General features: G+C 59.2%; 48 protein-coding genes (1 of these 48 running past the window's edge). 21 read left to right on the plus strand and 27 right to left on the minus strand.

Annotated elements, in window-relative coordinates; genetic code table 11:
* Positions 1-8: 8 nt before the first annotated feature.
* Entirely contained in the window at positions 9-737 is a 729-nt protein-coding gene (locus tag H9S92_RS06685; RefSeq protein WP_264757905.1) for an IS1 family transposase, read from the minus strand.
* Positions 738-831: 94 nt separating this feature from the next.
* Here H9S92_RS06685 and H9S92_RS06690 point away from each other — a divergent pair, with 94 nt between their 5' ends.
* Complete coding sequence (locus H9S92_RS06690) at positions 832-1,122, plus strand: hypothetical protein (protein ID WP_187465938.1); 291 nt, start codon at positions 832-834, stop codon at positions 1,120-1,122.
* Between the two features lie 326 nt (positions 1,123-1,448).
* On the opposite strand, the gene H9S92_RS06695 is transcribed toward H9S92_RS06690, so the two are convergent.
* The 3 genes from H9S92_RS06695 to H9S92_RS06705 all read right to left on the minus strand — a co-directional run bounded on the left by H9S92_RS06695 (position 1,449) and on the right by H9S92_RS06705 (position 5,105).
* Positions 1,449-2,240, minus strand: coding sequence for an MBL fold metallo-hydrolase (locus tag H9S92_RS06695; RefSeq protein ID WP_187465989.1), 792 nt, complete (start codon positions 2,238-2,240; stop codon positions 1,449-1,451).
* Positions 2,240-3,262 carry a UDP-glucose 4-epimerase GalE gene (gene galE / locus H9S92_RS06700; RefSeq protein WP_187465939.1) on the minus strand — a complete coding sequence of 341 codons (1,023 nt, stop codon included), beginning with the start codon at positions 3,260-3,262 and terminating at the stop codon, positions 2,240-2,242. The genes H9S92_RS06695 and galE overlap by 1 nt, the downstream gene beginning before the upstream one ends.
* A 70-nt stretch (positions 3,263-3,332) precedes the next feature.
* Complete coding sequence (locus H9S92_RS06705) at positions 3,333-5,105, minus strand: MutS-related protein (RefSeq protein ID WP_187465940.1); 1,773 nt, start codon at positions 5,103-5,105, stop codon at positions 3,333-3,335.
* 119 nt (positions 5,106-5,224) lie between these two features.
* Here H9S92_RS06705 and H9S92_RS06710 point away from each other — a divergent pair, with 119 nt between their 5' ends.
* Positions 5,225-6,325, plus strand: a complete 1,101-nt coding sequence (locus tag H9S92_RS06710) for a serine protease (RefSeq protein ID WP_187465941.1) — start codon at positions 5,225-5,227, stop codon at positions 6,323-6,325.
* Here the strand turns inward: H9S92_RS06710 and H9S92_RS06715 are convergent.
* The 3 genes from H9S92_RS06715 to H9S92_RS06725 form a co-directional block, all read right to left on the minus strand.
* On the minus strand, positions 6,322-7,098 hold the full coding sequence (locus H9S92_RS06715) for an alpha/beta hydrolase (RefSeq protein ID WP_187465942.1): 777 nt from the start codon (positions 7,096-7,098) through the stop codon (positions 6,322-6,324). The genes H9S92_RS06710 and H9S92_RS06715 overlap by 4 nt on opposite strands.
* 11 nt (positions 7,099-7,109) lie before the next feature.
* Positions 7,110-8,741 carry an ArnT family glycosyltransferase gene (locus H9S92_RS06720; protein ID WP_187465943.1) on the minus strand — a complete coding sequence of 544 codons (1,632 nt, stop codon included), beginning with the start codon at positions 8,739-8,741 and terminating at the stop codon, positions 7,110-7,112.
* 216 nt (positions 8,742-8,957) lie between these two features.
* Entirely contained in the window at positions 8,958-9,671 is a 714-nt protein-coding gene (locus H9S92_RS06725) for a polyprenol monophosphomannose synthase (protein WP_187465944.1), read from the minus strand.
* A gap of 180 nt (positions 9,672-9,851) precedes the next feature.
* Between H9S92_RS06725 and H9S92_RS06730 the strand changes: the two genes are divergently transcribed.
* Positions 9,852-10,649: a transporter gene (locus H9S92_RS06730; RefSeq protein ID WP_187465945.1), complete on the plus strand. Its 798-nt coding sequence runs from the start codon at positions 9,852-9,854 to the stop codon at positions 10,647-10,649.
* A gap of 610 nt (positions 10,650-11,259) precedes the next feature.
* On the opposite strand, the gene H9S92_RS06735 is transcribed toward H9S92_RS06730, so the two are convergent.
* Both H9S92_RS06735 and H9S92_RS06740 read right to left on the minus strand, forming a co-directional pair.
* Positions 11,260-11,760: an FKBP-type peptidyl-prolyl cis-trans isomerase gene (locus H9S92_RS06735; protein ID WP_187465946.1), complete on the minus strand. Its 501-nt coding sequence runs from the start codon at positions 11,758-11,760 to the stop codon at positions 11,260-11,262.
* Positions 11,761-11,782: 22 nt separating this feature from the next.
* The gene (locus H9S92_RS06740) at positions 11,783-12,037 is read right to left on the minus strand and encodes a zf-HC2 domain-containing protein (RefSeq protein ID WP_187465947.1); all 255 of its coding nucleotides are present in this window, start codon (positions 12,035-12,037) and stop codon (positions 11,783-11,785) included.
* A 110-nt stretch (positions 12,038-12,147) separates the two neighbouring features.
* Here H9S92_RS06740 and H9S92_RS06745 point away from each other — a divergent pair, with 110 nt between their 5' ends.
* On the plus strand, positions 12,148-13,233 hold the full coding sequence (locus tag H9S92_RS06745; RefSeq protein WP_187465948.1) for a sensor histidine kinase: 1,086 nt from the start codon (positions 12,148-12,150) through the stop codon (positions 13,231-13,233).
* Between the two features lie 47 nt (positions 13,234-13,280).
* Positions 13,281-14,006: a LytR/AlgR family response regulator transcription factor gene (locus H9S92_RS06750; protein WP_187465949.1), complete on the plus strand. Its 726-nt coding sequence runs from the start codon at positions 13,281-13,283 to the stop codon at positions 14,004-14,006.
* Between the two features lie 101 nt (positions 14,007-14,107).
* On the opposite strand, the gene H9S92_RS06755 is transcribed toward H9S92_RS06750, so the two are convergent.
* The gene (locus H9S92_RS06755) at positions 14,108-15,010 is read right to left on the minus strand and encodes an Abi family protein (protein ID WP_187465950.1); all 903 of its coding nucleotides are present in this window, start codon (positions 15,008-15,010) and stop codon (positions 14,108-14,110) included.
* Positions 15,011-15,314: 304 nt separating this feature from the next.
* Positions 15,315-21,338 (minus strand): alpha-2-macroglobulin family protein, encoded by a 6,024-nt coding sequence (locus H9S92_RS06760; RefSeq protein ID WP_187465951.1) that lies wholly within the window; start codon positions 21,336-21,338, stop codon positions 15,315-15,317.
* Positions 21,339-21,788: 450 nt separating this feature from the next.
* On the opposite strand from H9S92_RS06760, the gene H9S92_RS06765 reads away from it, so the two are divergent.
* The 3 genes from H9S92_RS06765 (at position 21,789) to H9S92_RS06775 (ending at position 24,233) form a co-directional block, all read left to right on the plus strand.
* On the plus strand, positions 21,789-22,589 hold the full coding sequence (locus tag H9S92_RS06765) for a hypothetical protein (RefSeq protein ID WP_187465952.1): 801 nt from the start codon (positions 21,789-21,791) through the stop codon (positions 22,587-22,589).
* 52 nt (positions 22,590-22,641) lie between these two features.
* Positions 22,642-23,151 carry a hypothetical protein gene (locus tag H9S92_RS06770; protein WP_187465953.1) on the plus strand — a complete coding sequence of 170 codons (510 nt, stop codon included), beginning with the start codon at positions 22,642-22,644 and terminating at the stop codon, positions 23,149-23,151.
* 230 nt (positions 23,152-23,381) lie between these two features.
* Positions 23,382-24,233 (plus strand): hypothetical protein, encoded by an 852-nt coding sequence (locus H9S92_RS06775; RefSeq protein WP_187465954.1) that lies wholly within the window; start codon positions 23,382-23,384, stop codon positions 24,231-24,233.
* Between the two features lie 206 nt (positions 24,234-24,439).
* Here H9S92_RS06775 and H9S92_RS06780 read toward each other — a convergent pair whose 3' ends face one another.
* Entirely contained in the window at positions 24,440-25,633 is a 1,194-nt protein-coding gene (locus H9S92_RS06780) for an NAD(P)-dependent malic enzyme (protein ID WP_187465955.1), read from the minus strand.
* 331 nt (positions 25,634-25,964) lie between these two features.
* Here H9S92_RS06780 and H9S92_RS06785 point away from each other — a divergent pair, with 331 nt between their 5' ends.
* On the plus strand, positions 25,965-28,385 hold the full coding sequence (locus H9S92_RS06785) for a TonB-dependent receptor (RefSeq protein ID WP_187465956.1): 2,421 nt from the start codon (positions 25,965-25,967) through the stop codon (positions 28,383-28,385).
* A gap of 236 nt (positions 28,386-28,621) precedes the next feature.
* On the opposite strand, the gene H9S92_RS06790 is transcribed toward H9S92_RS06785, so the two are convergent.
* The 4 genes from H9S92_RS06790 to H9S92_RS06805 all read right to left on the minus strand — a co-directional run bounded on the left by H9S92_RS06790 (position 28,622) and on the right by H9S92_RS06805 (position 33,547).
* On the minus strand, positions 28,622-29,068 hold the full coding sequence (locus H9S92_RS06790) for a nucleoside deaminase (protein ID WP_187465957.1): 447 nt from the start codon (positions 29,066-29,068) through the stop codon (positions 28,622-28,624).
* Positions 29,061-30,017, minus strand: coding sequence for a glycosyltransferase family 2 protein (locus H9S92_RS06795; RefSeq protein ID WP_187465958.1), 957 nt, complete (start codon positions 30,015-30,017; stop codon positions 29,061-29,063). Before H9S92_RS06795 ends, H9S92_RS06790 begins: the two co-directional genes overlap by 8 nt.
* 9 nt (positions 30,018-30,026) lie before the next feature.
* Positions 30,027-31,295, minus strand: coding sequence for a dihydroorotase (locus H9S92_RS06800; protein ID WP_187465959.1), 1,269 nt, complete (start codon positions 31,293-31,295; stop codon positions 30,027-30,029).
* 215 nt (positions 31,296-31,510) lie between these two features.
* Complete coding sequence (locus tag H9S92_RS06805; protein ID WP_187465960.1) at positions 31,511-33,547, minus strand: BatA domain-containing protein; 2,037 nt, start codon at positions 33,545-33,547, stop codon at positions 31,511-31,513.
* A gap of 651 nt (positions 33,548-34,198) precedes the next feature.
* Between H9S92_RS06805 and H9S92_RS06810 the strand changes: the two genes are divergently transcribed.
* Entirely contained in the window at positions 34,199-35,536 is a 1,338-nt protein-coding gene (locus H9S92_RS06810; RefSeq protein WP_187465961.1) for a hypothetical protein, read from the plus strand.
* Between the two features lie 227 nt (positions 35,537-35,763).
* On the opposite strand, the gene cmk is transcribed toward H9S92_RS06810, so the two are convergent.
* The 8 genes from cmk to H9S92_RS06850 form a co-directional block, all read right to left on the minus strand.
* A complete protein-coding gene (gene cmk, locus H9S92_RS06815) occupies positions 35,764-36,435 on the minus strand; it encodes a (d)CMP kinase (RefSeq protein WP_187465962.1) in 672 nt (223 codons plus the stop codon).
* Between the two features lie 123 nt (positions 36,436-36,558).
* Positions 36,559-36,780: a DUF2795 domain-containing protein gene (locus H9S92_RS06820; protein WP_187465963.1), complete on the minus strand. Its 222-nt coding sequence runs from the start codon at positions 36,778-36,780 to the stop codon at positions 36,559-36,561.
* 138 nt (positions 36,781-36,918) lie between these two features.
* Complete coding sequence (locus tag H9S92_RS06825) at positions 36,919-38,133, minus strand: hypothetical protein (protein ID WP_187465964.1); 1,215 nt, start codon at positions 38,131-38,133, stop codon at positions 36,919-36,921.
* A gap of 203 nt (positions 38,134-38,336) precedes the next feature.
* Positions 38,337-40,304 carry an ABC-F family ATP-binding cassette domain-containing protein gene (locus tag H9S92_RS06830; protein ID WP_187465965.1) on the minus strand — a complete coding sequence of 656 codons (1,968 nt, stop codon included), beginning with the start codon at positions 40,302-40,304 and terminating at the stop codon, positions 38,337-38,339.
* 251 nt (positions 40,305-40,555) lie between these two features.
* Positions 40,556-41,671, minus strand: a complete 1,116-nt coding sequence (gene nspC / locus H9S92_RS06835) for a carboxynorspermidine decarboxylase (protein WP_187465966.1) — start codon at positions 41,669-41,671, stop codon at positions 40,556-40,558.
* Between the two features lie 43 nt (positions 41,672-41,714).
* A complete protein-coding gene (locus H9S92_RS06840; RefSeq protein ID WP_187465967.1) occupies positions 41,715-42,470 on the minus strand; it encodes a LytR/AlgR family response regulator transcription factor in 756 nt (251 codons plus the stop codon).
* A complete protein-coding gene (locus tag H9S92_RS06845; protein WP_187465968.1) occupies positions 42,467-43,708 on the minus strand; it encodes a sensor histidine kinase in 1,242 nt (413 codons plus the stop codon). Before H9S92_RS06845 ends, H9S92_RS06840 begins: the two co-directional genes overlap by 4 nt.
* A gap of 272 nt (positions 43,709-43,980) precedes the next feature.
* Positions 43,981-46,383 (minus strand): TonB-dependent receptor, encoded by a 2,403-nt coding sequence (locus H9S92_RS06850; protein WP_290283712.1) that lies wholly within the window; start codon positions 46,381-46,383, stop codon positions 43,981-43,983.
* A gap of 225 nt (positions 46,384-46,608) precedes the next feature.
* On the opposite strand from H9S92_RS06850, the gene H9S92_RS06855 reads away from it, so the two are divergent.
* Positions 46,609-47,367, plus strand: a complete 759-nt coding sequence (locus H9S92_RS06855; protein ID WP_187465970.1) for an NIPSNAP family protein — start codon at positions 46,609-46,611, stop codon at positions 47,365-47,367.
* A gap of 240 nt (positions 47,368-47,607) precedes the next feature.
* Here the strand turns inward: H9S92_RS06855 and H9S92_RS06860 are convergent, their stop codons facing one another.
* Positions 47,608-48,633: a long-chain-fatty-acid--protein ligase gene (locus H9S92_RS06860; RefSeq protein ID WP_246463698.1), complete on the minus strand. Its 1,026-nt coding sequence runs from the start codon at positions 48,631-48,633 to the stop codon at positions 47,608-47,610.
* Positions 48,634-48,673: 40 nt separating this feature from the next.
* Here H9S92_RS06860 and H9S92_RS06865 point away from each other — a divergent pair, with 40 nt between their 5' ends.
* From H9S92_RS06865 to H9S92_RS06875, 3 genes are all read left to right on the plus strand, one after another.
* Positions 48,674-49,165: a hypothetical protein gene (locus H9S92_RS06865; protein WP_187465971.1), complete on the plus strand. Its 492-nt coding sequence runs from the start codon at positions 48,674-48,676 to the stop codon at positions 49,163-49,165.
* Positions 49,166-49,268: 103 nt separating this feature from the next.
* Entirely contained in the window at positions 49,269-50,711 is a 1,443-nt protein-coding gene (locus H9S92_RS06870) for an alpha/beta hydrolase (RefSeq protein WP_187465972.1), read from the plus strand.
* A 141-nt stretch (positions 50,712-50,852) separates the two neighbouring features.
* Positions 50,853-51,329, plus strand: a complete 477-nt coding sequence (locus H9S92_RS06875) for a hypothetical protein (RefSeq protein ID WP_187465973.1) — start codon at positions 50,853-50,855, stop codon at positions 51,327-51,329.
* Between the two features lie 34 nt (positions 51,330-51,363).
* On the opposite strand, the gene H9S92_RS06880 is transcribed toward H9S92_RS06875, so the two are convergent.
* Positions 51,364-51,789: an NUDIX domain-containing protein gene (locus H9S92_RS06880; RefSeq protein ID WP_187465974.1), complete on the minus strand. Its 426-nt coding sequence runs from the start codon at positions 51,787-51,789 to the stop codon at positions 51,364-51,366.
* A 330-nt stretch (positions 51,790-52,119) separates the two neighbouring features.
* Between H9S92_RS06880 and H9S92_RS06885 the strand changes: the two genes are divergently transcribed.
* The 7 genes from H9S92_RS06885 to crcB all read left to right on the plus strand — a co-directional run bounded on the left by H9S92_RS06885 (position 52,120) and on the right by crcB (position 57,382).
* Entirely contained in the window at positions 52,120-53,205 is a 1,086-nt protein-coding gene (locus H9S92_RS06885; RefSeq protein ID WP_187465975.1) for a PLP-dependent cysteine synthase family protein, read from the plus strand.
* Between the two features lie 86 nt (positions 53,206-53,291).
* A complete protein-coding gene (locus H9S92_RS06890; protein ID WP_187465976.1) occupies positions 53,292-53,951 on the plus strand; it encodes a sterol desaturase family protein in 660 nt (219 codons plus the stop codon).
* A 14-nt stretch (positions 53,952-53,965) separates the two neighbouring features.
* A complete protein-coding gene (locus tag H9S92_RS06895) occupies positions 53,966-54,286 on the plus strand; it encodes an MGMT family protein (protein ID WP_187465977.1) in 321 nt (106 codons plus the stop codon).
* Positions 54,283-55,086, plus strand: coding sequence for a tRNA (adenosine(37)-N6)-threonylcarbamoyltransferase complex dimerization subunit type 1 TsaB (gene tsaB, locus H9S92_RS06900; RefSeq protein ID WP_187465978.1), 804 nt, complete (start codon positions 54,283-54,285; stop codon positions 55,084-55,086). Before H9S92_RS06895 ends, tsaB begins: the two co-directional genes overlap by 4 nt.
* Positions 55,083-55,844: a tRNA pseudouridine(38-40) synthase TruA gene (gene truA, locus H9S92_RS06905; RefSeq protein WP_187465979.1), complete on the plus strand. Its 762-nt coding sequence runs from the start codon at positions 55,083-55,085 to the stop codon at positions 55,842-55,844. The genes tsaB and truA overlap by 4 nt, the downstream gene beginning before the upstream one ends.
* Positions 55,845-55,910: 66 nt before the next feature.
* On the plus strand, positions 55,911-57,017 hold the full coding sequence (locus tag H9S92_RS06910; RefSeq protein ID WP_187465980.1) for a glycosyltransferase family 4 protein: 1,107 nt from the start codon (positions 55,911-55,913) through the stop codon (positions 57,015-57,017).
* On the plus strand, positions 57,014-57,382 hold the full coding sequence (crcB, locus tag H9S92_RS06915) for a fluoride efflux transporter CrcB (RefSeq protein WP_187465981.1): 369 nt from the start codon (positions 57,014-57,016) through the stop codon (positions 57,380-57,382). The genes H9S92_RS06910 and crcB overlap by 4 nt, the downstream gene beginning before the upstream one ends.
* Before the next feature lie 77 nt (positions 57,383-57,459).
* Here the strand turns inward: crcB and H9S92_RS06920 are convergent, their stop codons facing one another.
* Positions 57,460-57,671, minus strand: the end of a protein-coding gene (locus tag H9S92_RS06920; RefSeq protein ID WP_187465982.1) for an O-antigen ligase family protein. It continues 1,258 nt past the right edge of the window; the window shows 212 of its 1,470 coding nt (coding positions 1,259-1,470); the start codon falls outside the window, past its right edge; it ends in the stop codon at positions 57,460-57,462.

Raw genomic sequence — 57,671 nt, forward strand, 5'->3', positions numbered from 1 at the left:
GCGGTGTATCAATAGTAATGGTGAGCCATCAAGTTTCGCTGCCAGAGGAAGTAGCCAATGGCCGCCACATGGTTCTCTAGCTTCTTCGAGAAAGCGACACTGCGCCGAACCAATCTACTTACCCTTGCTCTGACGCCCGTAAAATAACCTTCAATGAAAAAAGTAAGCGCCTTACTCGGATGATGCTGGTCACTTGGTATCGTCTGGTAGTATGCCTCCCAGTAATCGGTAGCAAACTGGCAGTGATCTCTTAACCGTTGCGGGAGCTTATCTAGCATTTTTTCGGCGTCCGCTTTGCCTCGACCTCCAACATGAAAGGCCAAAACCTGCTTGATCGCTGGGCAATAGACTACCCAAATCCAACGCTTGTTTTTCTTGCAGCCGACGAAAGACCACATCTCATCTAATTGAATTTCAACGGATTGTAGCTCTTCATCACTCAGATTCTCTAGGAGCTCGTAATCTACTCCCAAATTGTCCGGCGTTTGCTCCCAGATTGAAGCCGCAAAGTTCATCAGCCAAGTCATGCTCACTTCCATGGAACGACAAATTCCACGTAAGCTTACCCTTTCGCTAAGCAGTCGCTCAATGTATCCACGTTTCTCTTTGCTGATCAAGTGGCCATTATCTACGACAAACTGTCTGTTACAATCCTTACAACGAAAACGTTGCTTTTGGTGGTGAGTTTTGCCGTACATGATTATCTTGCAGCTCGTGCAGCTTGGGCAGGTAAGCATTCTTTCTGAGTTTTGTCGCCACTAAGATAGTGAACTTGCCCAGCTGCCATCTTCCTTTACAGAGTGCCATTACTAATGATACACCGCCAAAAATATGGCTAAAATAATTTGTGACAAGCATGGCCCTAATATGGTTATATTTGTTACTCCAGAAGTAAAATCCTTGATTTACGATGATGCTAACGGAAATGAAAAAATAATTAGGCTTGAAGGAGAAATTTCCCCTGATGCGCCATTCGTGTTTTTTGATTTACCTAGTGAGTATGTAGGCATGGGGGAACATGAAAAGGAAGAGCATGTTAGCTATAGAATGGAACGAGCATCGCCTGTGTGCGAGATTTGTTTCTATGAGTATGTTGATAAAATCGGAGGGTATGTGGAGTAATTTGTATGAAGTCGAACCATTGGAGTACAATTCAGATAATCGCACCAAAATCAAGCCGGAGCTTATGGTTACTCTGGATATTCCAGCAAGTGTTGTGAATTGAGTTGGTACAGCTTTAATTTTTTGTAGGTACGGCCCCCAACCTGAATAACCCCGGATGTAGGATGCACCGCATCCGTAATCCGGGGGTATTCCCGCTAGCGTAAAGTGGTGAAAGGGGGGAAATGCTTTACGTCAACCCACACCGTCTCACCCCTCAGCCCAACCTTCCCTGCATCCCGAAATCCTCCGGGACCATCGCCTGCGGCCGCGCCCAAAAAACTGCATCACCCCGCTAAAGCACCCCCCTGCCGCAAAACCATCCCATCCCAGCCCGCCCGCACGTTGGGCGGCAGTTCCCGGCTGAGCTCCGCGCTGCGGCCCATGCCGTGGCTGAAGTGGGTGAGGACGCCCTGGCCAACGTTGAGCTCGCGCAAATAACGGAGTGCTTCGTCCAGTGAGAGGTGGGAGTGGGTGCCCGTTCGGTTCAGCGCCGAGAGGACCAGCGCAGACAAACCCGTGCAGCGCGCCAGGGTAGTGCTGGGCAGCGACTTAACGTCCGTCAGGTAGCCAATATCTCCCCAGCGGATCCCGAAGATGGGCAAAGGGCCGTGGCTGACCTCCAGCAATTCAATATCGTGCCGACCAAATGAAATCCTCTCGCCGAAATTGACCTCCCGAATGTCCAGCCGCGGCACTCCGGGATAACCCGAAAAGGCGTAGGCAAAGCGCTCGCGCAATTCTTTGGCCACGCGCGGAAGGCAGTATACGGGCATCTCAATGCCCTGGGCAAAGCAGTAGGGCCGCAGGTCGTCAAGCCCGGCCGTATGGTCATTGTGTTCGTGGGTAATCAGTACGCCATCCAGAGTTTTCACCCGGGCGCGGAGCATCTGCTGGCGGAAATCTGGGCCAACGTCAATCGCAAAATTTTGGACGCCCGACCGCAGCAGGGCGCTGGCCCGCAGGCGATTGTCGCGGGGGGCGGTCGAGCGGCAAACCGGGCAAGAACAAGTCAGCACGGGCACGCCCTGCGACGTTGCCGTGCCCAATAAGACCAACTCTTCGCGTTCTAGGTCCATCACTTGCCTGACTCTCCCAGTTTTTGCTCCCAGGCCCAGGCGCTTTGCATGATTTCCTCTACGCCCCGGCGGGGTTCCCAGCCCAGTTCCAGGGCGGCGCGGGTGCGGTCGGCGTACACCGCTACGACGTCACCCGGCCGGCGGGGCCCCAGTTGGTAGTTCAGTTTTACGCCGCTCACTTCCTCGAAGGCCCGGATGGCTTCCAGCACCGTGAGCCCTTCGCCAATGCCCAGGTTAAACAACTCGGGGTTTTTAGTGGCCTTGTCTTTCAGCAGGTATTTCAGGGCCAGGGTATGGGCGTGGGCCAGGTCCATCACGTGGATGTAATCCCGCACACAGCTGCCGTCCCGCGTCGGGTAGTCCGTTCCGAACACCGTCATGCTGGCCCGTTTTCCGGCGGCCACGGCGGTGATGACGGGGACGAGGTTGGAAGGGGAGTCCGAAGGGTCTTCGCCCAGCAGGGTGCTTTCGTGGGCTCCGGCGGGGTTGAAATAGCGGAGGATGACCGACTGAAAGTAGGGGTTGGCGCGGCAGAAATCGGTGATGATGTCTTCGCCCATCTGCTTGGTGCGGGCATAGGGGCTTTCGGCTTCCTTGCGCGGCGTTTTTTCCGTCACGGGCAGGGCATCGGCGTTGCCGTAGACGGAGCAGGAGCTGGAAAAAACCAGGTTGCTGCTGCCTTGCCGCTGCAAACCTTCCAGCACATTCATCAGGCTGTTGAGGTTGTTGCGGTAGTATTCCAGCGGCTTTTGGACGCTTTCCCCCACCAGTTTATAGGCCGCGAAGTGGATGGCCCCCGTAAGTTGTTCGCTTTCAAAAAGCTTACGGGCGGCGGCGGCATCGGCCAGATCGAGCTCGTAGTTCTTCACTTTTACGCCGGTGATGGCCTCAATGCCCTCCAGTGCTCCGGGGCGGGAATTGTGGAAATTATCGACACTCACTACCTCGAATCCGTGCTGGATCAAATCAACAATGGTGTGGCTGCCAATATAACCGGTGCCACCGGTAACCAGGATTTTCATAAGTTGGGGTTGATGGGGTGAAAATGCGAAAAATGTGGGGAAGGTGTCCGGGAATTTGCCTTCGCCGGTCTCAATTGTGACGAATTTCGTCGGGCGGAATCGCAATGCCCATCCGCGCCATCAGGGTGGTGGCATTAAAGCTTTGGCTCACGCCCCGGTGCAGGCGGTAGTCAAAAATGAGTTCGTCGCCCTGGGTTTTGACCTCCATCGCGTAGTTTTCGACGTGGCTGCCGGGTTCTTTTTCGAGGTCGGCCAGTTCCAGATCGTGGGTAGCGATGATGCCCGCTCCTTTGTCGCGGATGAGCTGGCGGATGAGCGCCCGCGAGCCCGTGTGGCGGTCGCGGGAATTGGTGCCTTTCAGAATCTCATCCAGCAGGAAAAACACGGCATTATCCGGTGCGCTGACGGCTTCGATGATGACTTTAAGGCGCTTCAGTTCGGCGTAAAAGCTGGAGGTGGCCGCGCTCAGGTCGTCGTGGGTGCGCATGCTCGTCCACACTTGCAGGGGGCGCGTACGCAGGTGCAGGGCACAGACGGGGGAGCCGGCCTGGGCCAGGACGAGGTTGATCCCCACCGTGCGCAGCCACGTTGATTTGCCGGCCATGTTGGACCCCGTCACCAGCTGAATGTGCCCGTCGGTGCGCATCTCCACGTCGTTGGTCACCCGGCGGGCGGGGTGGAGGAGGGGATGGCCGAGGCCGGTTGCGTGGAGGATGGGCTCGGTGGTGAATGCGGGCTCGGTCCATTCCGGCTGGTTGAAGCGGAGGGTGGCCCAGCTGACGTAGGCGTCGGTCTCGGCCAGGGCCTCCAGCCAGCCGGGCAGGGCCGTCCGGTGAGCTTCCCGCCAGGCGTCGAGCTTACGCAACCACTGCAGGCTCCAGAGGCCGCTGATTTCCAGCAGCAACACGAAAGGATTGTAGCGTACGTCAAGTTGGCTGCTCAGGTAGCTCAGGCGGCGCAGGGCGGGGACGGCCGCGCGGAGGTCAGCACCCCCGGGGCCCGTGCTGGCGTGCTCCAGCAGGGCGGCGTAGCCCAGGAGCAATTTGCCCATGGCGGCCGTGTAGGCGTGTTCGCGGGGGATGATCTCGGCGTACTTGCGCAGTAGCAGGGCGGCGGGAACGAAGGCCAGCGCCGCCACGAACCAGGGGACGAATAAAAGGCCGGTCACCACGCCCAGCACACTCAGCACCGGACTGAGCAGCAACAAGGTCCTTTCCCAGCGCCCCGTCACCACGGCCGGGCGTTGCAACCACGCTGCGAGCCGTTGGAAATGACCGATTTCATCATGGAGGCCGTGGCCCAGGGTGCGAAAGTCGAGGCACCATTCGGGCATTGCTCCGAGGGACTGGCCCTGCACCTGCGTCCGCGCCCGCTCCATCTCGCTGCTGGGCTGTAATAATTGCTTGGCCAGCAGTTCCCGGCCCGGTGCCGTGACCGTACGGTTGAGGAACTGGAAGAGGCTGTGCGGACCAAAAATATCGAGGTCGAGCGCGTAGGGATGGGCGGGATCGAGCAGGTCTTGGCCGCCGTCGAAGTGCCCGAAGTCGTGGTCCAAGGCCCGCAATTCTCCCGCAGCGAGCTGGCTGCGTACCTCCGCCGCCGCTGCCCGCTGCCCGATCCTGCGGTGTTGCCGGACGCCCCAAACCAGGGGCGGAAGCGTGAGCCCCAGCGCCAGCAAACCCCACCAACCGCCCGCGCTGAAGGCCAGAATCAGGCCCACCACCCAGATCAGGAAAACGAAGAGGCGCACCAGGGCCAGGCGTTCGTAGCGCCGGCGGAGTTCTGCCGCCTCCGCCGTTTGACTGGCCAGTAAAGCGGTGTAAAATGGCTTTGGTGCCGTCATGTGCTGCATGGCAAAGGATAAAGGAAACCCAACCGCTCCCGAAAGCACAAAGCTATAAACTACGCAACTACCGAACCATGAACTATGAACTATGAACTATGAACTATGAACTATGAACTATGAACTATCTTCGCCAAAGACCCATCCCTCCCACGCCCATGCTTTCCGCTTACGTATTCCAGGTGGCCACGCCCTTCAGCACCGGCACCGGCGTTTACCTGCCCGACTATAATCTGGTAGTGACCAACGAGCACGTGGTGCGCGACAACGCCACCGTAGTGATCGGTAGCGAAGCCGAAGGGGAGCAACTGGCCAAGGTGATTTATCTGGATGCGTATTACGACCTGGCGTTTTTGCGTCCGCCCACCCCCTTCGCCCTGCCCGCCCTGCCGCTGGCCGAAACTCCGCTGGCGGTGGGAGACCGGATCCTGACCATGGGCCAGCACTTTGGCCACCCCCTGCGCACCAGCGAAGGGGTGGTGCTGGAAACGGACCGGCAGCGCCACGGCATTGCCTTCATCCTGCACGACGCCTGGCAGGAAGCGGCGCACAGCGGAGGACCTGTTTTTACCCCCGAAGGCGAATTGGCGGGCATTAACATGTACGACCTGCAGGAGGGCCGGGGCCGCGCCCTGAGTTTGCCGGTTGCGACCGTACGGGCCTCCTTGGAAGGCTTCGCGCAAGGGGATGGCCTGGAGGCCGCCCGCTGTTTTCACTGCCGGGAGGTCATCTTTGCCGTGGCGGTCAACCCCAAAGGCCACTGCCCCCACTGCGGTGCGGAAATCACCCTGCCGAATATGGTGGAAGATTACGCGCCCACCGGCGTGGCGGCCACCGTGGAAGACATCATCACGACCGCCGGCCACGACGCCCGCCTCGCCCGCCGGGGGCCCAACCTGTGGAGCATCCGCCAGGGCAGCGCCATCATCCAGCTGGCCTACCACGAAGACAGCGGGCTGGTAACGGGTGATGCCCACCTCTGTGCGCTGCCCGACTTCCCCGACCCCGACCTCTTCGCTTTCCTGCTCCGCGAAAACTACGAACTCTCCCAACTCAGCTTCAGCACCTACGGCAACGACGTCATCCTCTCCCTGCTGATCTACGATCGGTACCTGACCGTAGAAACGGCCCTGCCCCGCTTCCAACACCTTTTCCAGAAAGCCGACGGCTACGACAACGTGTTGGTGGAGCGCTACAACGCGAAGTGGTTGGTGCATTAATCCCCCGCCAAAAACGCCACAACTTTGTCCTGCGCCAGCCCGCCAAACATCCAGCGGCCGCTGTCGAGGTGGTCGCCCCCCGGCAACACTTCCAGCCCGGCGGGGTAGCCCAAGCTGCGGAGCCTGGCCAGGAATTCTCGTGAATGGGTGATGGGCACTACCCGGTCGGCCGTGCCGTGGATGAGGAGCCAGCGTTGGTGCTGCTCCGCGCGGGCGGGTTCCAGGACGTTGATCGGGTCAAGATCAGTATAGCGGGGCAAGAACAGGCGGCGGCCCGTCAGGTGCTGAAAGGACAGGGGGCCGGCGCAGCACAGCACCGCCGACGGCCGCACTTCCCATCCCGCCGCTTCCCACCAGGATCCCTGGCTACCGAGCAAGGCGGCCAGGTGGGCGCCGGCACTCATCCCCGCTACGTGCAGTTCCGCCACCGGAGCAGCTGGGCGGCAGTGGGCGATGGCCGTCCGGCAATCGCCCACAATCCGGTGCAGGCCCACGCGGGGCGGGCGGCGGTAACTGGGCAGCACCACCGTGAAGCCCCGCTCCAACCAGGGGATGGCCGCCGGAACAAAGGTTTCGGGCCGCCCGAAAGTCCAGGCACCACCATGGAAGTAAAAAGCGTAGCGCAGCGGACCTTCTTCGGCGGCAGCATTCCGGTTGCGGACCACTACGACGTACTGCCGGGGGTGGGGACCGTAATACGCGCGCTCCGTTACAACGTCCATTTTAGCGCGGGCCCGGCGGCAGGCCAACCAGTAGGCGGGAAGCTTGAACATTGTACTGGTGTTTAGTGGGCTGCGGCGGCTGGACGCAGGTAAAAGGTGAACCCGCCCCGGGAGTACAACACCTGGGCATCCGGCACCTCCCGCAGCACCTGCTCGGTTTTGCGGAGCGGACTGGCAAAATAAAGCGGCAGCGTAGTGGGGCCGTGGAACTGGCACTGCCGGTCTTGGCAACCCGCAGCGTAGCGTTCCGGCGGAATTTTGGCGTAGAACCAGTGGGCATAAGATTTGTAGTAGGCCGTGCCGAGGTAGACTTCCTTCCCTTCCAGACTTTGGAAAAAGGCAACGGCTTCGCCCTGGCTGTAGGCTTGCAGGCGGGGGGCAAAGCTGGGCAGGGCGACTGAGACAAAGGCGAAGGAAATCAGCAAGTGAGCCAGCAGTACCCGGGGTGGCGGGGCGCTCTGCAGTTGCCACAACACCGCTAGTCCGCCCAGGAGGAGCAGTCCTGGCAAGAAAGTGTACCAGGGCCATTCTACGGGCAGCTGCAGGCGCGAGACCAGCTCCGCGTCCTGGATGCGGGGAAGCCATAGCTCGACGGTGCTTCCCGCAGCGGGGAGGGCCAGGGACAGCAGGGCGTAGAGGCCCCAGATTGCCGCTGTAGCGGTTTGCACGTGGCGCACGGACCCGGGGGCGGAGCTGCTCACCCACCGCGCCGCAAACCAGGCCAGGGGAAAGTAGCAGAGGCTGGAGTAATGGACGATCTTGGTATTGACGATGGAAAAGAGGATCAGAACGGTCCAGAACAACAGGCGCATGCCGCGGTCGGCCGGCGTAGCGTAAGCCCGGCGGTTCAATAGGGCGGGCAGGGCAAAGACGCCCGCCGGGAAACATCCGAGCAGCAAGACCACGACGTGGTAACCCGGGAAGCCACCGTGGCCCGCGTCTTCTTTGGAAAACAGTCGCCACTGGTAAGCCAGGAAATCCAGCACCAGGCCGCCCTGGTCTTGCCACCAAAGTGCGGCAAACCACAGGGCGGCGGGAACGAGCGCCAGCAAACCGATCAAGGCATACCTCACCGCCCGCCCCGGTCGCTCGCAGGGAACGAGCACGAGCAGGCCCAGCCAGCACAAGCCGCCGATGAGTCCCGCCGCCGGGCCTTTGGTGAGCACCGCCAAACCCAGCCAAGCGCCGGAAATCAGGACGGTTCTGCCGTTGAGCCGTTCGCCCGCCAGGCTGGGAAAGAGGCCCAGCAGGATGAACAGGTTGAACCAGGGGTCGATGATGCCCGAACGGAAGTACAACTGCGGCAGCACGCTCAAACCCAGCAGGGCCGCCCACCACAGGCCAAAAGGGTCGCCGTGGAGCCGCTTGCCCAGCCGCCAGAGCACCAACAAAGTGAGCACTCCGCAAACCACGTTCGGAAAGCGGGCCCCGAGCGGGTTTTGGCCCCAGATCGACATGGAAAGCACCTGAAACCAGGCAAAGAGCGGCGGCTTTTCGTGAAAGGGCTGGTAGTTGATGGTGGGCAGCAAAAAGTTGCCGCTCGCGAGCATCTCTCTAGCCGTTTCGGCAAAATTGAGCTCATCCCAGTCAAAAAGGGGGAGGTGGTTCAGCCCCAACAACCAACTGCCCACCAGGACGCTTGCGCCGATGAGCAACAGTTTTGCTGGCCGCGGGGAAGGTGCTGGGTGGGCCACCGGAGGCAGGTTTTGGGCAAGTTACGCGGCGGGCGGGTGATTTGTTGTATTGGGCGCGGCCGCAGGCGATGGTCCCGGAGGATTTCGGGATGCCGGGTAAAAGACAGGGAATGGGTTCGTCTGGGGCCGTGCAGTTAGACTTCCCTGGCTCTTCATCCCTACTCCCCCTTTCGGGGGGTCGGGGGGGAGCACCTGCGACCGCGCCCTGCTTCCGGACTAGCCGAAACGGAGGGTGAGGACGCCCTTGATGGCTTCTTTGACGATGGAGCCGTGCATTTTGCTGGCCCCCAGCACGCGGTCGGTGAAGGTGATGGGCACTTCCACGATGCGGAAGCCCAGCTTCCAGGCCGTGTGTTTCATCTCGATCTGGAAGGCGTAGCCGATGAAGCGGATGGCCGAAAAATCGATGGCTTCCAGCACCGGGCGGGTGTAGCACATGAAGCCTGCGGTGGGGTCTTTGACGGGCATCCAGGTGATGATGCGTACGTAAAGCGAGGCCCCGTAGGAGAGGATGCGGCGATCGGCCGGCCAGTTTTCCACGCCCCCACCCCGGGTGTAGCGGGAGCCCACGGCCACGTCGCCGCCTCCCGTGTGACAGGCTTCGCGCAGGCGCACGAGGTCCTGGGGGTTGTGGCTGAAGTCGGCGTCCATCTCAAAGAAATAGTGGTAGCCCTCGGGGCGCTTCAGCCCCCAGCGGAAGCCATCGAGGTAGGCCGTGCCGAGGCCGAGTTTGCCACTGCGCTCCAGCAGGTGCAGGCGGTCGGGGTGGCGTTGTTGCAGCTCGCGGATGATGTCGGCCGTGCCGTCGGGTGATCCGTCGTCGACAATCAGCAAGTGAAAAGGGTAGGGCAGGTTGAATACCGTATCCACCATCTTGGCGATGTTCTCCTTTTCGTTGTAGGTTGGGATGATGACCAGGCTATCGCTCAAGAGTTCGGATTTTGGTCTGCAAAGATAGGCTTTTGACGCTTTTTCCGGTGGGGAGAATGCCAGCCGCGTTGCCCCGCAGGACGGCTGTCGCTCAGAAACGGCTTGGTCGGGAAAAGACAGCCGACCGAACTTTGCCGAACCGCAAAAAACTTCCCCCCTATTTTTACCGTAATGGATCACATGTTTCGACCACTCCGCTTTCTCTTCCCCTTTTTCCTCGCGGGCGTGGCTTATGCCCAGGGGCCCATCAGTGGTTTTCCCGTCGCGAAGGGAGAGACGGCCATCGCCCTGGGCTACAGCCGGGAGGCTTTTGACGTTTACCTCCTGCCCGAAGACCAGCGGGAGAACCGGGAGGTGACGACGGTGGGCTACAGCTTGTTCCTGGAACGGGGGATGAGCGACAACACCTCGCTGGTTGCCACCCTGCCTTACCTGCGGGCCAATGACCGCCCCGGCAGCCTGCAGGATGCCTCCCTCTGGCTGAAGTATCTGAACCTGGAAAACCGGGCGGGCCGGGCCTGCCACCGCCTTTTCACCGCCGTCGGGCTCAGCTTTCCGGTGGGGAATTACGAAACGGCCGGCATTACTGCGCTCGGGCAGCGGGCCCTGGTTTTTCAGGGGCGGCTGGCCTACCAGTACCAGCACGATAGCGGTTGGTTCCTCCACGGGCAGACGGGCATCGACTTTCAGTTCTCTCCCGCCTCCCAAACGGCGTGGCCGGTTCTGCTGCGGACGGGCTACGGCGGCAAATACTTCTACGTGGAGGGCTGGGCGGAGTTTGTCACGGCCTTAGCCGGCGGCGCGGGGCCGATGACTGCGGCGGTGGGCACGGGCAGCAGCTGGCAACGGCTGGGGGCAACGCTGTATATCCCCCTGCAAGACTGGGTGGGCGTGGTAGCCGGCGGGGCTTGGGTGCTGGACGGTGAATTTATCGGGAAAAGCGAGCGGGTTAATCTGGGGGTGGTGTTTAAATTTTAAATAGGGGCTGCTGCGCAGCTTTTTTTGAACCACTGAGATTGTTTGCCTGCTTGCGCAGGTTTTTTTGAACCACTAAGAACACGAAGAGGTGCTAAGACGGGTGGTTGAGCCGCAGTGCGGCGAAGTGAGGTCAAGACGTTTTACGTCGCAGTTGTTCTAGATCGGATCCGGACCTCTGGTCCGGCACTGCATTTAGCCCATGGAGTCGCATGGAGGTAAAACATGGAGTTGCGTGGAGTGGTGAAGAGGACCAGACGTTTTACGTCGCAGGGGCAGGTGAGGTCAAGACGTTTTACGTCGCAGTGTCAGACGGGGTACAACCTTGGTAGACATTATCAGCAAAGGTTTACAGTCGACGTGAAACGTCTCCACCTCACATGAAACGTCTCCACTTAGGGTGTGTAATCTGATACAGAATGCCCTCACGGTAACTGTGCCGTGGGAAAAACTCATAACTACGTTTAAAACCAGTAGTTACGTTTTTACAAGGGAGCCAGAAAACGGCGAACAGATTTCCCGTCAGATTACACACCCTACGTCTCCACCTCACGTGAAACGTCTCCACCTCACGGCTCCACCATTTTGCGCACCAGGGGTGCTTAAGCCTCCCTTAACCCCCTTCGCCCAGGTAGCGTTTTTGGATCAGCTCATCGACGGTGGCGGGGCGGACGGCCAGGACGGCTCCGGCAAAAAAGAGGGTCATACCCGCCAGTGCGTGGTTGGCATCGAGGGTGACGGTTTCATCGTTCCAGCGTAAGATTTTGGCGTTGACGGCCTTGCCATCGGAGGCGGTGAGGGTGACGAACTGCCCGGCGACGAGGAGGCTGGGGTCGATCTGTTCCCGCTCGTTCTGGAAGTGCTGGATGGGGAGTTCCCAGATCTGGTCTTTGCTGGGCTGGCCGTAAGCCTCTTCGGGGGAGAGGAGGAAGGTGAAGCCCATGCCGGGCTTCAGGCCAAAAATGCGGCGTTCCCAGGCGGGGAGCATTTTGCCGACGCCGAACATGAAGTGGAAAGGGTGGGCTACGTCCATCCGCTCCAGCAACGCACCTTGGGGGCCGCCTTCCCGGACTTCGTAACTGAGGCTAACAATGGCGTGGTCATCAACGTGCATGGGAGTAGGATTTTCAGGGGTGTTAGTACTTACGGTCAATGAGGGGGCTATTGGTGCCCGGGCCAGTGTGGTGGCGGCGGACCTCGTCGAGGCGGTCGCGGCAACTGCTACAGCTGGCCAGGTGCTCGCTGATGCGGCGGCGGACGGCGGCGGGGGTCTGGCCCTTCCAGAAGTCAATCAGTTCCTGCTCCGAAAGGTGGCGGAAGGCCGCGAAGACTTCCTTGCCGATGTAGTAAATCAGGGCCGCAGCAACGGCGGCAACGAAGAGCAATTTCATGGGGCAAAGATAAGGCATCCCCGGCGGGCGACCCCTGCCGTTGAACGGAAGAGAGGGCGCTTTTGTCGAAATCTCCGGGCCATTCCCGCCAGCGTGCGTACTTTGGCATCATGTCGACGCTACTGCGAGATAAACCAAGCCAGGAGATCAGTGGCTTCCTAGATCGGTTGGGGCATACCCTGACGCGGCAGCCCTATTACCACGCCGGGGGCTGGCTGGCCTTCTTCGTATTACTGGTGGCCATGCAGTGGCGAACCGGGGAGTTTTCCTTCGGCATCTCCCTGGCCAACGAACTGATCAACGTCGCCTTTTACATCGTAGTCGTCTACATCAACCTGCTCTACCTCTTTCCGGCCTACCTGAAAAAAGGGCAGTACTGGACCTACCTGCTGCTGCTGCTGGCGATCTCCTTCGTCTTCACGCCCCTCAAGTTGGTCCTCAAATACGTCTTGTTCACCAAAGCCGGCGGCCTCCAGGAAGACATTTTGAATAACCTCTACGCCTATTTCTTCAGCACTTTTTTGGTGGCGGGCCTGAGCACGGTCGGCAAAATAATGGTCGACTGGATCGTCCTGAACCGCAAAAAAGTAAAGACGGAGAATGAGACGATGCAGTCCGAACTGCGCTTCCTCAAAAGCCAGATCAATCCCCACTTTCTCTTCAATACCCTCAACAGCTTGTACGCCCTGACGCTGAAAAAAGACGATAAGGCCCCCGACATCGTCATCAAGCTTTCCGAGATGATGCGCTACATGCTCTACGAGTGCAACGAACCCCGCGTCCCCCTGCGCAAAGAAATCAATTACCTGCGCAATTACCTCGACCTGGAGCGCCTGCGGCAGCGCAAAGGCATCGACATCCAACTTGAGGTGAGCGGTGCGGTGACCGACCAGATGGTGGCTCCGCTGATGTTTATTCCCTTCCTGGAAAACAGCTTTAAACACGGCGTCAATGCCGCCATTAACGATGGTTTTGTGAAAGCCAGCCTGCACGCCGAAGACCGTTCGGTGCGTTTCATCATCGAAAACAGCAAGGGCTCCATCATGCCCAGCCAAGTTCACGGCAACCGCCCCAGCGGCGGCATCGGACTGGTCAATGTACGCCGGCGCCTCGACTTGCTCTACCCCAACGCCTACGAGCTGGAGATCAAAGAGTCTCCCGCCACCTACGCCGTTCATCTTTCCTTAAAACTTTAGTTGCCCGGGGCCCAACCCCCGCCCCAAACTAGCCAAATAAACGCAATATGATCCACGCCATAATTGTCGACGACGAGCCCCTGGCCCAGGACATCCTGGAGACCTACCTCCAGAAGATCCCCCAGATCGAACTGGTGGCCAAGTGTGATAATGCCTTCCAGGCCAATGACGTACTCAACTCCCAGGACGTTGACCTGATGTTTCTCGACATCAGCATGCCCCAAATGACGGGCACCGATTTCCTGCGCAGCCTCAAAGACCCACCGGTAACCATCTTCACCACCGCCTACCCCAACTATGCCCTGGACGGTTTCGAGCTCAATGCCCTGGATTACCTCGTCAAGCCCATCAGTACCGAGCGCTTCCTCCAGGCCTGCAACCGGGCCATCGAGCAAGCCGAACTCAAGCAAAAAGCCAAAGCGGGTCAGGTAGAAGACGGGGGAAGCGATTTCTTCTTCGTTAAAGCCGACAAAAAATTGGTCCGCGTTAACCTGGCCGACATCGTTTACATCGAAGGACTCAAAGACTACGTCATCATCCGCATGCCCGATGACCGCGTGATTACCCTGCAGACCATGAAATCGCTCGAAGACCGCCTGCCCCCCAGCAGCTTCCAGCGCATCCACCGCAGTTTCATCGTCAACCTCGATCGCATCGAGGCCCTGCACGGAAATATGGTGGAAGTAAAGGAAAAAGGCAAAATCACGAACCTCCCCGTCGGCAAAAGCTACCGCGACGAACTGGCCGCCCGCATTGATGGGTTTAAGTTGTAGGGGAGGGCTGAAGTTGGGCGAAAAAACCAATAAGTGTCTTTACCAAATGACATCTTCATAATTTCCCGTTGCCCTACGCTTCGTTGTTGGGTAGAGTTATGTTATTGCCAAAGCGGCTCCTCTTTCCAGCGTATTGGCATGCCCATTGCCTTGATTCCAACAGTGGGGTAATCCTCCAACAGTTTTCCCATTCTCTGGGGAAAACGGTTGCCTGGGCTTATCGTTTGTAGCAAGTACTGGAGACAACAAAGGATGGCATAAGTGCTGGAGGAAGAATCTATGGTTTGGTTGTCGACCCAAGGGAGATGAGTTCTATGCGGGAGAATTGGCCGTATAGGCAATACCCGGTCATACAGTCGGCTGTGGTGAGCACAGATATTTCGAACTACAGTTATAGCTTGTAACCAGCTTTTGAGCAAGGTGTGCCGACCTAGGCCAAGATCACGAGCAATTCGGTCTTTCTCCGGGAGCTCATTTCGCAAAGATTCGTAGATCTTAGAAAGTGCCCCCATCGTGAGTACTTCAAAAGACTTCCACGCTGGCGGGCATCGATGGTCAAGGATATACTTACGCTGATGTTCAACAATGAAAATTTCCTTACTTCTACCGACCTCTTTCCGGATGGAGGAGATGATTCCTTCGTAGTCGGCTCTGCGGAAAAAATACTTCGGTTCCTCAAACCAATGAGCGCCGTAAGCGAGGGATAGTTCGTAAATTAATCGTGTTCGGATCCCCACTTCAATACGCTCAATCATGTTCATAATGATTAGGCGCAACTCGCGATCAAAATTGTATCGAAGAACAACTTGTTCCAAAGAAGTACCCAGCCGAAAGCGGTGAGTTAAGCGGTCCTCTTGATCTGACCACCAATATCCTGCCAACCGGTAATAGCTTACATTACGCAAGAAGTGCTGGGCCGTTTGCTCATCAGAAATAAGCATGCCTCGGCTACGCAACAAAGCAATCTGGTCGGCGATGCTAATAGGGCGTTTAGTGTCTAGCATGGCCTAAAATAAAATGACCCGCCTGGGTGCGCTGCCCCCGAAAGGGCAAGCGTGGCGGGTACTATTGGTGCAAAGTTAGGTTCGCTCTTGGTTTTCTGCAAATTTTTTGCTAGATTTCCTTGTGCCCATCCCAATAGAAGCTCGAATTTCTAAAGGAGGCGCGGACTTGGGCTACTAACTTTCTAAGGTAGTTAGATCTTCACTGCCTACAAAAGAAAAGACCCGTCGCAGTACGCTATCCTTATTAAAGGTAAGCGCACTGCAGCGGGTCTTTTTATGGGGCTCTAAGCCCGGGTTTCGTCCATTACTCCACCACAATCCGCGCGCCCGCCGTATTGGCCCCGAATTCCGGCGCGTACATGCACTGGACGCGGCCCAGGCCGTTGCTGAAGCTGCCTTTGTGGGTCGCAAAAAGGTCGTACTCCAGCGTGTAGGTGCCGCGGGGGAGGTGGTCGATGAAGAAATTGGTGGCCAGGTCGCCGGGGGCAAAGTAATAGCCCAGGCCGTTGCGGTACTGGTAGCCGGAGATTTGGGTGATGGGCTCGAAAGTAGCGGCGCGGCGGTCTTTGAGGTGGACGTAATCCAGGTCGCGGTCGCTGCGCAGGATGAGCCGGACGGTCACGCGGTCGCCGGGGGCCAGGGGTGCGTCGGCGGTAATGGGTTCCAGGCGGACACCATCGGCGGTGGCGATGCGGCGGAACAGCTCCCGGTCGAGCGTCAGGGGGCCGTCGTTGCTCCCCGCCACCTTCGTGGCCAGTTCCGTGTACTGCCAGTACACCCCGCCCCAAACCAGGCGATTTTCCTGATTTTTTACGCGTACGGTGGCCAGGCCACTGTTCACTTCGCTGCCGGGCAGGGCCAGGGAGAAGGCTCCCGTAGCCGCTTCGGGCGTGTTTTGGAGGGCGCGGACGCGGGTGCTGAGTAAGTCGCGAGCGGCAAAGTCCGGCCACTCTACCCGGATGGCTTCTCCCTCCGATTCGGTCCAGTTGGTTCCCCCGTTGAGCAAGGCAAAGACGGCGGCGGCGCTGGCCTTGGTGGTTTCCCAGCGGTTGGTCCGTTTGTTGGTCAGGAGCCACAGGCGCATTTCGTCGAGTTCTTCGGTGGTGCCTCCGGCCAACTGGAAGGCCTCCAGCAGGCGGCAGTGGGTCTCGATGGGGAGTTGCTGCCAGGTGTAGCCCTGGCCGTATTTCCAGAACATCCCGAACTCGTCTTTGTGCAGGGCCCGTTCGCGCAGGGAAGCAACGATGGTGGTGGCGGTGGCGCGGTCTCCGGTCTTGGTGGCGGTGGCTACCAGGAGGGCCTGTTCGTAGAGGCCATACTTCGTCCAGCTGCTCTTCGTACGGGTAGTGTAGAAGGCGAGGGCTTCCCGTGCCTGGTCGTCCTGGGGCGGTGCTGCGGCGTGCATTGCCCGGGCGTAGAGGTAGTGGACGACGGTGCTGGAGGGCTGGTAGTCTTTGCGCTGGTCCGGGGTTTTTTCCGTTTGGCGGAGGTATTCGACGTACTCTTTGCGCCAGGCCTCGTCGAGGAAGGCAATGGCACTTTTGCTGATACCCGATACGCGGGCTTTCTGGTCGGGCGAAACAACGTCGAGCTGCCGGAGCCGGCCGAGGGTTTCCACCACGTACTGGGTCATGTAGCGGTTTTCGCGTCCGCCGGGGAACCAGCTGAAGTAGCCGGAAGCATCCTGGCGCTGGGCCAGTTTTTCCAGGGCGGCGGTTTGCTCGTCGGCCAGTTTTTTGAGGTCGAAGAGGTCGCCGATGCGGGCGCGTTGGGCGGCTTCCGACTCAGCTTCGCGCAGCCAGGGCGTCTCGGTCAGCAGGGCGTTTTTGAGTTGGGGGTTGCGTTCCAGTTCACTCTTCAGGGCGTTGGAATCCCGTTGCCACTGGCGGAAGACTTGCTCCAGGATGGGTTTGCTGCTGACGGTGGTGTAGGCCAGCTGGTTGGCGAAGTAGCGGTTGGCGAGTTGCTCCGTGCAGTCGTAAGGGTACTCCATCAGGTAGGGCAGGGCCTTGAGGGCCAGCCAGGCCGGGTTGGTCGTGGCCTGGAAGGTATAGCCCACGTGTTGCAGGCTGTTGCTGCGGTTGCTGGCCAGCAGGGGCAGTTCGATGGTTTTCTTCTCCTTCCGTTTGAGGTAGAAGGGCTGGCTGACGGTGATCAGGGTGCGGTCCGATAAGACGGGGAAGACGTTCTCTTCGCCGTCGGAATAAGCACCACCCCGGGCGATGATGCGGTAGCCGACGGGGCCGACGGTGGAAAAGCCTTCGGGGATGCTGAGGTTAAAACAGAAGGTGCTTCCCGCTTGGGCGGACACGCTTTGCTCCGTTGGACAATCCCCTGCACCTGCGTTCAGCGCCCGCATGGTCTCCGCAGGGAACGCCTCGCCGGTGATGGGGTTGAACAGCTCCAGCTGCACGCGGGCCAGCAGCGCCGTATCCGTCAGGTTATTGACGCGGGCGGTGAGGGAAAGCGCGTCGCCTTCGCGGACGAAACGGGGCACGTTGGGCAGGACCATGAGCTCCTTCTGCGTCACGATCGTTTGCTGGGAAATGACCGAGGCCAGATTTTTGTCGTGGGCCAGCAGGCGGAACGTCCAGCTCGTCAGGGCTTCCGGACTGTTGAAACTCACCGTCAGGCGACCGGAGTCGTCGCTGGTCAGTTCCGGTAACCAAAAGGCTGTTTCCTGGAGGTTGGTCCGAATTTGCACGGGGGCGTCCTCGCCTCCTCCGCCTTCTCCCGGCGCGGGCGGCGGCGGTGGCGGCGGCACGGAATCTTCCGCGCTGTAGTTGGCGGGGGCAGAGGCCGCCATCGGGCTGGGGCTGGCCTTGGCGACACTTCTCTGAACACGCATCTCCGCCATGTCTCCTCTTCCGCGCGGAGCTTCACTTGTTAAGAATAGCTGGTCTTCATAACGACCGTAGTTGAGAAAATCGAGCGGCCCGAAGTCAAACACGGGTGGCATCAGTGCGTCGGGGAAACTGGGCTCGGGGATATTGTTGAAGCCGTAGCCGGAGTTGGTGCCCGCCTGCAGTTGCTCGGCAAAATCGCGGTAGCCGTAGTAGAAGGGGAAGGCGCTGAGGTTCCAGCGGCCGCCGGCGTAGATTTGGTCGAGGCTGGCGTCGTACATCGAAGCCAGGGCGGCAGCGGCGATGGGCGTGCTGTCGGCATTGCTGATCGTGAGGGTCCACCGCTCGGGTTGGCCGGGGCGCAGTTTGGCGCGGAAGGTGGCGTATTCTACCCGCAGCTTTTTGTTTTCCCAGTCGAGGGTGAAGCGTTCGCTGATGGTCGTCAGTTGGTTCAGGCGCAGGAAGGCGGCAAAAAACTGGATGCCACCCCGGTCTTCTTCCGTTGGCAAGTAGGTGATGGTGGTGCGGCGGTTGGCGCTGGTGGTAGCGTGTACGTAGCCACGGCGGCTGGCCCAGCCGTAGGTGATGCGCGGGATTTCTACCCCGCCTACGAAGGTGAGCGTGATGGGCTGCCCCACTTTCACTTCCTGGTCGAGGCCATCCAGGTAATAGCGTTGGCCCGGCGCGAGTTCGCCCTTCGCCAGGTCCATCACCTGGAAGGTCAGCGGTTCTCCCTTGGTGCCGTCGGGGTAGGTCCATTCCAGGCGGTAGTGGCCTACGGCGTATTTGGAGAGGTCAACGCTGGCGCTGCCTTTGCCGTCGGCCACCTGCATTTCGCCGGTGGGGACGGGGAGGTTTTTGGCGGGCCATTCCTCCAGGGGGAGGGTAGGGGTGCTGGGCAGCTCGGGGAAGCGCTGGAGATATTCTTTTGTGTCGAGGAGGGGCCGATCGGGGAAGGGCCACTGCCGGCTGCGCAGACCGATGCCGGGCTTGGTGACGGGCACGATGCGGTACAGCACCGTCAGGGCCTCGTCGGTGCCGTTGGCCAGGATGGTGAGGCTGTCGCTGATGTCGTAGCTTTCCGCGGGGATTTGCAGGCTGATCAGCGGTTTCTCGCCGCGCAGCCCAACGGTTGTGCTGGCTTCGTGGGTTTCGCCGGTGGCGTCGCTGACGTCGGCTTCAATCACGTACTGGTAGCGGGCGCGTTTTTGCTGCAAGCCTTCGGCGGGAGTGAAGGTGACGGTAAAGGCCCCGTCGCCGTCGGTCGTCGCGCTGCCGCTGGCCACCAGCTCACGGTCTCCGCCGCCGCCGCCGCGGGACCACCAGTACCAACGGACTTCCTCCACAAAGACGCGGTAATTCACTTTGGCGTCGTTCAGGCCCGGTCCGGCGAAGAGCGTCGCCTTGCCCTCAACGGTGGTTTCCTGGCCGGCCAGGGCGAAGTCGGGGCCGTCCAGTTTGACTACAAAACGGGGGCGCTTGTATTCTTCGACGCGGAAGGAGACGGAGCCCCCTTCGGTTTCGATGCGGAAATTGCCCGTCAGGCCACCCGCGGGAAGTTTGAAAGAGTGGTTGAAGCGGCTGTAGGCGTCGCTGGTCACTTCGGCCTTGCCAGCTTCCTGGTAGTTGGCGTCGCGCAGGGTGAGGGTGCGGGTCTCGCCCGTCAGCATGGTGGGCATTTCCCGTTGGTCTTTTATCCAGGTGATGCCGTAGACGTGGACCGTCTGTCCGGGGCGGTAGATGGCCCGGTCGGTGAACAGCGGCGTGAAGGGCGTTTTGCGGTTGCGGTCGGGGCGATCGTTGCGGTAGGCGTAGATCGGCTCGCTGGTGTAGCGGTCGTCGTTGGCCGCGTCTTTGAGGAAGAACTGGATTTGGGTCTGGTTGACGTCGGGGTTGGGGATGCGGCCGTCGGCACCCGTCTTGAAGGTGTTTACCGTGGTCCAGTCGCCGTTGCGCCGCTCGCTGAGGCGGCGGACGGTCACTTCCACGCCGGCGCGGGGGGCACCGGTGCTGCGGTCGACCACCTCGTAGTAGTACTTTTCGCCGTCGTTGAACTTGACGAGGGCGAGGTTGCTGACCTGGAAGAAGTTAACAACGACGGTTTCTTTAGCCAGGTCAAACTCCTGCCCCGTGCTGGTGAGCAGGCAGTAGCGGCCGGCGGCTTGGGCCTTGATCCAGCTTTCGGTGTTGTGCCCTTCGTAGTCGTCGTTGTCGGGCAGGCGGAAGTCGGCCCGGGCGGCCAGGGGGAGCTTGCGCAGGGCATCAATGCGCTTTTGTTCGGTGTCGTAACGGCCAGATTCTGTCCAGTCATCGGGCAATTTCACCAGGCGGTGGTAGACGCGCCCGACGTTGCGGTAGTTGAGGAAGAAGAGGAGGTTTTCGCCTTTGCCGTAGGTCTCCTGGACGGTCGCCTGAAGGTCTACCCAGGTAATTTCCCGGCGGAGGGTTTCGGCGGCGGCGGTGACGAAGGGCAGTTTTTCTTTGATTTGGGCGAGGATCTCCAGGGCTTTGGCTTTGGGACGGGGACCGAGTTGGTCGTCGCTGCGGTTGTAGCGCTGGGCTTTGCGGACAAGGATTAGGTCGCGGCCCGGCACGTTGGCGTAGGCGCGGTAGAGCGCATCGAGGGTCGCGAGGTAAAGGCTATCGGATACGCCGAGTCTGTCCAGGAATTCGATGCGTTGCAGGTCGGCACCCAGCAGGGGGGTACCGCCGCTGCCCAGGTGGTAGCGCAGGAGATCCTGGTGGAGGCGGAGCTGGCGGGCGTTGCCGCTGGTGGAATCGAGGTCGCTGAGGTCGAGTTCCACAAACTCGGCCGCCGGTACCCAGAAGCGCTCGGTATTGCTTGGGGTGGGGTTGCCGACGCTGAGCAGGGGGTTGCCCAGGATGCCCATGGCGGTTTGCACCATCAGGTCGTACAAGGTGGGGGTGAAGAGCATGCCCGCTTCCTCGCCCTTCACGATGGCGGGCACGGTGGTGAGGCGGGTGCGTTCTTTGGCGGCCAGCTCCAGGGCCGTAAGGAGGTGGTGGTTGGCGGCGTCGGCGAGTTGTTGGAGGTTCCAGTCGGCCAGCGGCGTGGTGGGGCTGGGGACGGAATCGCGCGTGGTGGCCGTGGCGTTGCGCAGGCGGTAGGCGTTTTGCTGAGCAAAATTGTAGTAGCCCTGGCCGAGGAGGAAGTGGAGGACGGCGGCTACGACGGGGCGGTTGGTATTTTCGGCCAGTTCGGTTTGGAGGAGGCGAAGGCTGGCGTCGTAGCCATCTTCTTCGAGTTGGAAGGTGTAGGCCGCCCGGTAGGCCAGGCTTTTGAGCATGTCGTCCTGGTCGCCTTCCCGCTCCGCGCGCTGGTAAAGCTGTTCGGCGGCTTCCAGGGCGCTGCGGTACTTGCCTTCCTGGCCGAGTTTATCGATGTTTTGGTAGGCGGTTTGGTAGTCTTGAGCCATCAGGATGGTGGTGGCGGCCAGCAGCAGGCCGAGCAGGAGATAACGCATAGAGTAAAATTTCATCCGAAAGATAACGGAAACTTTGGTGCGAATGGTTCGCAAGAGCTTAGATGCTGGTTTTGGGGGGAATGCACAAAACTAAGCAAGAGTGTTGCGGGCGCCAAAGGGGGAGTAGGTGGGCGCGGCCGCAGGTGCTCCCCCCCGACCCCCCGAAGGGGGGAGTTAGGACAAGGAGCAAGGGAAGAGGGCTGGCGCAGGTACTTTCCCGCCTCCAGTATACGCCCGGCTGAGGGTGTCCCCACCCTAAACCGGGGTTTATGGTGTGCCGGAGATCCTGGCCTTGGGGGCCGGTTTTCAAAGGAAGGGCCAAGGCATTGCTCGTTGGTGGGGCGGGAGGGATCGCTGCGCCCGTCGTAGCTTCTTCATGCCCAGTTTGGTGATCGTAAATATGAAATTGGTACATTTACAAATTAAAACGGCAGTTAAAATAGATGCGTTATGTGGTCAATACTTAAGAAGAAGCGAAGTGCAAAAATGGTTTCTATTAAGGCTTCATTTAGTTATCAAGAGTCTTTTGACTACATTTTTAATGATTTTATAATCATTTTGTTGTCAGCTGGTTTGAGGACAGAAGGAATGTTTTTTGACTACCGAAGGCTAAAGGTAATTCCAGATAGATTAAAGAAATCGTACTTAAGTACACCAGAGGTTATTGAGATGATGTCTTTTGTTTTCGAGGAAAAAGAGCCTGAGATTTATTTATCTGGCGATAAATATTTTAGTGAGGTCCTCCTCCCGGAAACGTTTACTTTTTCAAGGACAATATCTCCTGATAAAGCATTTTTGGGATTTTCATTTGCTGAAGGTAATTTAGATGTTGCTAATTTGGACAAATTCATTGGCGAGTTTTCAAACAAGCAGCTTGATTTTGTGTCGTTGGTAGATGTAGAGTATGGGTTGTCTGCTAAAGAAAATTGGCAAAAAGCTTACTACCCGTCCGAGCATAATGGTTTTGTAAAAGGGGATGAGTCAGTATGGGCCCAGTCTCCTATTGTCTACATTGATAGTATAGGTATAATCCCTTGGACCGCATCCACTTACTGGTTCGGTAGTGGATTTTTCGCGGCGATAGATAAAAGCAAGGTCATGTCTTTTGCGGAAGCCGAAGAAATTACGGAGCTCCCTAATGGGGTGGTTAAAATGGTATTGCATAAACAACTCATAGTAGATTCAGACAAGGAGAATACCCGAAAACGAGCAGCCTTTAAACGGCACCTAGGCATTGAATGGCCAAAGTAGGGCTAGTCTATTTTATTAGTCTATCTTTGCTTGTAAAAAAAAAACTAGTTGAATGAGAAATTTATTTGTCCTTCTTTTGTTCCTCTCCCTTTGCAGGTTGCCCGGCCAGGAGCTTCCAAGGATATCCGACCTGATTACATCTCTGGGCTGCGATGAAGTTGAATGTTTTACGCTTTTTGCCGAGCAGCATCAATGCCAGCTGGTCTCGCAAAGTGGAGATTTAGAAACACTCGAAGCTGCGTATCTGTCATCGGTAAGTTACCCGGCTTTTGGCAATCCAGATGTTTTAGTGGCGGACTCTTTATTCTTTCTTTATGCAGAGGATTCTTCAATGGTTGCTATGATAACGTCAAGTTTGGAAGAAATCCAAAAAATACTCCCAGAACTTGATCAAGAATTAAATTTCAAAGAGGTGGCCTCTGGGCCCCGGGGGAGTGCAGATCCACGTACTTACAGAAGCGAAAAATTTCCTGCAATAGTTCTGCGGCTCATTTTCTATTCTGCGATGCAGGAGGGTCAGAAATATGAGATACTCAAAGTTGAACTTACAGAAATTAAATAAATGGAAGCTGGCGCAGTTTTGGCAACTTAAGATTCAATCTGTCGCATCCGATTAAGGTTATTCTTGGGCCGTAAAATTGTTGATGTAGTTTAAACAAAAGGTGCTTCTTTGACAAGAGCGCCACGGCGCAAGTTTACCCAGCAAGGGGGCATTCCACCACTGGCACTGCAGCCACAAAGCATCTCTTGCCTACCCCAAGAGATTTCCTTTCCCCAGTATCATTGTTGACTATGAAAAAAACTGCGCGTCACGCTTTTTTTTTACTTTCTTTGTTACTGCTTCCCAGTTGCTCCCAACGCATCCAGAAAAACATGAACCAAAGCTTAAGGGTTGAACAATTCAGGGCTAGCGTGAGCGAGCTGCAAAGACTAATAGATGAAGGGGTGTTTGAGCGGAACCTCGAATATGAACGAATCTACGAACGGACACGGGAGGAGTATTTTAAAGTTTTTGTGTCCAAGGTAGATGGGACGGTAGCCCTAGTGCCGTCGCGTGGATTTGCCACGTTTAGTTTTGGGGGCGGGAAGTCTGAGCCTGCCGTTAAAGTTTATTCCTCTTGGGAGCGTTTACTGCAAGCGGTAAGTCCTCCCCCTTACTTGAAAAAGGGAAACGGAGCGACGATGGATTTGGAAGGACTGATCGATTCTGAGGAAGAGTTTTTGATCTATCAGCGGACCTATCGCCAGGAACTGGCCAAGTGGCTCGAGCTGGCGGAAGAAGATTTAGTGGTTAATGATTCGTTTCAATACGACTTGGTCCAGTTCGCGCTTACTGAAAAGATAAAGGACTCTTACGATGCCAGATTAGCGATTCACCTCGGATTGCTGCTGGCCGATTTGGTAGTTCACGAATACGGTGCCAAACTGGAGTACCGGGAGTTGCTCTTTTGGGAAGTAGTTACTTACTATCTTACGTTTGAAGATGGCACAATGATTATGCCTTGGGCGCATACTTTGGGGCACTTCAGGGCTGCTCCGCAAGACCGGAACTTGAACTTCAAGTACTACCTAAAACACGTTCGGGGCTGGGCACACCATCATCTTTACGATTTTCCACCTTATGAAAAAGGGGAGAAACCGTGAAACTGAGGTGGATAAATAAAGACCGTACAGCGTCAGCTTAAACCCTGGCAAAACGCAGAAAGGCTGGAGCTGTCCCCACCCGAAACATGGACGTTCGGGTGGGGACAGCCTCAACCGGGATTTAAAGCGTACCGAGGAACCTTAACCCTGTTTCATAGGAAGGCGCAAGATCTTCTAAAAACCAATCTTTCGGAAGCCCAAACTCCCTAATCCTCCCTCACCCCAAACTCTTCCTGCGCCACGCGGCGGACCTCATCGGCCACGCGCCACGCCACTTGCTCATCGAGGGTGGGGGGGATGACGTTGTCGACCGTAGGGTTGCGGAGGTGCTCGGCGATGGCGCGGGCGGCGGCCAGCTTCATGTTGGGCGTAATGCGTGGCGCGCGCGCGTCCAGCGCACCCCGGAAGATGCCGGGGAAGCCCAAAACGTTGTTGATCTGGTTCGGCAAATCACTGCGGCCCGTCCCCACGATGGCGGCACCACCGGCTTTGGCCTCTTCGGGCATGATCTCCGGGATGGGGTTGGCCATGGCGAAGATGATGCTGTCTTTGGCCATGGTCCGGATGTCGTGGCGGTCGAGCAAATTCGGCATGGAGACGCCGATGAAGACGTCGGCCCCCACCAGGGCGTCCTTCAGGGTGCCCGACTGGTTTTCGGCGTTGGTGAACTCCAGGATTTCCAGCTTGGCGTAGTTCAGGTCGTTGCGGCCGGCGTGGATGATGCCTTTGCTGTCGCACATCACAATGTCTTTCACGGGCGTGGCCAGCGGCGAATCGGGGTTATCAACGGCTTTGAGGAGGCGGGCGATGGCGATGCCGGCCGCACCGGCACCGTTGATGACTATCTTTAAGTCCTCCATTTTTTTGCCCACCAATTTTGAGCCGTTAAGGAGGCCCGCCAGGGTGACGATGGCCGTGCCGTGCTGGTCGTCGTGAAAAACGGGGATGCCAATGTCTTGCAGGCGGCGCTCGATCTCGAAGCTGCGGGGAGCCGAGATGTCTTCCAGGTTCACGCCGCCGAAGACGGGCGCAATGAGGCGGACGGTCTCGACGATCTTATCCGTATCCTGGGTATCGAGGCAGATGGGGAAGGCATCGATGTTGGCAAAGCGCTTGAAGAGCATGGCCTTGCCCTCCATCACGGGGATGGAAGCCAGGGCACCGATGTCGCCCAGGCCCAGTACCGCCGAGCCGTCGGTGACAATGGCCACGGTGTTGCTTTTGATGGTGTACTTGTAAACGTCGTCGGGGTTGGCGGCGATGGCCTGGCAGGGGGCCGCTACGCCGGGGCTGTAAACGAGGGAGAGGTCGTCTTTGCTCCGCACGTCCATCTTAGGGGAGATGCGGATTTTACCCTTTAACGAGCGGTGCAGGTTGAGGCTTTCTTCGAAGTAATTCATGATCTGGTTTGAGCGAGGGCAAAATTACGTAGCACGGCGGGAAGTGGTTAGCTCCCCCCTTTTGGGCTACGGAGCTGCAAGGTACGCCGTCCTGCGGGGACAATCGGGCGCGGCCGCAGGTGCAGGCAAAAAACCAGAGGGCCAAACTGTGACAGGACTTGCAGGTTGGCCCACTGGTGTGCAACGCTTGTCAAGTAGCATCGTCCTTTCCTACAACGCTTCGTCCGATTACTGCGGGGATTGGACGAAGAAGGTACGCCACCTGGCCCGGCCGCCATTTTTTTTGCCTTCGCCGGGCAACTGATTTTCCCGCCAGCCGACACTCCAACCAATGAAAAGACTTTACGCACACTTCCTCCTTTGCTCCTTCATCCTCCTCTTTGGCACCTGCGTCCGCGCCCAAAACAATGGCCCCGCCAGCAAAACACCGGCCCCAACTGGCAGTGTCAGTGGGCGCGTGATGGGTGACGGGGAGGCCGCCGCTTTCACCAATGTGCTGCTGCTCAAAGCCGCCGACAGCAGCGTCGTGAAACTGGAACTGGCCGACGAAACTGGCCACTTCACCTTCGCCGGGATCGTGGCCGCCGACTACTTCGTACGCACCAGCGGCATTGGGATCGGCGAACAAAACCACCCCGGTTTCAGCCTCGCGGCGGGCCAGGACCTTACCCTGCCCGACTACCTCTTGCAATCCAGCGGCACGACCCTGGACGCCGTCGAAGTGGTGGCCCGCAAACCCTTCCTGGAGCAAAAAGCGGGCATGCTGGTGGTCAACGTAGACCAAAGCATCACCGGCCAGGGTGGAACGCTGATCGACCTGCTCCGCAAAGTACCCGGCGTAGTCGTGGTCGGCGACCGCGTCTCCATGGCCGGTAAATCGGGACTGACCTTCCTCATCGACGGCCGCCCGACCAAGTACATGGACCTCCAGAGCCTGCTGCGCGATATGCCCGCCGACAACATCAAAAGCATCGAGGTGATCAGCCAGCCCGGTGCGGCTTTCGACGCCGAAGGCAGCGGCGGGGTGATCAACATCGTCCTGAAAAAGAACAGCCTGCTGGGCACGAACGGACAGGTCTACATCGGCGGCGGCTACGGCGAACTGGCCAAGTACCGCAGCGGCGTCGACCTGAGCCACCGCCAGGGGAAGGTCAATTTGACGGGCGGCGCCAGCTACAACCACCGCAGCTGGGTGGAGGGGCTCGACCTCGTGCGCCGCTTTTCCGACCGCACCTTCCTCCAATCCAATACCTCCACCGGCACGCCAACGAGCTACTCGGTGCGGGGTGGCATGGACTACGACTTCAACGACCGCAACCGCGCAGGCATCAACGCCCGCTACGGCTGGGGCAGCAGCCCGCGCAACGGAGACAACCGCACCGAGGTAGTGACCCCGGAAACCCACCAGCTGATGGAATCTTTCGTCACCAACCCCCGCGAAGAAAAAGAATGGTACAGCCTCAATACCGACGCTTTTTACCGCATCAAGCTCGATACCAGCGGGCAGGAACTCAACTTCGACGCCAGCTACAACCGCTTTGAGCGGGATACCCGCATCGAACTGAAAACGGTGGGCGCAGACTTTCCCGACCGCATCAACCTGGAGCCTTCCATGGCCAACATCATCAGCGGGCAAGTGGACTACAAAAAGCCCTTTGGCGAGCACTATGCTTTCTCCGCGGGCGTCAAGATGAGCCGCGCGGAACTCGACAACGAGTTGCTGGCCCGCGTCGCCGAAAACGGCGGTTTTGTGGTGGACGCCAACCTCAGCAACCGCTTCCTCTACGACGAAGACATCAAGGCGGCCTACACCAGCCTGCGCTGGGAGAAGGGCGAACTGGGGGCCAACATCGGCCTGCGCTACGAAGACACCCGCATGGAGGGCTACAACGTGACGGTCGATAGCTTCAACCGCCGCAACTTCGCCCAGCTTTTTCCCAGCCTGAGTTTCAGCGCGCCAGCTTTCGGGCCCGTGGGGGTATCCCTGGCCTACAGCTACCGCATCGAACGGCCAAGCTATTACGACCTCAACCCCTTCATCTCCTACCTGGACCCACTGACCTTCGAAAAGGGCAACCCTTTCCTGCGGCCCGAGCTGATCCACAGCGCCCAGTTTAGCCTCACCTACGAGAAGCAACCCTTCTTCAACCTCAGCTACGATTTTACCAGCGACGTTATTGCCGACGTCACGGAGCAAGACGCGGTCACCGGCATCGCCTTCCAGAATACGGTCAACCTCGACCGTTTCGTGCGCTACGGGGGCAGCCTGTTCTTTCCCCTCGATTTCATTGCCAAGCCCATCAGCGGCTACGGTGGTTTCCAGTTGTACTACAATGATTATACCTCCAACTTCCTGGGCGGCAACCTCGACCAGGACCAGTGGAGCCTCACCGCCTTCTTCCAGGTGAACGCCAAGCTGCCCATGGGCTGGAAGGGCGAAGTTTCGGGCTGGTACCAGGGCAAAGGCATTGATGGCATCATCCGCACTAATCCGCTTTACGGCGTATCCGCTGGCCTCGAAAAAGACTTCCTCGATGATCGCCTCAACCTGGTGCTTTCCGGCGACGGCATCATCCAGAAGTTCTTTACCGGCACCATCCGCTACCAGGAGCAAAACCTCGACGTGCTTTCCACCTGGGAAGCCCCCGTTTTCAGCGCCAAACTGACCTACAAGTTCGGCAACCGCTTCCTGAAACGCAACGAAGGCCGCAACAGCTCTGCCAGCGAAGAGCGGGGGCGGATTACGGAGTAGATGTTTTTTTGGGGGGCTACGGGGGGCGTCGTTCGTACTTCCGAACATGTTCGAATGTTCATGGGGTACCTACCCCGCCCGACCCCGGAGGGGTCGAACCTTAATAACCCCGGATGGAGGATGCGCAGCATCCGTAATCCGGGGCCTCCACCCCGCAGCATCCGTAATCCGGGGCCTCCACCCCGCAGCATCCGTAATCCGGGGCCTCCACCCCATAGCATCCGTAGTCCGCCCCTCTACCGCCGCTTACCCTCAAAAAAGCGGCTCATCAGCGCCCCACAAGACTCGTGGAGCACCCCGAATTCCAGCTTGGTCTTCGGGTGCAGCAGCTCGCGGCCAAAACGCATGAAGCCCCGCTTATCGTCGTTGGCACCGTAAACGACGCGGCTGACCTGCGCCCAGGCCAGCGCCCCGGCGCACATCACGCAGGGTTCGAGGGTCACGTAAAGCGTGCAGTCGTGCAGGTACTTATCGCCCAGGTAGTTGGCGGCGGCGGTCAGGGCAATGATCTCGGCGTGGGCCGTTACGTCGTTGAGCTGTTCGGTCTGGTTATGGCCCCGGGCGATGATGCGCTCGTTGCTCACCACAATGGCGCCCACCGGAATTTCTCCGGCCGCAGCGGCGAGCTCGGCCTGGGCAATGGCCTGCTGCATGAACCAGTCGTCGTCGTACACTTTAAGCATCGCCGAGAATGGTTTCCACGAGGTAATTGTTGCGGTCGGAGCCCGAGCGGGCCACCAGCTCCGCTAAAAAGCCCGTCACAAAGAGAATGGTACCCAGCAGCATGCTCGTCAGGCCAATGTAGAACCAGGGGTTATTCACCACCAGGATGGCGGGGATCTGGTTGGTCAGCGAGTAGATCTTCATACCGCCGATGTAGATGAGGCTGCCCAGGCCCACCAGGAACATGATGGTGCCCATCGTGCCAAACAGGTGCATGGGCCGCTTGCCGAATTTGCCGACGAAAAGGAGCGACATCAAGTCCAGAAAGCCCGTCACCAGCCGCGAAATGCCAAATTTGGAATAGCCGTACTTGCGCGGGCGGTGCTCTACCACTTTCTCACCGATTTTCCGGAATCCCGCCCACTTGGCCAGCAGGGGCATGTGGCGGTGCATATCGCCGTAGACCTCGATGGATTTGACGACGTTGCGGCGGTAGGCCTTCAGCCCGCAGTTGAAATCGTGGAGCTGGATGCCGCTGACGCGGCGGGTAACGGCGTTGAAAAACTTTGAAGGCAGGGTCTTGCCAATGGGGTCCTGCCGCTTCTGTTTCCAGCCCGAAACGAGGTCAAAGCCGTCCTCTTTGATCATCCGGTAGAGCTCGGGGATCTCGTCGGGGCTGTCCTGTAAGTCGGCGTCCATCGTGATGATGACCTCGCCACTGGCGTGGCTGAAGCCTTCGTTCAGGGCCGGGCTTTTGCCGTAGTTGCGCTGAAATTTGATGCCTTTGAGGTGGGGGTTTTTGTCCCGCAGTTCCTGAATCACCCCCCAGCTGCCGTCGGTGCTCCCATCGTCCACCAGCCACACTTCGTAGCGGAAGTGGTGGGCTTGCATCACCCGGTCAATCCAGGCGGTGAGCTCCGGCAAGCTTTCTTCTTCGTTAAACAGGGGTACGACGACGCTGATGTCCATGCCGCAAAGTTACGTCACCGGGTGGAACGCACCATTATGCACCACGCCTTCAATGCGGCCCGGCAGGTGCTGGCCCAGAAGCGGGCTGTTGGTGGTCTTGCCCACCAGGTCCGCCAGGGTAAATTCCTCAGCGGGGGCGGTGGGCGTAAAAACGGTCAGGCCAATTTGGGCGCCGGAGCGCAGGTGCAGTGTCGGGTCGTTGAGGAGCAGGCGGGGTCCGGCGGTAAACTTTGCCACTATTTCGGCCAGCGAAAGTCTGCCTTCCAAGGCCAATAGGCTCTGCCGGAAGGCGGTTTGGAGGCCCAGTGCACCAAAGTCGGCGTAGGGGAATTCCAGTTCTTTTTCCTCGCCGTGGCGGGCGACGTGGTTGCTCACAATGCAGTCGATCGTCCCGTCGGCCAAGCCTTCGATGAGGGCCTGCCGGTCGCTTTCCGTGCGCAGCGGCGGCAACATCTTAAAGTTGGGGTCAAAACCCGCCAACGCCCCATCCGTAAATTGCAGGTGGTGGGCGCTTACCGTGGCCCGCAGGTTGAGGCCCAGGGCTTTGGCCCGCCGCACTTCCGCCACCCCCTCCGCGCTGGAGAGGAGGTGGACGATGAGTTTGCCCCCCGTGTAAGCCAACAGCTCCACCACCACCTTGAGGGGAAGAATCTCGCTCAAGACGGGGATGCCCGGTAAACCAAGGCGGGTGCTGACTTCCCCCTCGTGCATCTGCCCTTCGGATACCAGTCGCTCATCGTAGGGCGAAACCATGATGGTGCACTGCCGGATGCGGGCGTATTCCAGGCCCCTTTTCAGCAGGCTGGTCGACGTGTAACGGTAAGGGCCGTCGGTAAACAACAAGGCTCCGGCGCGGTCGAGGTCCAGCATCTCCGTCAGGTCTTTCCCCGCCAGGTCTTTACTAAGGGCGGCCATTGGCAGCAAATCCGTAGCCGCCGTGCCGTTCTGCCGCAGGAGGTAGGCTACGTCGGCCACCGACTGCCGTACCGGCTCCGTATTCGGCAGTACCCCCACGGCCACGTAACCACCGGCCAGCGCCGCCGCCCGCAGGCTGGCGATGTCTTCGCGCTCTTCGTGGCCCGGGTCACCCAGGTAAGCTCCCAGGTCAATGAACCCCGGACTGACGTGCGCGCCAGCCAGGTCGTGCACGGGCTCTCCCGCCCGCGCTTCCAATCCAGCAGCCATTTCGGTAATCGTTCCGTTTTCTATGCGGAGGTCAAGCGTCTGGCCGTCGTAGGGCCCGTCGAGGTCGGTAATTTGGCAGGAACGGAGTAGCATCGGGCGCAAATATATGTAGCCCTAAGCACCTCCGGTGGTTTTTGCTAAAAGTTAGCGGGTGGAGAGGGCGCGCTTTTCTTAGAGCTTACAGCAGATATCCGAGATTTTAAGCCGGACGGGACGTCCGGAACCGACAGGGTTTGGCCGGACGGGACGTCCGGAACCGTGTCACGTCGGACATCCGACATCGGACATCACACATCGGACATCACACATCAAACCTTCCAAAAGCGCAGCAAGAGTACTTCGGCCAACAAGAACAGCAGCGCCGCCCAGATGAAGTAGCGCCACAGGGGGGTACCTTCATTGCGCTCCTGAATGTCTCCGATGAGGCTGGCCTGGTTGGCGGCGTCGAGGAGGTCAATGCCGGGGTTGGCGGCCAGGTTGGCCAGGTCTTCGGGGGAGAGGTAGCTCAGGTCCGATTCGCGGCGGTCGTAGTTGAAGGCGAAGGCATCGACAACGGTTTCTCCCAGCACCAGTTCGTAGACGCCGGCGGTGGGTACCTGCCCCCCCAGCCCCAGCAATACGCGGTTGTCCACCGTCCGTTGTTCGGGGATGAACTCGCCGCCCGGGCCGCGGAGCTTGAAGACAAGTTCGGCGGTGGCGCCGAGTTTATTGGTCTGGATGACTTCGTCCTGGCCGATGGTGTAAGACGATGGCCGGCGGCGCCCGCTGCTGATGCCCATCTTGTAAAGCATGGGGATGAATACTTCGGCATTCAGGGCAAGGGTGTTCACCTCGCTGGCCAGGGGCGCACTGCTGAGGTAGAGGTTGCCTTCGCCCAGGGGGTACTTGGCCAGGGCCGTGCTGCCGTCGCGGTAGCCCAGCAGGACTTCCTGCCGCCGGCTGCCCACCCGGCCGAGGGGGAAGTTGCCCTGCGTCTCCGGCAGGCGCAGGCTGGCGTCGCGGTTGCGAAAGACGTCCCGGAAAATGAATTCCTGGCTGTTGAGCTGGCTCACCTCCCGGGGCGTCTCGTCGTAGGCCCCCAGTTCATCCGCCCCCAGGCGGCGCAGGAAGGCGTTGTAGCTGCTGACGTCGGCGGCGGCGGGAGGAAAGATGAGCAGGTTGCCACCGTTCTCAACGTACTGCCGCAACTGCTCCGCCAAGCCCGAGGCCACGGAATTTTGTCCCGTCAGGATGACCAGGTTGTAATCCCCCAAGCTGCCGTAGTCGATGTTGCGGCTACCGACGTAGGTAGGGTCAAAAACGCTGAGGCCACCCAGGGCAGCGCGCAGGTTCCGGTTGGGCGTCGCGTTGTCGTCAATGTTGAGGGCCTTTACCCGGTCGGCCGTACGGAAAGTGATGTAGTAGACGTCGTCAAATTGCACCGGGAAGTCGGTAATGCGCAACTCCGCCTGCCCGACACCGGGGGTGGTGATGTTGAGGTAAACACTGTCGACGACAAACTCCTGGGCGGGAATGGCCAGGGTTCCCTCCGGTTTGTTCTGCCCGTCGTAGGTGAGGGAAAGGCGAACGTTGTCGAGATCTTCGGAGCCGTAGTTCCGGACGCGCACCAGCAGGAGGTTATTCTGGTTGAGCTGGGCCACCGGCGCGGCAAACCAGACGGAGTCGATGCCCACGTTGCGTTCCCGCACGGCCGTGAGGGGGACGAGATTGACGCGGACGGAAGTGTCCACGTCGTTGATTTCCAGGTCGGCACTGTTGCGCTGGAAATCCGAAATGAGGTAAGCGATGCGGTTGTCGATGTTTTCGGTGCGCAAGGCCGAACGCTGCCGGCCTTCCACCACGGAAAGGCGACGCGTTGCCGGGGAGCTGCGTACGGCATCGATCAGTTCCAGGGCCTCTTCCTGCCCCACCAGGCGTTGGTTGCGGCCGTTGAAGTCGTTGTCCAGAACCTGAAAGCGGTCTTCGACGCCGTAGGCCTTCACGATGTCCTGGGCCCGGTCTTTGGCAATTTGCAAAAGCGGTGCACTATCGCTCTCCGCCCCCATGCTGAAGCTGTTGTCGATGTAGAGGCTCACCGCCTTTTGTCCGGTCATGATCTCCTGGGCCGTAGGGAGAAAGGGCTGGGCGAAGGCAAACACCAGCGCGGCCAGGGCGAGGCAGCGGGCCAGCAGCACCAGCAGGTTGCGCAGGCGGCTGCGCATACTGGTTTCCTCCTTTACCTCCTTCAGAAATTTGACGTTACTGAACGCCACCTTTTTGAACCGTCGGAAGTAAAACAGGTGAATGATGATGGGTATAGCGAGCGCGGCCAGGGCCCAGAGGAAAGAGGGGTAGAGGAATTGCATAGTCAGGGAGAAAGACGAACCAAAGTGGCCTATTGTTTTACCGGGGTGGGGTAAAGGTAGGCAACCTGCGCAAAGAAGCAGCGGAGTGTAGACTGCCAGCCCTTTCTGGGCGCTCTACGGGAGTGTTGAAGATGTCAAAGATGGGTAGCAGGCGGGAGGGCATTCAGAGGGGTTTGAGACTTAGGAGGGTCTTCGGTGCACGTCAAGGTCTGTTTGAGGGTTTCCCCACCCGAACGGCTCTGTTTCGGGTGGGGACACCCTCAGCCGGGATTTTTCGGGAAGGGCGGCACCTCCAAGGCTAACGCATTGTGACTTATCTTAATGTGAATTTCCTTGAATGTTTATATGGGTCTTCGCTACACTTTAAGGTCTGGTTGAGGGTGTCCCGACCCGAATACCCCTGTTTCGGATGGGCACACCCTCAGCCAGGATTGTCCGGGAGGGGAGGCGCTTCAAGGCACGCAGGGATTGCCCCCTCTTGTTTTCGTTCGCGCGCACAAATCGGCCATTGGTCGAGTTTCGGGGGCTGGCAGGGCCTTGCTATTGGCATTTCCACTTATCTTGCCAATCCATCATCAGCGGCACTCCGGAGAAGCGCTGCCGACGGCGTCGTTTTCCGGAAAACCCATTTATTCACTAGCCACCTCAACTTTGAGCATCTGGGATACCTTATTTAATCGTGCTCCCGCCTACGACCCTGCGGAGGGGCCCAACTTTCGCTTCGGCCGGTATACCGACGCTTACAAGAGCCCGGAAAATTACGTGGCTTGGGATGCGTCCCTGACCGCCTTTGAAAACGGGGATTACCTGGAAAGCTGCGCCTCCTTCATGGCATACCTGCGCGATGAGCAGGAAGACAACGTAAAGTGGCACCGGGAAGACGAAAAACTGTACTTTGAATTTTACCAGGGCAGTAAGCGCGTTACCGGCTTTGCCGACGCCGGGCAGCTGCGGGCCAGTGCCGACATTGCCATGCTCAAAGGCAACAACGCCGATCTCCTGCACCGCCTCACTTCCCTCAACTACGAGATGAAGTACAGCCGCTTCGCCATCAAGGGCCAGGACTGCCTCTCCATCGTTTTCGATACGCCCACCAACGACGCCAGCCCCTACAAACTCTACCACGCCCTGAAGGAAATGGCCTTGAACGCCGATAAGCAAGACGACCTGCTGCTCGACGAGTTCAGCGAATACCTCAGCCCCACGGAAGTCACCCACCTGCGGGAACTCTCCCCCGAGGATAAAGCCCGCAAGCTGGAGTTCCTCCGCAGCCGCATCCAGGGAGTGATCGATCACCTCGCCGCCGGCCGCATCAACCCCGAAGAACAACCCGGAGCAGTGGCCTACCTCCTGCTCGACCTCGTCTACCGCCTCGATTACCTTCTCATCCCCGAAGGCTACACCATGGAGGCCCTCGAACGGATGCACCGCATGTACTTCGCCCGCGAGGAAGACCAGCCCGTTACCTACAAAAACATCCGCCTGCTCAGCGAACTCCAGCACTTGCTCCGCCGCGCCCCCGAGTCTTTCGCCCAGGAACTCTACGCCGGCAAATCCACCTTCGGCATCACGCTGCCCGCCAACCACGACCGCCTGGCGAACCTCATCGACAACGAGCTGCCGAACATGGACTGGTACCAGGACAACAGCTTCCCCACCGTAGCCCAGGCCATCCCCGGCTACGTGGTGGGCTACGCACTGTTCAACTACGCCGTGCCGCCGCCCGACCGTGATCTGCTCCAACTCTACTACCGGATCTGCGAAAATGAATATTTCCGCGGCCTCGGCTACAAGCAGCAATTTCTGGAACGCGACGGTCGCCCTGCCCGCCGGGCCATCCGCGCCGCCATCAGCGACATCGCCGAACGCCACTCCGCCACCTACCCCCGCCTGCGCCCCGGACTCAGCCAGCTCAACTTCAGCAACCTGCTTGATTTTGGACGGAGTTACCTCTTCATGATCCGGGAACTCGACCTAAGTAAGCCTTAAGACGGCCCCGCACCTGCGGCCGCGCCCTTTTTTAACGTCAGGTTGGGGGTATACAACGTAGATATTCACTGATTTTCACATGGTTAGATCACCATGGTTTTTTAGTTCTGTAGTAGACATTACCCCACTACCGAACTACAGTACTATAATACTGCTTTCTAAAAGTCGTTGAAGACCAATTAGTGGTGGTTATTGCAAGGGCTCAACCTCATGTTTTTTTATCTGCCCTAAGACCGACGCCCGTAAAGGTTTTCCACCTCGGCCATGCCCGCGGCGATGAAATCGGGCAGGCTCCACTGGGAATTGTCGAGCACAATGGCATCTTCCGCCTGTTTCAGGGGGCTATCTGCGCGGGTGCTGTCAATGTGGTCGCGCTCCAGTAAGTTGGCGGCCACTTCGGCGCGGCTCGGGTTTTTGCCCGCCGCCAGAAGTTCGGAGAGACGCCGCTCGGTGCGGGTTTCCAGATCGGCGGTGACGAAAAGTTTGAGGTCGGCACCGGGAAAAACGACGGTGCCGATGTCCCGTCCATCCATCACAATCGCCCCGTTGGCCCCCATCTTTTGTTGCAGCGGGACGATGGAACGCCGCACCGCCGAGACGGCCGCGACGGGCGAGACAAAACTGCTGACGGCCATGCTGCGGATCTCGTCCTCCACGTCTTCGCCGTTCAGCAGGGCCCGGTTGGAGCCCGGGACGAAATCGAGGTGGATCCCCTCCAGCGCACGCGCAACCGCTTCGTCGTCCGCCAAATCTACTCCCAGCCGCTGAAAATGCAGGGTGACCATGCGGTACATCGCACCCGTGTCAATGTATCGGTACCCCAGGGCATTGGCCATGGCGCGGGCCAGGGTGCTTTTGCCGCAGGCGCTGTAGCCGTCGATGGCGATGGTATAGTGCATGGTGTTGGGTGGATTGTTTTGTGCGGGAGGTGCGCAGGCGGGCCGTACACACGGCAAAGCCGGTGATGCGCATCACCGGCTTTGCCTGGTTTCTTTCTCGGGAGCAGGAGGAAAGGGGAAGAATCAGTATTCGTCTTCGTTGAAGAGGAAGTCGTCCTTGCGGGGGTAATCCGGCCAGATGTCTTCGATGACGTCGTAAACTTCGCCTTCGTCTTCCATCTCCTGGAGATTCTCGATTACCTCGAGGGGTGCGCCGGAGCGCATGGCGTAATCAATCAACTCGTCCCGCGTGGCTGGCCAGGGGGCATCTTCGAGATACGAAGCAAGTTCAAGGGTCCAATACATATTTGTGGCGTGGTTTTGCTATTTATGAGAAAAGCGCTTGGCCGTGTTTTGTTTCCCGGCAGCTTGCCGCAAATGTAATAATTGGTTGGCATCTCGCGGGGGAATGCTTAGCAGAGAGACCAAAATGCTGAAATTCAGCTATTTGTAAGTGCCGATGATTTGGAAATTTTTATGCTCGTAGCCGGGAGGGATTTGGCCGATCCGGCTCGAATCTTTTGGTCCCGTCGGGTCACAGAATACGTAACGCTGCCCCTGGTACTGGAAGGAATCCCCCGGGATGGTGGCGCTCCCTACGGCAATGGTCAGGTGGTCTTCGTAGGCAATTACGGCCATGGGGACGTTGAGGAGATCGCGGACGAGGGCAAAAAAGAGGGCCGCGCGGTCTTCGCAGTCTGAATAGCTGTACCCAAAAAGTTCTTCCGGCACCATCGGCTTGGAACGGCCGAAGTACTCATTGTCTTCCTTATAATCAAACGCCGAACGCGTAAAACTCGCCAGCAACTCCAGGCGCTGTTGCTGGTCGAGTGGCTCCAGAAAGCGGCGCAACTGGGGCAGCAGGCTGTTTTGCAGGGTGGGCGAGAGTGGGGTTTCCAGGTAGCAGTACTCGTGAATGAAAGGGTAGTCGTTCATGATTTCCACCATCGTCCGGTCGTAACTCACGTCCATTTCCTGCGCCACGCCGTGGTACTTGAAGCGAAGCTTTTTCTGTATGGGCTGGGCCGCAAACTTGGGCCAGCTGCGGAGCTGAAAGCCGAAGGAACGGCCCTGGGGGTTGGGCTGGTCCTGGAAGATGTAAAGCCGCTGCCGGCCGTTGCACTTCCCGTCCAGGCAACTCAGGTTGGCGTAGGGCCGCCCGCCGGTGTCGATGATGGGCACCTCAAAAAGGTCTTCGCGGGTGTAGACATTGACGAATACCTGGTCGGCCCGGTACGTCAGCCGTGCATCAAAACCCGCTTGCACGAGCAGGTTGTAGAGGCTGATCTCCTGGGCGTTGCGCGCTTTATCCTGGTAGACGATGCGCAGGCTTTCCTTGGCGAGCTTGAAAAAGAGGTAGTCGTTGAGTTGGTACTTTTCCTTGGCCTCCAGCAGGCTGCTCAATAGCACCCGCGTCGGGCGGCTCTGAAGGGCCCGGTAGGCACTGCGCAGGCTCTCCGCACTCGGTTCGTAGGGGTTGGGGATGACCATGTCGGGGTCGTAGACCATCGGCACGGACTGAGCATAAAAATTAAGGTCAAAACGGTAGTAGTTGGCGGAGTTGCCCAGGCGGTGGGCATCCGCCCCGCTCAGGCCTACGCCCAGCGCGGCTAGAAGCAGGAGTTTGCAGCATATGGTCTTCATCGTCAACTGGGGCATCGTCTGAAAGTGAAAGTAAGCGGGCGCTTCTCGGGCAGTGTGTGGTCAATATACGCCGACGACTGGTAAAAAGTATGGCCCTTAGCCTAACTTTAAGCTTTCATGACGGGTTTCGCCCAATGTTGACAAAAGAAAATTGGGGCCCCGGGTCAAAACAGCGCAAACGAAAAATCGCAGCGTTTGGGTACCTCAACCATCAACCATCAAGCCCCCAGTGCCTCGCTGGCCTGCTCCCAGGCCTCCATGGCGGCGTCTAACTCGTCCTGTTTGGCCTTCAGTTCGTTGGTTGTTTTGCTGACGAGCGACGCGTTGTTGTAGAAATCGGGGTCGGCCATCACCTGGTGAATTTTTTCGATCTCTTTTTCCAGGCGCTCGATTTTGCGCTCTGCGTTGCCGATGTCTTTTTCCAGCCGCCGGCGCTCTTCCGGGGATAGGGCGGGCAGTTTGGGCGCGGCCGCAGGTGCCGGGGCCGTTGTCCCCCCCAACCCCCCAGCGGGGGGAGCAGCGGGGGCGGTCGGCAGGTCGGCTTTGGATTTCTCCAGTTCCACCGCCCGCATATTGTCGATCTTCCGCTTTTCCAGGAAGAAGTTGACGTCTCCCAGGTGCTCGTGCAACTGGTGATCGCGGAACTCAATCGTCCGGTCCGTCAGCCCCGCCAGGAATTCCCGGTCGTGGCTCACCACCACCAGCGTGCCGTCGTAGTCGAGCACCGCCTGCTTGAGGCGGTCCTTGCTGATCATGTCCAGGTGGTTGGTCGGTTCGTCCAGCACCAGCAGGTTGAAGGGACGCAACAGCATGCAGGCCAGGGCCAGGCGGGCCCGCTCTCCGCCGGAGAGGACGGACACTTTCTTCTCCGCATCTTCCCCCGTGAAAAGGAAAGCCCCGAGGATGGCCCGCAGGCGGGTACGCATTTCGGGCGGACTGGCCTCTTCCATCGTCTCCAACAGGGTCTTTTTGCCGTCCAGGGCGTCGCTCTGGTTCTGGGCGTAGTAACCTACGGAGACGTTGTGGCCCATTTCTACTTCCCCCGAGGTCGCCGGGATGTTGTTGATCAGGATTTTGGCCAGCGTCGTCTTGCCCTGCCCGTTTTGGCCCACGAAGGCCACGCGGTCGCCGCGGTCAATCTTCAGGTCCACTCCCCGCAGCACGTTCAGTTTGCCGTAAGTCTTGGTGATGTTGCGGGCTTGCAGGGCGATGGCCCCCGAGCGGGGGGCTTTGGCAAAGCGCAGGTTCATCACGGCGGTATCCGTCTGGTCCAGCTCAATGCGCTCGATTTTGTCGAGCTGCTTTTGCATCGATTGGGCCATCTTCGTTTTGGTGGCCTTGGCCATGAAGCGATTGATGGTCCGCTCTTTGTCGGCAATGACTTTTTGCTGGTTCTCGAAGGCCGCCTCGGCTTTTTCGCGGCGGTCGGCCTGGAGCTCCACGTATTTGCTGTAGCCGGCTTTGTAGTCGTACACTTTGCCCAGCTCGATTTCCAGGGTGCGGTTGGTGACGTTATCCAGGAACTGCTTATCGTGGCTGATGGTCACCACGGCCCCGGAGTAGGTGCTCAACCAGTTTTCGAGCCAGATGATGGACTCAATGTCGAGGTGGTTCGTAGGTTCGTCCAGCAACAGGTAATCGGGGCGCTGGAGGAGCATTTTGGCCAGTTCAATGCGCATCTGCCAGCCGCCGGAGAACTCCGTGGTTTGGCGACCAAAGTCTGCCTGCTGGAAGCCCAGGCCTTTGAGAACCCGCTCCGCTTCGGCCTCCATCGTGATGCCGCCCACCATGGCGAAGCGCTCGGTCAGCGAGGTGAACTCCTCCAGAAAGGCCGCGTATTCGTCGGTTTCGTAATCCGTGCGCGTCTCCATCTCTTTGGTCATGGCCGCCAGGCGCTCTTCCATGGCCTGGATGTGAGCAAAGGCCGTCAGTGTTTCCTGCATTACGGAGCGGCCGCTGGGCAGATCCATCTCCTGGTGCAAAAAGCCGAGGGTACTGCCAGTGGGCCGGGTGACGGTGCCCTGGTCGCTGCCACGGTCGCCGGCAATGATTTTGAGCATCGTCGACTTTCCCGCTCCGTTGCGGCCCACGAGCCCGACCTTATCCCGCGGCATAATGACGAAGGAGACGTGGTTAAACAAGACGCGGTCGCCGTATTGTTGGTAAATTCCAGTGACGGAGAGCATAGTTTCTCAGTTGGTCGGGAGGGCCTGCCCCAACGGGGGGCCGTATTTGGGGCGGCAAAGATACGTTGCATCCGCCTATCTGAGAGTACGCCCTGATTCCGGATGCGGTGCAGCCTCCTCCTATCCGGGGTTATTAAGGTTCAACCCCTCCGGGATCAGAACTGCTCCCTTTTGCCCCTTTCATCTTTTATCCCTTTCCCCCTTTATTCCTTTTCCCCTTTATCCCTTTATCCCTTTCCCCCTTTATCCCCTTACCCCATCCGCGCCTCGTAATCTTCGTAGCTGAAGTGGCGGCTGGCGATTTCTTCGCCGTCGGCGTCAATCAGGCGAATGTCGGGGTGGGGGACGCCGTTGAACATGGTCGTTTTTACGGTGGTGTAGTGGGCCATGTCTTCAAAGATGACGCGATCACCCACGCGCACGGGCTGGCGAAAGTGGTAGGTATCCAGGTAATCGCCCGCCAGGCAGCTCATGCCCCCCAGGCGGTAGGGGTAGGGGAAGGCGGGGTTTTCCTTGCTTGATACGCCGCGCAGCTCCGGCCGGTAGGGCATTTCCAGGGTGTCGGGCATGTGGCAGGTGAAGCTCACGTCGAGCATCAGGGTCCGGCTACCGTAGTTTTCCACGATGTCGAGTACCGTAGCGTCCAGCGTGCCGGTGCCCCAGGCCATGGCGCTCCCCGGTTCGAGGATGACCTGGAGGTGGGGGTAACGCTGCCGCAATTGGCGCAGGGCAGTAATGAGGGCATCTACGTCGTAGCCTTCCTTGGTCATCAGGTGGCCGCCGCCCAGGTTGAGCCATTCAATCTGTTCCAGGTAGTGGCCAAACTGGGCCTTGACCCGCTCAATGAGGGTAGCCGTGTTGCTGGCCGTCGATTCACAAAGGGTGTGCACGTGCAGGCCGCGGAGCCCCTTGGGCGGTTTGGCGGGCAGGTTGGGCAGGGTTTCGCCCAGGCGGCCGTGGGGGTTGGCCGGGTTGTAGAGTTCCGTTTCTACCGGACTGTATTCCGGGTTAACGCGCAAGCCTACGTTGGTGCCCAGCTTTTCCCAGGTGCTGCGGTAGCGTTCTAATTCGGTCAGGCTGTTGAAGGTCAGGTGACCAGCCAGCGCGGCCACTTCGGCAAATTCGTGCGGGCGGTACACCGGCGCGTATACGTGGGGCTTTTTCCCAAAGTGACGCTCGATGAGCTTGGCTTCGTTGAGGCTGCTGGCCGTCGCCCCCGTCAGGTACTCCGCGAAAATGGGGAAAGCCGGCCAGTAGGCAAAGGCTTTCAACGCCAGGATGATGGTGACGTCGGCCGCAGCAGCAACGTCGGCAACGAGCTCCAGGTTCTGCCGGAGTTTGTCTTCGTGAATGGTAAATTGGGCCATGCCGCAAAGGTAGAACTTGTTACTATGAACCTCACCATCGGACTCACTTTCCCAGCCAATCTTTGAAGCGTTTGACGCGCTGCCGGCTCACCAGGTTCTCGGTACCGCCGGTGGGCTGCAGTTCCAGCACGAGGCGGTGGTTGAAGTAGGGCTGGACCTTCCGCACGGCATCGATGTGGATGATCTGGCCCCGGTTGATGCGAAACCAGTCCTTGGGAGCCAGTTCTTCCTCGATTTGGTCCAGGGGACTGTCCAGAAGTACCCGTTGCCCGGTGTGGGAGAGGGCAAAGGTGAGCCCTTCGTCGGCGTAAATCTGCCGAAGTTCACTCACGCGCACCGGCACCCATTCGCTGCCGCGTTGGGCCAGGAAACGCTCGCGGTAGGCGGGTTGCCCGCGTTGGATGAGGTTGGCGATGCTGGCCCAGTCGGGTGGCGGCGGCGGCGTAGCGATCCGCTCCAGTTTATCGAGGGCCCGCGCCAGGTCGGGGGCTTCAACGGGCTTGAGCAGGTAATCGATGCTGTTGACCCGGAAGGCCCGGATGCCGTACTGGTCGTAAGCCGTAGTGAAAATAATCGGGCAGTCGCAGGCTGCGCGCTCCCAGATGCTGAAGCTCAGGCCGTCGGCGAGGTGGATGTCGCTGAAAATGACCGAGGGGTGCGGTCGTTCCTGGAGGGCGCTGACGCAGGATGCAATGGAATCGGTAGTAAAGGCAATGTGGAGATCGGGCCGTACCTCCGCCAACAGCTTGGTCAGGCGGCGCAGCGCAGGGGGCTCGTCCTCAATGATCCAGGCCGTCATGGCGTACCGGTTGGTGCCAGGGGGCGGGTGAGGGCTTTGGCAGACCCTTCCTCCCTTTCCACTGCGGCAGCACCGGGCAGAATGGGCAGGTAAACGGTGTAGTCGGTGGCCGTCTGCTCAATGACCATCTCGCGGCCCGTCAGCGCGGCGTAGCGGGCCCGCAGGTTGTGGTGCCCCCAGCCGGTGGAACTCAATGTCCGGTCGCGCAGCTGTAAGGGGTTGCTGACGATGACCTGCTCGTCGTCCAGCGTAATCGTGATCCGCAGCGGGCAGGCGGAACTGACCACGTTGTGCTTGATGGCATTTTCCACCAGGAGTTGAACCGATAGCGGGACAATCCGGTAGTGGTGCAGGTGCGGCGGAACCTGCGGCTGTTCGCGGGGGATCGTGCATTGCTCCTCCGTCCTTTCTCCCCCCTTCGGGGGGCCGGGGGGGAGCACCTGCGGCCGCGCCCCCATACTGGCCACCGCCCGGTCGGAAAGCCGCCACTCGATCACCAGTTTGTCCTCAAAACGCGTCTGCATCAGGAAAATGTAGTCCTGCAAAGCCAGCAATTCTTCTTCCAGCCCAATGAGTTCCTTGTGGCGGTATTCCAGGATGCGGCGGTAAACGGCGGCCAGGCGCTGCGTAAATAGCGTCGCCGTTGCCGGGTCTTCGGGGATCACATTGACCAGGGTATTGAGGCTGTTGAACAGGAAGTGGGGGTTCATCTGGTGCTTCAATACCGCCAGCTGCGTCCGCATATTCTCCTTGGCCAACTGCTCCCGCTCCAACACGCTCTGCTTGTACTTCGTGAAAAAATAGCCGCCCTCGTAGGCCGCCACCACCATGATGACCAGCGTATAGGTCATCACAAACTTGAAAAAAACGGAGGGTTGGGGCAGGCCCTGGTCCGCCATAAAAACGCGCACCAAAGGCTGGGTCACCGATGAAACCAGCAGCACGGATAAGGCCAGCAGAAAGAAGGTAAGGCCCAAACGAACCGCCGTTTGCTGTTCCCCGGGAAAACTTTCCCGCAACTGCATCACCACCTGCCGACTGATCAGCCAGTGTACCAGCGTAAACAGAAAGGCTATGCCGTAGCAGGTAGCACTCTCGGTCACGTCCATCCCCGGGTTGGCCCCACCGAAAAGGACATTGGCCAGCCAGGCCAGTGGCAGCATACCCAGGATCATCACCGGCAGGTCATTGAACCCGAGAAGACGAATGCGGTCGGCCTTGGAACGGAAAATCTGCATGATGAAGCGGTTTGCGCAAGCCCCAAAGTAATGTCAGGTTGGGGGTATGCAAGGTAGGTATTTGCTGATTTTCAGATGCTTAGATCGCAATGGTTTTTTAGTTCGGTAGTTTTGTAGTTGGGCATTGTCCACTACCGAACTACCGAACTACAAAGCTACTGAACTGCCTTTTAAAAGGCGTTGAAGACCAATTAGTTGTGATTACTGCAAAGGCTCAACCTCAGGTTAAAGTAAGGCTGGCAGGCGAAAAAATACACCCGCCAGCCCCGGTGCTAAAATTGTACGCGGTATTGGATGTCTGGGAAGAAGCCACTCTGGTACACCGTATTGACTACCCCGGTGACCGGGTTGAAGCGCTCCTGAAACACGTTTTCCCGGTTGGTAAGGTTCTGGAAGTCGATGAAAAAGCTTTGGCTGAATTTTTTGCTCGGACTGTTGAGCTGCACGCCAAACTTGAGGTCGGTCCGGAAATAAGGCGTGTAGCGCTCGGTGAAGGCACGGCTTTCGTCGCGGATGTCCGTCTGGAATTCCCGGCTCCGCTCCAAATCGACGGGACTAAAGTAGCGTCCGCCGGAAGTAGTGACCCGGGCGTTGATCGTGAAGCGGTGGCGCTGGTCTTTGCCGAAGGCCCATTCCCGTCCTGCCAGCAGGTTGGTCACGTAGTTGTTGTTGAAGGCGGTATTGCGCTCAATGCCGTCGCTGCCCGTGTACTTGCTCTCAAACAGGGACCCGGTGAAGAGCAGGTACCAGTTTTTGGCGAAGTAGTGTTCCAGGGTTACTTCCAGGCCGTAGTTGCGGCCCGTTCCCGTGTTGGTCAGGCTGCCGCGTTCGGGGAAAACGAAGTCGGCGCCGGCGTTGAGAATGGAGAAGCTGGAGGGGAAGTTGTCCACCGGAATGTCCGAAAGCCCCTGGTAATACACTTCAGTCTTCAGGTGCCAGTTGGGCGCGAAGGCGAGGTCGGCACCTACAACGTAGTGGTCGGCCAGCAAAAAGCCCAGATTCTGGTTGGCGTCGGGGGAGCCGGTGGTGATGTCGCGGAAGAAATAAACGGGCAAGGCTGGCGTCTGGGCGTGGCGTCCGTAGCCGGCGTTGAGCGTCAGTTTCTCCGTCGCTTCGTAGCGCAGGCCCAGGCGAGGCTCTACGGCGAAGGATTCGGAGAGGCTGAAGTACTGGCTGTGCAGGCCCAGGTTGAGGGTCATTTTGCTGCCTACGCGGTAGCGGGCCTGCCCGAAGACCTGGTAGAGGCCGAAGCTGCCGTCGAAGTCGCGCAGCCGGTCCAGGTCCTGCTGCCCGTCGCCGTCGCGGTCGGGCTGTCCGTCGCGATCGTCCACCAGGGTGGCGAGGCCGATGGATTCCGCCTGGAGGCCGGTGCGGATGGTCAGGCGATTGCTGATTTTGCTGTTCAGGTAGCTTTTGATGCTGTAGCGGCTGGTGTTGTCGTCTACGTCAGTAAAGATCAGGCCGTCCCCGCCTTCGTCGTTCATGGCGTACTCCTCGAAAGTGTTGCCCTGCCAGGAGCCGCTGACGATGGTCCGCAGGTAAGTGTTTTCTCCGGTGATGAGGTTGTGGCGCAGGCCAATGACGCCGAAGTAGCTATTGACGTAGGAGTTGCGGTTGGGGTTGGCGAAGAGGTCGGTGGAGTCGGTTTCCGTTCCCAGGAAGTCGATGTTGCTCGTCCCCGCGATGCCGAAGACGGAGAAGCGCCCGGCTTTGCTGTTGCCGAAGTCGACGTTGAAGGTCAGGTCGCGGTAATCCGGCGTGGCGTTGGTACCGATGGGGATGCCGATGGCTTCGGCCAGCCCGACGAAGCTGTTGCGGAAGCTGGCCACGAAGCTTCCGCCCCGGTTGTTGAGCGGCCCTTCGGCCATGGCTTCGAGGCCGGAGAAAGTGCCCAGCTGGGCCATGAATTCGTAGCGGTCGCGGTTGCCCTTGCGCAGGGAAAGGTCAAAAACACCCCCGATGGCGTTGCCGTACTCGGCGGCGAAGGCGGAGGTGGCAAAGTCGGAGTTGCCCAGCATATTGGGGTTCAGGGCCGAGACGGGGCCACCCGTGGTGCCGAGGGTGGAAAAGTGGTTGGGGTTGGGGATGGGAATGCCTTCGAGCTGCCAGAGCAGGCCGGTGGGGGAGTTGCCGCGGATGACGATGTCGTTGCGGCTGTCGTCCGAAGTAGCCACGCCAGCCAGGTTGCTGGCCATGCGGCTAACGTCGGCCCGCCCCCCCGCAAAGCGGTTGACGCTCTCGGCGGTGAAAGTCTGGCTGCTCACCGTGGCCATGTCATTGATCGATTCTCCGGGTTTGGTCTTGGCCGTCACGGTAACGGTAGAAAGCTCGGCGATGCTTTCTTCCAGACTGAGGTTCAGCAGCGTTTCTTTGCCCGCCGTGACCACGATGTTCGGGAGGTTGCGGCCCTCGTAGCCGAGGTAGCTCAGGCGGAGGGTATGGCGGCCGGGGGGGACGTCCGTAAAACTGAAATAGCCATCCCCGTCGGTGGTCGTTCCCCGGCTGGGCTCCAGGCTCAGGAGTTCTACCGTGGCGCCGATCAGGGGCATCTCCGATTGCCCGTCGAGCAGCTGCCCTTTTATCGATTGGGCAGCCAGGCCCACCGCCAGGGCCAGGAGAAAAATCAGGGTCAGCAGCAATTTGCTGTACCAGTTGGCCTGGGAAGATAAGTACACGTTCTTCATGGTTTTTTGTAATTGTTGCCACAAAGAAGCAGGGGGCGCGGCCGCAGGTGCAAGGTGCGTCAGGCTGAAGCGTCGTTATTCCCGGATGAGTTGTCACGCAGCGCCCCGCCATCTCCCCGCCGCCCCGCACAAAGCCCGAAGTGCGGAGAAAACCACGGCGCACAACCATCTGCGGGAGTAGGAGTTTTCCTGCGTAGAACTACCATTACACTTTTCATGCAAAGAAGAAATTTCCTCGCCGCCAGTGCTGCCGCCCTTCCTTTCGCCCTGGGGGCTTCCCCGCTGGCGCCCAACACCGCTGCGGCCGATCGCCAGCTATTGGAACTGCGGACCTACGAAATAAAATTCGGGGGCAGCGGACAAGCCCTCCTCCTCGACTACCTGAAAAACGCGCTGGCCCCCGCCCTGCAACGCCTGGGCTGCGCCGACTTCCGCACCATGAAAGAGCTGGGGAACGAAGAACCCGCCAAACTCTGGGGGCTGATTTCCTACCCCAACGCAGATACCTACCTGCGCGCCCAGGATTTGAGCCAGGATGCCACCTACCAGGCCGCCGCCAGCGGCTACACCGCCGTACCCGCCGAAAAGCCCATCTTCAGCCGCTACAGCTCCCAACTCCTGCACGCTTTCACGGGCATGCCCCAGGTGCAGGACCCGGGCGATGCCGGCCTCTTTGAACTGCGCACCTACGAAGGCTACAGCGAAGACGCCGTCCGCCGCAAAATCAAAATGTTCAACGACGAAGAATTCCCCCTTTTCTATAAAGTAGGCCTTCTGCCCGTTTTCTTCGGCGAGATGATCAGCGGCCCCTACCGCCCCAGCCTGGTCTATATGCTACACTTCAAGGACATGGAGGAACGCAATGCCAACTGGCAGGTTTTCATTGCCCACCCGGAGTGGAAAGCCATGTCGGCCAAAGCCGAATACGCCAACTCCGTATCCAATATCCGCAAAACCTTCTTGCTGCCCGCTTAGCCCGGTTCCGGACGTCCCGTCCGGTAGATGCAGCCCATGGAGTTTTGCTTCGCAGTATTTCATGCTCCTGGAGTTAAACATGGAGTTGCCTGGAGTTTGCCCGGTTCCGGACGTCCCGTCCGGTAGATGCAGCCCATGGAGTTTTGCTTCGCAGTATTTCATGCTCCTGGAGTTTGCCCGGTTCCGGACGTCCCGTCCGGCTTATACCTATGTGCCAACCGGACGGGACGTCCGGAACCATTACCCCTGCACCAGCAAATTACACCCCCGCACGTCGCTGGCATCCACGCGCCCGAGCACCTCGAATTGTCCGTCTGCATCCACCCGCCCGAGGTCGTCGGTAGCGATGAAGCTGATGGTGTCCAGGTTGGCCAGGTCGGTCAGGTTCAGGGCTCCGGTTTTGCCGTTGGGCAGGGTAGCGAGTGGGTCGGTGATGTCGCGCGCGGTGGCCTTCAGCGTAGGGGCGGGGATGAAGCGGCCACGCTGGGGGGCGTAAGCCTGGCTCAGCAGTTCCGTCATGCCGTATTCGGAGTGGATGTGGGTTTGCCCGAAGGCCTCCGCCAGGGTGTGGTGCAGTTCGGCGCGGGTCAGTTCGCGGCGTCGGCCTTTCATCCCGCCGGTTTCCATCACGATGGTGGGGCCGAGTGGGGTGGGGAAGCGCTCGGCCAGGTCGAGCAAGGCGAAGCTTACCCCGATGAGCAGCGGCGCGGGGCCGGGGGCGTCGCGCAGGCGGAGGAGGGCATCGTGCAGCCCTTCCAGGTCTTTAAGGAAAAACCCGGAAGCGGGGTGGCCCGATTGCCGGATGAAGTCTTCAGCCATGAAGACCAGGCTGGAGCCCGTTCGCTCCAGGTAAGCGGGCAGGAGCGCCAGGATGGGTCTGCCTAGCAGTGGCCCGTACTGCCGCTCGAAGGCGCGGCGGGCGTTGGCGCGGTACCAGGCGGGGTCGCGTAAGGGGTGTTGGCTGGTCTGGTCGCCGGTAGTGCCACTGCTGCTGAAAATTTGGGCGGCTTCCCAGTGGCCACTTTGCAGGAAGCAGGTTTTGAACAGGGCAATCGGCAGGTGGGGAATGTTCGTCGTTCTGGAGACGCGGGCAGGCTCCACTTGCAACAAATCGAGGAAACGTGCGTAAATAGCATTGTACGCCGCCTGGTAGCGGAAGACGTCCAGCGCCAGCGCTTCGAAAGTAGCGGCGTTTACTTTCCGGATGCGACTGAGCAGCCGCGTGCGTTCCATCTCTTGCGTACTTCCCGGGGAAAAAGCTTCCATGCTGCCTTAACACTTGCCCCGCCCAAAAGTCAAACCGGCCATGAATCGAATCTTCTATCTTTTGCCCCTCCTCTGCTTTGCCGCCTGCGTTAACCCGCCGGATTTCCCCATTGAGCCCGTTTTGACCTACGAAGGCATCAACAAGAACCAGATCTACCAATTCACGAACGGGCCGCTGGATAGCATCATCGTACACTTTTCTTTTACGGACGGCGATGGCGACCTGAGCCTGAGCAGTACCACCGATAGTGTGGACATCTTTTTTACGGATAGCCGCCTGGGGATCCAGACCCCCTTCACGCTGCCCCTCATTCCCCAGGAAGGCACGGGAAATGGCATCAGCGGAGACATTTTTGTTACCGTCATCAACACGTCGGCCATCTGCTGCATCTTCAACAACCGCTTTTGCACGGAAGACCCAAGCTTCCCCGTCGATACTTTTTCCTACGCCATTCAGATCCGCGACCGTGCGGGCAACCTCAGCAATGTGATCCGTACGGAAACCATTGATATCTTGTGCCTCGGGCAGTAGGTTTGCCGCCAACGCTGGCTGCCGCTGGCCACTATTGCCGAACTATTTTTGATAAACTGGTCTTACGCTAAACTCCGTAGGCTTTTTGCTACTTACTCCTTCTATGAAAAAACTACTACCCATTCTTTTCTTTTCCCTCATTGCTTCCTTTTCCCTGCGGGCGCAGGAGATTGTGAGTGTCCAGGAACAACCCGGCATTGATCGTTTCATCCTTGACCTGCTCCTGCCGGCCATCAGCATTGATTACGGGGTACGGAATTTCAAGGTGGTTTATACCACTACCGATGCTTTTGGCCAGCCGGATACGGCCAGTGGCCTGCTCTGCGTCCCGAACAACGCTAATCTGGTTTACCCCCTGGCCGTTTACAATCACGGTACGGCCGGGAACCGCGAGGCCGTTCCCAGCCGGGAGGGGGTAGGAGAGCGGCTCTTGCCCCAGGGCATTGCGGGCAGCGGATTCATCACCCTGGCCCCGGATTACCTTGGTTTGGGGGACAGCGACGGCATCCACCCCTACGTCCACGCCGCCACGGAAGCCAGCGCGGGCCGGGATATGCTGCTGGCCGTCCGGTCCTGGCTGGAAAGCCAGGGCATCCGCGAAAACGGACAACTTTTCCTGACCGGCTACAGCCAGGGCGGGCACGCTACCCAGGCGCTGCACCGCGACCTGGAGACCAACCCCGGGGACGACAACCTGACGGTAACCGCCGCCACCCACCTTTCCGGCCCCTACAGCATCTCGGACGTAATGCGCGAAACCCTCTTTCAGGAGGAACTGGCCACCCTGCCCGGCTACATCGTGTATACCTACGTCAGTTACAATTACGTCTACGGCGCCTTCGATAGCCTCGGGCAGGCGTTTGTGGAACCCTACCTGAGCCCCATCGATTCCTTCGCCCGGGGAATTACCAGCCTGGATGAGTTCAACGTTCGCCTGACCAACTTGCTGGTCAGCAACAATGCCATCCTGGGCGACATTCTGCAAGACTCTATCCTGGCGGCGCTGGAGACCAAAGACACCTCTTCGGCCATCGTCCGCGCGCTCATCGACAACGATACCTACGACTGGGCCCCCACCGCCCCAACGGTAATTTACTACTGTACGGAAGACGAGCAGGTTCCCTTCCAGAACGCCATCCTGGCGGACTCGGTGATGCGCGACAACGGCAGCAGCAGCGTGTTGCTGGAAAGCGGGGGTGCGCGCAACCACGGCGGCTGCGTTTTGCCCGCAGCGGTACGTACCATTGAGTTCTTTAAAGCCCTGGCCAATATTTTCCCCGTCAGCACGGGTGAGGTGGCCGCCCGCCCGGAGGTGAGCCTGGCCCCCAACCCCGTGCGGGCGGGCGACCAGGTTCAACTGCAGGGACTTCCCGCCGGCAGCTACCCTTACCTCCTCTACGACCTGAGCGGCCGCCAGCTGGCCCAGGGCCAGACCAGCACTGACGCCGGCCTGCGCCTCCCGGCTCAGGCACCACGGGGCTGGACCGTCCTGCGCGTGTACCTGCCCGACGGCAGCTCCTTCGTGCGCCGCATTCTGGTACAGTAATTGTTGCACCCTGGCCCACCGGTGCGGGGCGGACCTTCCCGCTGGGGAAACCGCCCCGCACCAGTTGGCCAGCACCATTTTTTTGCCCTTCCACCAAAACCACTGCGTTCTGCATCGTAACCCCCATACCTCTTTTGCCCGATGAGCTTTTCCCGGACCCTCCTCTGCTCCCTTATCCTTTGCTTTGCATCCTGCGTCAGCGCCCAGCAAAATGCCCAGCGCGGTTCTAACCTTGATGGTATGTGGGAAGGCACCATGGTGGTGGGCGGGATTTACTCCAATGAGCAGCTGCCAATGCAGCTCTACCTGACGACCAAGGGCGTGTACATCGAGGGCCGCAGCTTCGTGCAACTGCCCACGGGCGGCACGCTGCGGATGGACCTTAAGGGCCAGTTGCACGGCGATATGTCCATCAGCATGGTCGAGGTAAGCTTTGCCGGTGACCCCGATAACGACGTAATGCCCGAATTTAACCGGCAATACCAGATTGCGTTTAAAGACGACCTCTGGAACCCCCGCCTGGTGGGGTTCTGGCAAGAGGTGACCAACGAAGTTTTTGGCGCCAAGCGGCAGCGGGGCAAAATGGTGCTCACCAAAAAGAAACCACGGGGAGCTTAGACCCGCGCTGAATGCCGGGCGGTTGCGGAGCCCGTCAATTTTCCATTTCGGAGTACATCAGACCAGCGTTGTAGGCTTTGAGGACGTGGCGGACGGTGCCCGTCAGCTTCGGCGGCAGTTGCTTGAGGGAAAACCACTCCACGTTTTCGAACTTCTTTTTCTCGCGGCTCTGGGGGCTTCCGATGTAGTGGTAGGCCCGGAAGTAGAGCACGATGCGGTGAGCGCGGTTGGACTTTTTGTGGAGGACGTGAACGAGTTCCAGGTCGTCTTCGGCCAGTTTGATGCCGGCTTCTTCCCAGCTTTCGCGGATCAGGGATTGGATGGCGAATTCCTTGCGTTCAATGGTGCCGCCCACCAGGGAGTAGTTGCCTCCGTTGGGTTTGGTTTGCTTGAGCAGGAGGATTTTTCCGTGGTCCTGGAGCAGCAGCCTTGCTTTGAGAGAAACGGCGAACTTTGCCATCTTAATGCGGGAGATTGTTCGGCAATTGGGGCGGTGCCGGGTGAAATGGTTACTTTTGTGGCGCAGTTGCACCTTTCGGGGTGGGTTGAGTGATGAATTGCTGGCTTCACTGCGCCGTAAAAGTACCCGCTTAGCTTGGCTAATCAACAACTTTTCGGGGTAGCAGGCTAAAAAGACGCCAGCGGCTAAGCTGGGAACTGCCTTTTCCGCCCGGGTACGACCGGGCACTGGACAACTAAAGTACCCCTGGCCGGGCCATACGAACTACTATTTTACTCCGGGTGTTTGTACTTTGGTCCGCTACTTAATGGGATAACAGAAACACAATGTATGCGTCACGAAAGTGTTATTAGTACCATTGGCAATACGCCGCTGGTCAGCCTGGACCGCATCTGCGGCTCCCGCATCTCCGCCAAAGTCTACGGCAAAGTGGAGTCTTTCAACCCCGGACAATCGGCCAAAGACCGTGCGGCGCTGTACATGATTGAGCAGGCGGAGAAAAAAGGCCGCATCCAGCCCGGTGCCACCCTCATTGAGGCTACCAGCGGGAACACGGGCTTCAGCATTGCCATGATTGCGGCGGTAAAGGGCTACAAGTGTGTACTGACCCTGACGGACAAAGCGGGCCCCGAAAAACGGGCGCTGCTGACGGCGCTGGGCGCGGAGATCGTCCTCTGCCCGGCCGCTGCGGAGCCCGAAGACCCGGCCTCCTACTATTCCCAGGCCGAGCGCCTGGCCGCCGATATTCCCAACAGTTTCTACCTCCGCCAGAACTGGAACCTCGACAACAGCAACGCCCACTACTATTCTACCGGTCCTGAAATCTGGAACGATACCGATGGTAAAGTGACCCACTACGTTTGTTGTGCCGGCACCGGTGGCACCCTTTCCGGCACCGCGCGCTACCTGAAGGAAAAGAACCCCAACGTCACCATCGTGGGCGTGGATGCCTACGGCTCCGTCCTGAAAAAGTACTGGCAAACGGGCATTTTTGACGCCGACGAGATCTTCAGCTGGAAGGTGGAAGGACTCGGTAAGACGATCATTCCCGATAACGTGGCCTTTGACCTCATCGACGAGTTCATCAAGGTCGGCGACCGCGCCGCCGCCCTGCGCGTGCGCGAACTGGCCCGCCGCGAAGGCATGTTGCTGGGCTACAGCAGCGGGGCGGCCCTGGAAGCCGTCTTTGCCATGCGCAAACAATTGACGCCCGACGACGTCGTTGTAGTCCTTTTCCCCGATCACGGCAGCCGCTACCTCGGCAAGGTCTTCAACGACGAGTGGATGAAAGAACAGGGCTACCTCCGGCCCAACGGCGAACCCGCCGCCTACAGTGTCCGCCACCTCCAACGCATGTACCGGGTCTACAAACGTATGTACGGCCGTAAAATTAAAGAGCGCTTTAACCTGGCTTAAACCGGGGGCAGGCCAGCGGTAGATCCCCCCCGCCCCCCGCAACGGCACCAGTTTTTGGCATCCCTACCATCACAGCATATCGCCTTATGAAAACGCAATCCAGTAAGTTCAAATCCAACGGCGAGGCCCCGCCGATGTTTGAGAACAAAATTCTCAACCGGCTCAGCCAAACCCACATCGCCACGCCCATCATCATTTTCTTCGCATACGCCATAGGGCTGCTCTGGTATACGCTGGCGAAGACCGACATCCCCGGTCTGGCCGTAGTCGGCCTCTTCCTGGGGGGCACGCTGGCCTTTACCCTGACGGAGTACATCGTCCACCGCTGGGTTTACCATCCCCCCCACGGTGCGTCGGATAAGTACAAGGAAATGACCTACAACATGCACGGTTTTCACCACGATTACCCGAAAGACAAGCGCCGCCTGGCCATGCCGCCGATCCTGGCCGTCATCATCGCCACTACGCTGCTCTTCCTGTTCAAGCTCGTCCTTGCGCAGTACGCCTTTGCCTACCTGGCGGGCTTCGTGGTGGGCTACGCCATGTACCTGATGGTACACTACACGGTACACATGTACCCCCCGCCCAAGAATTTCCTGAAGGCCCTGTGGGTCAATCACTCCATTCACCACTACAGCGAAGACGAAGTGCTCTTCGGCGTTTCCCAGCCCCTGTGGGATTACGTTTTTGGCACTATGCCCAAGTCGGAGCGCGACCGCAAGAAGGCCGTAGAGATCCTGCGTTGAGGCAAGGTTGAGCCATGGCACAGTACATCCAGGACGTCCACGACGTCGCCCGCATGATCCCTCCGGGGCGGGTGACGACCTACGGAGCCATTGCCGACTTCCTTACCCTGGGCAGCGCCCGGATGGTGGGTTGGGCGATGCGGCAGTGCCTGGCGGAGGATGAGGTGCCCGCGCACCGGGTGGTCAACCGCAAGGGGGAGCTGAGTGGCCGCAACAACTTCGCCACGCCCACCCTGATGCAGGAGCGGCTCGAAGCCGAGGGCGTGCGGGTGGTAAATGACCAGGTGGTAGATTTTGCCCGGCACTTCTGGGCACCGACTGAGCTGCAATTATGATGCGTCTTTTACTGGAAACGGCTACCGATGTCTGTTCCGTGGCCGTCGCCCGGGGGGAGACCCTGCTGGCGGAGTACACCGCTCCGGAGGCCCACCGCCATTCCAGCCACCTCACCGTCTACATCCGGCAGGTGCTGGCGGCGGCGGGAGTGGCCTTGCGCGAGGTGGAGGAACTTGTGTTGAGCGACGGACCCGGCAGCTACACGAGCCTGCGGGTGGGGGCGGCCACGGCCAAGGGTTTGTGCGTGGCCCTGCCCGGGCTGCGGCTGCGGGTGGTGCCCACGCTGGCGGCGCTGGCCCTGGCGGCTCCGGCGGCGGAAGCGCCCACGCTGGCCGTCATCAATTCGCGGCGTGGCGAAGTATTCGGCCAGCTCTTTTTGGGGGCGCGGTCCCGAGATCCGCTATCGCTCGTCGGGACCACACAAGAGGCTGGGCATCTTGCGCGGCCGCAGGTGCCGGCAACGGTGGGCAAGCAGGGGATGCCCCCCGGCTGGCATCCGTATTTCCGGGAGCCCCACAACCTCCGCCTGCTCGAACCCGACTGGCTGGAGCAAATTGTGCTGGCAGCCAGTACGGCCCACTTCCGGGTGTGCGGGCCAGGGGGCGAGCGCCTGCTGGAACACCTTCCACCCGGGGCACATAGGCCGGAGTTGAGCGGGCCCCGGCATTGCTCCGCCGTCCACCTCCTCGCACCTGCGTCCGCGCCCACTACCTCCCGCCTGGTCGACGTAGCCACCTACGAGCCCTTCTACCTCAACCCGCCCTTCGTCACGACGTCGGCCAAAAAGACCCTGGGGTGAGCCGCTATGCACTGGAACTGGCCTACCGCGGCACCCGCTACGCCGGCTGGCAACGCCAACCCAACGCCCTGAGCGTTGAGGAAACGGTGGATACCGCCCTGAGCACCATTCTGGGCGAGGAAATCAAAATCGTGGGCTGCGGGCGGACCGACACCGGCGTGCACGCGAGCTACTACGTGGCGCATTTCGATTTCGGCGGCACGATCCCCCCGGCTTTCCTGGCGCGCTACAACCGCTTTGTGGCCGAAGACGTGGCCTTGCTGGGACTGTGGCGGGTGCCCGACGATTTTCACGCCCGCTTCCACGCCAGCAGCCGCTCCTACACCTACCGCATCCGCCTGGCTAAGGACCCCTTCCAGACCGAAACCGCCACGCTGCTGCCCCGCAGTGAGCGCTACGACCAGGAGAAGATGCAGGCGGCTGCCCAACTTTTGCTCGTCTACGGGGCTTTTGCACCTTTCTGCAAAGCCCACTCAGACGCGTTTACGATGGAGTGTACGCTGACGGAAAGCCGCTGGGTTTTCGGGCCAGAGGAATGGACTTTTCACATTTCGGCCAACCGCTTTTTGCGGGGGATGGTGCGGTTGATTGTGGGGACTTGCCTGCAAGTTGGCGAGGGAAAAATGAGCCTGGAGACCTTGCGGGAGGTGCTTGATCGGCAGTCGGCCCTGCCGCAACCGCACAGTGCGCCGCCGACGGGGCTTTACCTAAGTGCGGTAGAATACCCGAATAAAGCGGGCTGGGATTGGCAAAATTAAGGTGTTAGGCCTTACCTTTGAAAACCCTCGCTAGTTACTCGTCCCCACCCTATACTCCCAAGAACTATGTTGACCCTCGTGCTGAGCTTGCTGATGTCTTTTGCATTGGTGTACGCCATTCTCCCCTCCGTCATCCGCATTGCCCTCAACAAAGGGCTGGTGGCCAACCCCATCGCCCGCAGCAGCCACGAAGAGGCCACGCCCTGCATTGGCGGCGTTCCCATCTTTATCGGCATCATGTTTACGACGCTTTTGCTGACGCCGTACGGGCAGTGGCATCAGTTGCAATTCATCCTGAGCGCCATCGTCATCGTGTTTCTGGTGGGGATCAAGGACGACATTGAGAACCTTTCGGCTTTGTATAAAATGGTGGGCATCCTGGTGTCCATCACCATCCTCATTACCCGGGGCGAAGTGCAACTGGACCAGATGTACGGCCTTTTTGGCTGGGGGAGTGCGGACGCTTTCCCGCGCTGGCTCTGCTTTTTGGTTTCGGGCTTTACCCTGCTGGTGATTACCAACGCCTTTAACCTCATTGACGGTATTAACGGACTTTCGGCCACGGTGGGCAGCATTGCCAGCCTGTGTTTTGGGGTGTGGTTTTTTATGGTGGATGAGTTGTACCTGGGGGTGCTTTCCATGACTACTGCGGGGAGCCTGGTGGCTTTCCTACGGTTCAACGTGACGCCCGCCAAGACTTTTATGGGGGATACGGGAGCGCTGGTGGTGGGGCTTTTGCTGGGGGTGATGGCCATTAAGTTCATCGACCTTTGCGCTACGGCCACCATTCCTTCGAAGTACCGCTTTGCCGAACCAATTGCGGTGGTGGTGAGTATCCTGATCATCCCGCTCTTTGATACGATCCGGGTTTTCGTTACGCGAGCCCTCCGGGGCGTCAGCCCTCTGCAGCCCGACCGGCGACACATTCACCACCTCCTGATCGATTCTGGCTATAGCCACATGGAGGCCACCACGATCCTGGGCATTGCCAACCTTTTGTTCATCAGCCTGGCCTTTTCGCTGGACGGGCTTTTGGGGCTGCACGCTCTACTGGCCCTGATGATTGGCATTGCGATGCTGCTGACTTTCGTTCTCCACCGTAACGTTCGGTTGATCAAGGCCGGCCACGTGGTGAGCCAGCACGAGGCGGTGGAATTAAAGCAACCGGCTTGAATTGGTTGCTCGTCTTCGTGGGCGGCGGTCTGGGCAGTCTGGCCCGCTATGGCCTGGCCCGCTGGCTGCCGGCGGCGGATTTTGCCCAAGGGAAACTGCCCTGGTTTACCTTAGCAGCCAATTTGCTGGCCTGTACCCTGCTGGGGCTGCTGCTGGCGCTCGTGGCCCGGGAATGGCTCACCAAACCACTGCAGTTGTTGCTGATGACCGGCTTTTGCGGAGGGTTTTCCACCTTTTCTACCTTCGCCGCCGAAGCCTGGTTGCTGGCCGAAGAAGGTTTCTTCCTGGCCGCAGCGGGTTACGTTTTCCTGAGCCTGGTGGCGGGGATGGTTGCGCTGGTGCTCGTCTTTTGGCTGCTGCGGTAGCAGTAGTTCATAGTTCAGTAGTCGTTAGTTCACTAGGCAAGAGCACTATTGAACTATGAACTATGAACTATGAACTACTAAACTCCCTCCGAGCGGCTACGAAAAATCCCCATGTTAATCAACACCGCCAGGTTCAGCAGGTATTGCGCGCCAACTTTATCGGTTTCCATCTGGTCATTCAGGATGTTGAAGGCATCCACTACGAGCATGGCCAGCATGGCCGCCATGATGGCGTGCCGGGCGGCCGGGTCGCTTTGGCGGTGGTACATGCGTTCGGCGATGAAGAGGG

This window comes from Neolewinella lacunae (assembly GCF_014349155.1).
Lineage (GTDB): Bacteria > Bacteroidota > Bacteroidia > Chitinophagales > Saprospiraceae > Neolewinella > Neolewinella lacunae.

Excerpts from the sequence above, each read along its gene's own strand:
- H9S92_RS06685 (WP_264757905.1), bottom strand. The coding sequence starts at position 737 with ATGCTTACCTGCCCAAGCTGCACGAGCTGCAAGATAATCATGTACGGC.
- H9S92_RS06690 (WP_187465938.1), top strand. The coding sequence starts at position 832 with ATGGCTAAAATAATTTGTGACAAGCATGGCCCTAATATGGTTATATTT.
- H9S92_RS06695 (WP_187465989.1), bottom strand. The coding sequence starts at position 2,240 with ATGGACCTAGAACGCGAAGAGTTGGTCTTATTGGGCACGGCAACGTCG.
- galE (WP_187465939.1), bottom strand. The coding sequence starts at position 3,262 with ATGAAAATCCTGGTTACCGGTGGCACCGGTTATATTGGCAGCCACACC.
- H9S92_RS06705 (WP_187465940.1), bottom strand. The coding sequence starts at position 5,105 with ATGACGGCACCAAAGCCATTTTACACCGCTTTACTGGCCAGTCAAACG.
- H9S92_RS06710 (WP_187465941.1), top strand. The coding sequence starts at position 5,225 with ATGAACTATCTTCGCCAAAGACCCATCCCTCCCACGCCCATGCTTTCC.
- H9S92_RS06715 (WP_187465942.1), bottom strand. The coding sequence starts at position 7,098 with ATGTTCAAGCTTCCCGCCTACTGGTTGGCCTGCCGCCGGGCCCGCGCT.
- H9S92_RS06730 (WP_187465945.1), top strand. The coding sequence starts at position 9,852 with ATGTTTCGACCACTCCGCTTTCTCTTCCCCTTTTTCCTCGCGGGCGTG.
- H9S92_RS06735 (WP_187465946.1), bottom strand. The coding sequence starts at position 11,760 with ATGCACGTTGATGACCACGCCATTGTTAGCCTCAGTTACGAAGTCCGG.
- H9S92_RS06740 (WP_187465947.1), bottom strand. The coding sequence starts at position 12,037 with ATGAAATTGCTCTTCGTTGCCGCCGTTGCTGCGGCCCTGATTTACTAC.
- H9S92_RS06745 (WP_187465948.1), top strand. The coding sequence starts at position 12,148 with ATGTCGACGCTACTGCGAGATAAACCAAGCCAGGAGATCAGTGGCTTC.
- H9S92_RS06750 (WP_187465949.1), top strand. The coding sequence starts at position 13,281 with ATGATCCACGCCATAATTGTCGACGACGAGCCCCTGGCCCAGGACATC.
- H9S92_RS06755 (WP_187465950.1), bottom strand. The coding sequence starts at position 15,010 with ATGCTAGACACTAAACGCCCTATTAGCATCGCCGACCAGATTGCTTTG.
- H9S92_RS06760 (WP_187465951.1), bottom strand. The coding sequence starts at position 21,338 with ATGCGTTATCTCCTGCTCGGCCTGCTGCTGGCCGCCACCACCATCCTG.
- H9S92_RS06765 (WP_187465952.1), top strand. The coding sequence starts at position 21,789 with ATGTGGTCAATACTTAAGAAGAAGCGAAGTGCAAAAATGGTTTCTATT.
- H9S92_RS06770 (WP_187465953.1), top strand. The coding sequence starts at position 22,642 with ATGAGAAATTTATTTGTCCTTCTTTTGTTCCTCTCCCTTTGCAGGTTG.
- H9S92_RS06775 (WP_187465954.1), top strand. The coding sequence starts at position 23,382 with ATGAAAAAAACTGCGCGTCACGCTTTTTTTTTACTTTCTTTGTTACTG.
- H9S92_RS06780 (WP_187465955.1), bottom strand. The coding sequence starts at position 25,633 with ATGAATTACTTCGAAGAAAGCCTCAACCTGCACCGCTCGTTAAAGGGT.
- H9S92_RS06785 (WP_187465956.1), top strand. The coding sequence starts at position 25,965 with ATGAAAAGACTTTACGCACACTTCCTCCTTTGCTCCTTCATCCTCCTC.
- H9S92_RS06790 (WP_187465957.1), bottom strand. The coding sequence starts at position 29,068 with ATGCTTAAAGTGTACGACGACGACTGGTTCATGCAGCAGGCCATTGCC.
- H9S92_RS06795 (WP_187465958.1), bottom strand. The coding sequence starts at position 30,017 with ATGGACATCAGCGTCGTCGTACCCCTGTTTAACGAAGAAGAAAGCTTG.
- H9S92_RS06800 (WP_187465959.1), bottom strand. The coding sequence starts at position 31,295 with ATGCTACTCCGTTCCTGCCAAATTACCGACCTCGACGGGCCCTACGAC.
- H9S92_RS06805 (WP_187465960.1), bottom strand. The coding sequence starts at position 33,547 with ATGCAATTCCTCTACCCCTCTTTCCTCTGGGCCCTGGCCGCGCTCGCT.
- cmk (WP_187465962.1), bottom strand. The coding sequence starts at position 36,435 with ATGCACTATACCATCGCCATCGACGGCTACAGCGCCTGCGGCAAAAGC.
- H9S92_RS06820 (WP_187465963.1), bottom strand. The coding sequence starts at position 36,780 with ATGTATTGGACCCTTGAACTTGCTTCGTATCTCGAAGATGCCCCCTGG.
- H9S92_RS06825 (WP_187465964.1), bottom strand. The coding sequence starts at position 38,133 with ATGCCCCAGTTGACGATGAAGACCATATGCTGCAAACTCCTGCTTCTA.
- H9S92_RS06830 (WP_187465965.1), bottom strand. The coding sequence starts at position 40,304 with ATGCTCTCCGTCACTGGAATTTACCAACAATACGGCGACCGCGTCTTG.
- nspC (WP_187465966.1), bottom strand. The coding sequence starts at position 41,671 with ATGGCCCAATTTACCATTCACGAAGACAAACTCCGGCAGAACCTGGAG.
- H9S92_RS06840 (WP_187465967.1), bottom strand. The coding sequence starts at position 42,470 with ATGACGGCCTGGATCATTGAGGACGAGCCCCCTGCGCTGCGCCGCCTG.
- H9S92_RS06845 (WP_187465968.1), bottom strand. The coding sequence starts at position 43,708 with ATGCAGATTTTCCGTTCCAAGGCCGACCGCATTCGTCTTCTCGGGTTC.
- H9S92_RS06855 (WP_187465970.1), top strand. The coding sequence starts at position 46,609 with ATGCAAAGAAGAAATTTCCTCGCCGCCAGTGCTGCCGCCCTTCCTTTC.
- H9S92_RS06860 (WP_246463698.1), bottom strand. The coding sequence starts at position 48,633 with ATGGAAGCTTTTTCCCCGGGAAGTACGCAAGAGATGGAACGCACGCGG.
- H9S92_RS06865 (WP_187465971.1), top strand. The coding sequence starts at position 48,674 with ATGAATCGAATCTTCTATCTTTTGCCCCTCCTCTGCTTTGCCGCCTGC.
- H9S92_RS06870 (WP_187465972.1), top strand. The coding sequence starts at position 49,269 with ATGAAAAAACTACTACCCATTCTTTTCTTTTCCCTCATTGCTTCCTTT.
- H9S92_RS06875 (WP_187465973.1), top strand. The coding sequence starts at position 50,853 with ATGAGCTTTTCCCGGACCCTCCTCTGCTCCCTTATCCTTTGCTTTGCA.
- H9S92_RS06880 (WP_187465974.1), bottom strand. The coding sequence starts at position 51,789 with ATGGCAAAGTTCGCCGTTTCTCTCAAAGCAAGGCTGCTGCTCCAGGAC.
- H9S92_RS06885 (WP_187465975.1), top strand. The coding sequence starts at position 52,120 with ATGCGTCACGAAAGTGTTATTAGTACCATTGGCAATACGCCGCTGGTC.
- H9S92_RS06890 (WP_187465976.1), top strand. The coding sequence starts at position 53,292 with ATGAAAACGCAATCCAGTAAGTTCAAATCCAACGGCGAGGCCCCGCCG.
- H9S92_RS06895 (WP_187465977.1), top strand. The coding sequence starts at position 53,966 with ATGGCACAGTACATCCAGGACGTCCACGACGTCGCCCGCATGATCCCT.
- tsaB (WP_187465978.1), top strand. The coding sequence starts at position 54,283 with ATGATGCGTCTTTTACTGGAAACGGCTACCGATGTCTGTTCCGTGGCC.
- H9S92_RS06910 (WP_187465980.1), top strand. The coding sequence starts at position 55,911 with ATGTTGACCCTCGTGCTGAGCTTGCTGATGTCTTTTGCATTGGTGTAC.